This window comes from Streptomyces angustmyceticus (assembly GCF_019933235.1).
Lineage (GTDB): Bacteria > Actinomycetota > Actinomycetes > Streptomycetales > Streptomycetaceae > Streptomyces > Streptomyces angustmyceticus.
The window spans coordinates 2106646-2163685 of the sequence record NZ_CP082945.1; the positions used below are offsets into that span (position 1 = coordinate 2106646).

At 72.5% G+C, this 57040-nt stretch carries 52 protein-coding genes and 2 pseudogenes (2 of these 54 running past the window's edge); 17 read left to right on the plus strand and 37 right to left on the minus strand.

Annotated elements, in window-relative coordinates:
• On the minus strand, positions 1–76 hold the 5' portion of the coding sequence (locus K7396_RS09590) for a histidine phosphatase family protein (protein WP_086721743.1). The gene continues 584 nt to the left of window position 1, outside the view; only the first 76 of its 660 coding nucleotides appear in the window; it begins with the start codon at positions 74–76; the stop codon falls past the left edge of the window.
• A gap of 252 nt (positions 77–328) precedes the next feature.
• Between K7396_RS09590 and K7396_RS09595 the strand changes: the two genes are divergently transcribed.
• Positions 329–1084 (plus strand): TetR/AcrR family transcriptional regulator, encoded by a 756-nt coding sequence (locus K7396_RS09595; protein ID WP_152105080.1) that lies wholly within the window; start codon positions 329–331, stop codon positions 1082–1084.
• A 12-nt stretch (positions 1085–1096) separates the two neighbouring features.
• Here the strand turns inward: K7396_RS09595 and K7396_RS09600 are convergent, their stop codons facing one another.
• The gene (locus K7396_RS09600; RefSeq protein ID WP_152105079.1) at positions 1097–1702 is read right to left on the minus strand and encodes a YdbC family protein; all 606 of its coding nucleotides are present in this window, start codon (positions 1700–1702) and stop codon (positions 1097–1099) included.
• A gap of 379 nt (positions 1703–2081) precedes the next feature.
• On the opposite strand from K7396_RS09600, the gene K7396_RS09605 reads away from it, so the two are divergent.
• Complete coding sequence (locus K7396_RS09605; protein ID WP_218039136.1) at positions 2082–2279, plus strand: hypothetical protein; 198 nt, start codon at positions 2082–2084, stop codon at positions 2277–2279.
• 194 nt (positions 2280–2473) lie between these two features.
• The gene (locus K7396_RS09610; RefSeq protein WP_086718781.1) at positions 2474–2995 is read left to right on the plus strand and encodes a TerD family protein; all 522 of its coding nucleotides are present in this window, start codon (positions 2474–2476) and stop codon (positions 2993–2995) included.
• 169 nt (positions 2996–3164) lie between these two features.
• On the opposite strand, the gene K7396_RS09615 is transcribed toward K7396_RS09610, so the two are convergent.
• A complete protein-coding gene (locus K7396_RS09615) occupies positions 3165–6032 on the minus strand; it encodes a vitamin B12-dependent ribonucleotide reductase (protein WP_086718780.1) in 2868 nt (955 codons plus the stop codon).
• A gap of 123 nt (positions 6033–6155) precedes the next feature.
• A complete protein-coding gene (gene nrdR / locus K7396_RS09620; protein WP_086718779.1) occupies positions 6156–6686 on the minus strand; it encodes a transcriptional regulator NrdR in 531 nt (176 codons plus the stop codon).
• 547 nt (positions 6687–7233) lie between these two features.
• On the opposite strand from nrdR, the gene lexA reads away from it, so the two are divergent.
• The gene (lexA, locus tag K7396_RS09625) at positions 7234–8031 is read left to right on the plus strand and encodes a transcriptional repressor LexA (protein WP_086718778.1); all 798 of its coding nucleotides are present in this window, start codon (positions 7234–7236) and stop codon (positions 8029–8031) included.
• A gap of 174 nt (positions 8032–8205) precedes the next feature.
• On the opposite strand, the gene K7396_RS09630 is transcribed toward lexA, so the two are convergent.
• The 5 genes from K7396_RS09630 to K7396_RS09650 all read right to left on the minus strand — a co-directional run bounded on the left by K7396_RS09630 (position 8206) and on the right by K7396_RS09650 (position 16331).
• The gene (locus tag K7396_RS09630; RefSeq protein ID WP_086718777.1) at positions 8206–10209 is read right to left on the minus strand and encodes an ATP-dependent DNA helicase; all 2004 of its coding nucleotides are present in this window, start codon (positions 10207–10209) and stop codon (positions 8206–8208) included.
• 42 nt (positions 10210–10251) lie between these two features.
• Positions 10252–12018 carry an IucA/IucC family protein gene (locus K7396_RS09635; protein WP_086718776.1) on the minus strand — a complete coding sequence of 589 codons (1767 nt, stop codon included), beginning with the start codon at positions 12016–12018 and terminating at the stop codon, positions 10252–10254.
• 105 nt (positions 12019–12123) lie between these two features.
• Complete coding sequence (locus K7396_RS09640; RefSeq protein ID WP_152105077.1) at positions 12124–12822, minus strand: GNAT family N-acetyltransferase; 699 nt, start codon at positions 12820–12822, stop codon at positions 12124–12126.
• 99 nt (positions 12823–12921) lie between these two features.
• Positions 12922–14940, minus strand: a complete 2019-nt coding sequence (locus K7396_RS09645; protein ID WP_152105076.1) for an IucA/IucC family protein — start codon at positions 14938–14940, stop codon at positions 12922–12924.
• Positions 14937–16331 (minus strand): diaminobutyrate--2-oxoglutarate transaminase family protein, encoded by a 1395-nt coding sequence (locus tag K7396_RS09650; RefSeq protein WP_086720012.1) that lies wholly within the window; start codon positions 16329–16331, stop codon positions 14937–14939. Before K7396_RS09650 ends, K7396_RS09645 begins: the two co-directional genes overlap by 4 nt.
• 278 nt (positions 16332–16609) lie before the next feature.
• On the opposite strand from K7396_RS09650, the gene K7396_RS09655 reads away from it, so the two are divergent.
• Entirely contained in the window at positions 16610–17800 is a 1191-nt protein-coding gene (locus tag K7396_RS09655; RefSeq protein ID WP_086720014.1) for a trypsin-like serine peptidase, read from the plus strand.
• A 117-nt stretch (positions 17801–17917) separates the two neighbouring features.
• On the opposite strand, the gene hflX is transcribed toward K7396_RS09655, so the two are convergent.
• The 6 genes and pseudogenes from hflX to miaA form a co-directional block, all read right to left on the minus strand.
• Positions 17918–19405 (minus strand): GTPase HflX, encoded by a 1488-nt coding sequence (hflX, locus tag K7396_RS09660; RefSeq protein WP_086720015.1) that lies wholly within the window; start codon positions 19403–19405, stop codon positions 17918–17920.
• Positions 19406–19927: 522 nt separating this feature from the next.
• A pseudogene (locus K7396_RS09665) lies at positions 19928–21472 on the minus strand (M1 family metallopeptidase); the annotation flags it as partial.
• Between the two features lie 143 nt (positions 21473–21615).
• Positions 21616–23808, minus strand: a complete 2193-nt coding sequence (locus tag K7396_RS09670) for a RelA/SpoT family protein (RefSeq protein WP_086720016.1) — start codon at positions 23806–23808, stop codon at positions 21616–21618.
• A 195-nt stretch (positions 23809–24003) separates the two neighbouring features.
• Positions 24004–24879, minus strand: coding sequence for a diaminopimelate epimerase (gene dapF / locus K7396_RS09675; protein ID WP_086720017.1), 876 nt, complete (start codon positions 24877–24879; stop codon positions 24004–24006).
• Positions 24880–24958: 79 nt separating this feature from the next.
• The gene (locus tag K7396_RS09680; RefSeq protein WP_086720018.1) at positions 24959–25468 is read right to left on the minus strand and encodes a hypothetical protein; all 510 of its coding nucleotides are present in this window, start codon (positions 25466–25468) and stop codon (positions 24959–24961) included.
• A 108-nt stretch (positions 25469–25576) separates the two neighbouring features.
• Positions 25577–26515: a tRNA (adenosine(37)-N6)-dimethylallyltransferase MiaA gene (gene miaA / locus K7396_RS09685; protein ID WP_086720019.1), complete on the minus strand. Its 939-nt coding sequence runs from the start codon at positions 26513–26515 to the stop codon at positions 25577–25579.
• Between the two features lie 257 nt (positions 26516–26772).
• Here miaA and K7396_RS09690 point away from each other — a divergent pair, with 257 nt between their 5' ends.
• Positions 26773–27114, plus strand: a complete 342-nt coding sequence (locus tag K7396_RS09690) for a hypothetical protein (protein WP_158101174.1) — start codon at positions 26773–26775, stop codon at positions 27112–27114.
• 84 nt (positions 27115–27198) lie between these two features.
• Here the strand turns inward: K7396_RS09690 and K7396_RS09695 are convergent, their stop codons facing one another.
• From K7396_RS09695 to K7396_RS09705, 3 genes are all read right to left on the minus strand, one after another.
• On the minus strand, positions 27199–27909 hold the full coding sequence (locus tag K7396_RS09695) for a class III extradiol dioxygenase subunit B-like domain-containing protein (protein ID WP_086720023.1): 711 nt from the start codon (positions 27907–27909) through the stop codon (positions 27199–27201).
• Between the two features lie 70 nt (positions 27910–27979).
• Positions 27980–29494, minus strand: a complete 1515-nt coding sequence (gene miaB / locus K7396_RS09700) for a tRNA (N6-isopentenyl adenosine(37)-C2)-methylthiotransferase MiaB (protein WP_086720025.1) — start codon at positions 29492–29494, stop codon at positions 27980–27982.
• Between the two features lie 92 nt (positions 29495–29586).
• Entirely contained in the window at positions 29587–30138 is a 552-nt protein-coding gene (locus tag K7396_RS09705) for a DoxX family protein (RefSeq protein ID WP_086720026.1), read from the minus strand.
• Positions 30139–30482: 344 nt separating this feature from the next.
• Here K7396_RS09705 and K7396_RS09710 point away from each other — a divergent pair, with 344 nt between their 5' ends.
• On the plus strand, positions 30483–31478 hold the full coding sequence (locus tag K7396_RS09710) for a TAXI family TRAP transporter solute-binding subunit (protein ID WP_086720028.1): 996 nt from the start codon (positions 30483–30485) through the stop codon (positions 31476–31478).
• A gap of 166 nt (positions 31479–31644) precedes the next feature.
• Here the strand turns inward: K7396_RS09710 and K7396_RS09715 are convergent, their stop codons facing one another.
• The 3 genes from K7396_RS09715 to K7396_RS09725 form a co-directional block, all read right to left on the minus strand.
• Complete coding sequence (locus tag K7396_RS09715; protein ID WP_006602702.1) at positions 31645–31848, minus strand: cold-shock protein; 204 nt, start codon at positions 31846–31848, stop codon at positions 31645–31647.
• Between the two features lie 257 nt (positions 31849–32105).
• Positions 32106–33518: a sensor histidine kinase gene (locus tag K7396_RS09720; protein WP_086720030.1), complete on the minus strand. Its 1413-nt coding sequence runs from the start codon at positions 33516–33518 to the stop codon at positions 32106–32108.
• A gap of 16 nt (positions 33519–33534) precedes the next feature.
• Positions 33535–34275, minus strand: coding sequence for a response regulator transcription factor (locus K7396_RS09725; protein ID WP_086720032.1), 741 nt, complete (start codon positions 34273–34275; stop codon positions 33535–33537).
• 275 nt (positions 34276–34550) lie between these two features.
• On the opposite strand from K7396_RS09725, the gene K7396_RS09730 reads away from it, so the two are divergent.
• The 8 genes and pseudogenes from K7396_RS09730 to K7396_RS09760 all read left to right on the plus strand — a co-directional run bounded on the left by K7396_RS09730 (position 34551) and on the right by K7396_RS09760 (position 41745).
• Positions 34551–35336, plus strand: coding sequence for an amino acid ABC transporter ATP-binding protein (locus K7396_RS09730; RefSeq protein ID WP_086720034.1), 786 nt, complete (start codon positions 34551–34553; stop codon positions 35334–35336).
• 56 nt (positions 35337–35392) lie between these two features.
• A complete protein-coding gene (locus K7396_RS09735; protein ID WP_086720038.1) occupies positions 35393–36301 on the plus strand; it encodes a glutamate ABC transporter substrate-binding protein in 909 nt (302 codons plus the stop codon).
• 127 nt (positions 36302–36428) lie between these two features.
• Positions 36429–37076 carry an amino acid ABC transporter permease gene (locus tag K7396_RS09740; RefSeq protein ID WP_086720035.1) on the plus strand — a complete coding sequence of 216 codons (648 nt, stop codon included), beginning with the start codon at positions 36429–36431 and terminating at the stop codon, positions 37074–37076.
• Between the two features lie 73 nt (positions 37077–37149).
• On the plus strand, positions 37150–38085 hold the full coding sequence (locus K7396_RS09745) for an amino acid ABC transporter permease (protein WP_086720036.1): 936 nt from the start codon (positions 37150–37152) through the stop codon (positions 38083–38085).
• 465 nt (positions 38086–38550) lie between these two features.
• Positions 38551–40215: pseudogene (locus tag K7396_RS09750) on the plus strand (FAD-dependent monooxygenase); the annotation flags it as partial.
• 451 nt (positions 40216–40666) lie between these two features.
• Positions 40667–40753 (plus strand): putative leader peptide, encoded by an 87-nt coding sequence (locus K7396_RS35800; RefSeq protein WP_317852149.1) that lies wholly within the window; start codon positions 40667–40669, stop codon positions 40751–40753.
• A gap of 75 nt (positions 40754–40828) precedes the next feature.
• Positions 40829–41371, plus strand: a complete 543-nt coding sequence (locus tag K7396_RS09755; RefSeq protein WP_086721898.1) for a cupin domain-containing protein — start codon at positions 40829–40831, stop codon at positions 41369–41371.
• Positions 41368–41745: a rhodanese-like domain-containing protein gene (locus K7396_RS09760; protein ID WP_086721897.1), complete on the plus strand. Its 378-nt coding sequence runs from the start codon at positions 41368–41370 to the stop codon at positions 41743–41745. Before K7396_RS09755 ends, K7396_RS09760 begins: the two co-directional genes overlap by 4 nt.
• A gap of 692 nt (positions 41746–42437) precedes the next feature.
• Here the strand turns inward: K7396_RS09760 and recX are convergent.
• From recX to K7396_RS09795, 7 genes are all read right to left on the minus strand, one after another.
• Positions 42438–43094 (minus strand): recombination regulator RecX, encoded by a 657-nt coding sequence (gene recX / locus K7396_RS09765; RefSeq protein ID WP_086721581.1) that lies wholly within the window; start codon positions 43092–43094, stop codon positions 42438–42440.
• 6 nt (positions 43095–43100) lie between these two features.
• A complete protein-coding gene (gene recA / locus K7396_RS09770) occupies positions 43101–44225 on the minus strand; it encodes a recombinase RecA (protein WP_086721580.1) in 1125 nt (374 codons plus the stop codon).
• Between the two features lie 274 nt (positions 44226–44499).
• The gene (locus K7396_RS09775; RefSeq protein ID WP_373866966.1) at positions 44500–45798 is read right to left on the minus strand and encodes an AI-2E family transporter; all 1299 of its coding nucleotides are present in this window, start codon (positions 45796–45798) and stop codon (positions 44500–44502) included.
• A 118-nt stretch (positions 45799–45916) separates the two neighbouring features.
• Positions 45917–46111: a DUF3046 domain-containing protein gene (locus K7396_RS09780; protein ID WP_086721579.1), complete on the minus strand. Its 195-nt coding sequence runs from the start codon at positions 46109–46111 to the stop codon at positions 45917–45919.
• Between the two features lie 470 nt (positions 46112–46581).
• Positions 46582–46752 (minus strand): hydrophobic protein, encoded by a 171-nt coding sequence (locus K7396_RS09785; protein WP_086716166.1) that lies wholly within the window; start codon positions 46750–46752, stop codon positions 46582–46584.
• 284 nt (positions 46753–47036) lie between these two features.
• Complete coding sequence (locus K7396_RS09790; protein WP_086716168.1) at positions 47037–47303, minus strand: DUF4190 domain-containing protein; 267 nt, start codon at positions 47301–47303, stop codon at positions 47037–47039.
• Entirely contained in the window at positions 47300–47464 is a 165-nt protein-coding gene (locus K7396_RS09795; protein ID WP_086716170.1) for a hypothetical protein, read from the minus strand. Before K7396_RS09795 ends, K7396_RS09790 begins: the two co-directional genes overlap by 4 nt.
• Before the next feature lie 195 nt (positions 47465–47659).
• Between K7396_RS09795 and K7396_RS09800 the strand changes: the two genes are divergently transcribed.
• The gene (locus K7396_RS09800) at positions 47660–48526 is read left to right on the plus strand and encodes an AraC family transcriptional regulator (protein ID WP_086716172.1); all 867 of its coding nucleotides are present in this window, start codon (positions 47660–47662) and stop codon (positions 48524–48526) included.
• Positions 48527–48596: 70 nt separating this feature from the next.
• On the opposite strand, the gene K7396_RS09805 is transcribed toward K7396_RS09800, so the two are convergent.
• Entirely contained in the window at positions 48597–49757 is a 1161-nt protein-coding gene (locus tag K7396_RS09805) for a PP2C family protein-serine/threonine phosphatase (protein ID WP_086716174.1), read from the minus strand.
• A 593-nt stretch (positions 49758–50350) separates the two neighbouring features.
• Here K7396_RS09805 and K7396_RS09810 point away from each other — a divergent pair.
• Complete coding sequence (locus tag K7396_RS09810) at positions 50351–50671, plus strand: STAS domain-containing protein (protein ID WP_223660376.1); 321 nt, start codon at positions 50351–50353, stop codon at positions 50669–50671.
• A 3-nt stretch (positions 50672–50674) separates the two neighbouring features.
• Here the strand turns inward: K7396_RS09810 and K7396_RS09815 are convergent, their stop codons facing one another.
• The 8 genes from K7396_RS09815 to K7396_RS09850 form a co-directional block, all read right to left on the minus strand.
• On the minus strand, positions 50675–51148 hold the full coding sequence (locus tag K7396_RS09815; RefSeq protein WP_086716177.1) for a MarR family winged helix-turn-helix transcriptional regulator: 474 nt from the start codon (positions 51146–51148) through the stop codon (positions 50675–50677).
• 156 nt (positions 51149–51304) lie between these two features.
• The gene (locus K7396_RS09820; protein ID WP_086716179.1) at positions 51305–51715 is read right to left on the minus strand and encodes an ATP-binding protein; all 411 of its coding nucleotides are present in this window, start codon (positions 51713–51715) and stop codon (positions 51305–51307) included.
• 134 nt (positions 51716–51849) lie between these two features.
• Entirely contained in the window at positions 51850–53151 is a 1302-nt protein-coding gene (locus tag K7396_RS09825) for a PP2C family protein-serine/threonine phosphatase (protein WP_086716180.1), read from the minus strand.
• Complete coding sequence (locus tag K7396_RS09830) at positions 53148–54173, minus strand: SpoIIE family protein phosphatase (RefSeq protein WP_167392707.1); 1026 nt, start codon at positions 54171–54173, stop codon at positions 53148–53150. Before K7396_RS09830 ends, K7396_RS09825 begins: the two co-directional genes overlap by 4 nt.
• On the minus strand, positions 54158–54631 hold the full coding sequence (locus tag K7396_RS09835; protein ID WP_086716182.1) for an ATP-binding protein: 474 nt from the start codon (positions 54629–54631) through the stop codon (positions 54158–54160). Before K7396_RS09835 ends, K7396_RS09830 begins: the two co-directional genes overlap by 16 nt.
• A complete protein-coding gene (locus K7396_RS09840; protein WP_086716184.1) occupies positions 54612–55025 on the minus strand; it encodes an STAS domain-containing protein in 414 nt (137 codons plus the stop codon). The genes K7396_RS09835 and K7396_RS09840 overlap by 20 nt, the downstream gene beginning before the upstream one ends.
• Complete coding sequence (locus K7396_RS09845) at positions 55022–55900, minus strand: STAS domain-containing protein (protein WP_086716186.1); 879 nt, start codon at positions 55898–55900, stop codon at positions 55022–55024. Before K7396_RS09845 ends, K7396_RS09840 begins: the two co-directional genes overlap by 4 nt.
• 307 nt (positions 55901–56207) lie before the next feature.
• A protein-coding gene (locus K7396_RS09850) for a PP2C family protein-serine/threonine phosphatase (protein WP_086716188.1) crosses the window boundary here: on the minus strand, positions 56208–57040 show its 3' portion. It continues 334 nt past the right edge of the window; the window shows 833 of its 1167 coding nt (coding positions 335–1167); its start codon lies beyond the right edge, outside the window — the gene reads right to left on this strand; it ends in the stop codon at positions 56208–56210.

Sequence of the window (57040 nt, forward strand, 5' to 3'; positions counted from 1 at the left end):
GCTCGTACACGGTGTCGTCGACGTTTCCCACCGACTCTCCATGGCGGATGAGGACGATGCGTCGGGGCCGGGCCATGCCGCCAGCCTAAATCTCCCGCTTTGCACACGCCGCACGCAGCCGAACGACCACAGCAGGGCGGCGAGCCCCACCACCGCACCGGCAAGCCCTCGGCGGCATACGGTGAGCAGCCCCAGCAGCCGACCCCAGGGCGGGCCGGCGCCACATAACGAGATCCGAGCGGACATACCCCCTCCCCGACAAACGCAACCCTCGTCGCATTACGATGAGAATGGCACACTCGACCGACTAACGCAACAGGAGTAGCAATTGCCTGGCGAGACGGCGCACGAGAACGCGCACGGGGCCACCGAGGCCCCGCCCACCCCCGGCACCCGGCGGCCCGGTGGTCGCACCGCCCGCACCCGCGCCGCCGTCCGCGACGCCGTGCTGGCAGGACTCACCGAGCACGGCTATCCGGGGCTGACGGTCGAATACGTCGCGGCGCACTCCGGCGTGCACAAGACGACGCTGTACCGCCGCTGGAAGGACGTGGAGGGCTTGGTGGCGGACGCCCTCGATCTCGCGGGCGAGGACAGCTGGGTCCCGCCCGACACCGGATCCCTGGAGGGCGATCTGCGCGCCCTGGCCCGTGAGGTCGTCGCGTCCTTCACCGACCCGGCAGTGGCCGCATCGGGCTCCGCGATGATCGCCGCCGCCTTCCAGTCGGAGCGGGCGGCCGTGGCGCTGCGTCACTACTACGCCGAGCGCTTCGCGCGCTGTGAGGTCATCGTCGAACGCGCCGTGGAGCGCGGCGAATTGCCGGTTCCCACGGGTGCCGCGCCGGACAGCGCGAAGGGCACCCCGCCGCGCGCCGTCTCCGGCACCGTCCCGGGCAGCGTCCTCGACGCCGGCGCCCTCGTCCGCTCCGTCTCCGCCCCGCTCTTCTTCCGCCTGTTCATCACCCGGGAGCCGGTGGACGACGCGCTCGCCGACCAGGCGGTGGCGGTCACACTGGCCGCGGCCCGCGCCGGGGCGTTCACCACCGGCGGTACGGCCGGTGCCTCTCGCGACGCGGCCCCCTGACCGCGCGGTCCCTCACACCGTCCAGGACGGTTCGAGCTGCACCACATCGCCCGCGATCGCCCGGACGTCGGCGGCTATCTGGGCCCGCAGCGCCAGCCGCTCCACCCGCTCGGGCCGGTACTTTCCCCGCTCGGCCGCCGACTGCCACATCGACAGCACCAGGAACTCCTCCCCCGGAGCCCGCCCCAGCATCCCCCGCAGCATGCCCGGCGAACCCGCCATCGCGGGGTTCCAGACCTTCTCCTGCATCAGCATGAAGTGCTCGACCCGGTCCTGGTGCACCCGGCAGTGCGCCAGCCGCAGCACATCCACGTCGCCGAACGACGGGCGGAAGCCCACCTTCACATCAAACTCGTGCTCGAAGAGCCGCACCTGGGCATCCTTGTAGGTGCCGGCCTGGGCGGCCGCCAGCCGGTCGTGCGAGCGCGCCATGAAGGAGTCGTAGAAGGCCCGGCTCTCCCAGAAGCCCACCAGATGCGCGACGCCCGGCCGTCCGCGGCTCCACCCCCCGCCCTGCCCTCGAAACCCCGGCTCACCCAGCAGCCCCGCCCATTTCCGCTGCCCCCGCTCGAACCCTCGACGGTCCACGACGGTGAGGCGAATCCACTTGACCAGCACCGCGCCATCGTACGGCCCAAGGGCGGGGCGGGATCACTGCGCGTCACCTTCCGACCGGCCCGAAATTCCTTACGGGCACCGGTCGATCGACGTAGGCCCCCGGGCCACAGCCCGGCCACCTCGGCCGCCTCAACCGGTCCACCGGCTCGCCGCCTCCAGGCACCGCCCCTCCCGGCAGGAGCGTCCGATCATCCGCACGCCGTACGGAAGCTGCTCCACCACCCCGGGGGCAAGGCTGCCAGAAGCACGCAGACGCCGACCGTGGCCCCGGAAGACGGCCACGAGAGCGGGAGCATCGCGCCGAGGCGCGGCTCTGGCCGGCCTTCGTGCCCAGGCCGCGGTCAGCCCGCCCGTGGCCGGAATCCTGCGCACCCATGACGTGCACCTGCAACCACTTCTCGCGCGGCTGACCGCCAAGAGTTCCGGCCCCCGCCCAGGACCACCCGGCCCGTGCGCCCTCCTCGTCCTGGCCGACGACCGCACCACCCACGTCCGGGTCGGCCGCCTCTCCCCCGCCGGAGCCCAGGACCTCCTGCACGCCCATCTCGACCGCCTCTGGAACGAACAAGTGCGCTGAACGGACCCTGCCGCCACGACACCCCACAGGGCGTTTTCCAGCCACCCGGAACCTTTCCAAACCGTGGGTGACCAGGGGCAGTTCCCTCCGCCCGGAGGCCGCCGGGCGTGGCACGATGGGCAGTCAACGGGAAGTCCCGGGGAGGGGCCGCGCGCCCGCGCCGCGTCCCCGGGAGATGACGGGAGGGAAGTCCGGTGAGCACGTTCAACAAAGGGATCGAGAAGGTCGAGGTTACGCTCAAGTGGGACCCCAGCCCGCTCGGGACACCGGACAATGACCTCGACATCGTCGCGGCCACGTACACGGCCGACGCGCCCCACGGTGACCCCGCCTATCTGGTGCACTTCGACAGCCGGTCGCCCGACGGGACCATCACCCTCAACCGGGACAGCAGGACCGGCCAGGGGTTCGGCTTCGACGAGATCATGACCCTGGAACTGGACCGGCTGTCCGAGACCTACACCCGGGTGATCGTCGGGGTGGCCATCCAGCAGGGCGAGGGCCGCAAGGTCTTCGGCGACATCGAGGGGACCGCGGTGCGGATCCGCGAGGGCTACACCGTCCTGGCCGAGAACGACTTCGCCGAGGTCTCGGGCGCCACCGCGGCGACCGTCGCCGAGTTCCTCCGGGACGAGTCGGGGCAGTGGCGCATCCACGCCACGGTCCGGGGGTTCGACACCGACCCGGACGGGTTCGCCTCCCTGATGGGCCGCTGACGGACCACCGCCGGGGCGCGGTACGGCCCATGGAACAGGCGGTACTCCCCGGGGAAAGCGAAGAAGAGGGGACCGGCACGCGGCCGGTCCCCTCTCTCATGCCCCGAGCCGCATCGGCCCGGGGCGCGGGCCGCGCGGGAGGACGCCTCCCGCGCGGACCCGCTCACGCTCAGCTGCAGCCGCTGGTCGACCCGCAGCCCTCACACAGGTAGCAGCTGCCGGCCCGCTGCATCTTCGTCCCGCAGGAGAAGCACAGCGGCGCGTCGGCGTTGATGCCCAGCTGCATCTCGACGAGCTCGGCATTGGTGTGCGCCTGCTTGGGGGCCGGTTCGGCGACCTCCTCGACGATCTTCGCCGCGGGGGCGGACTCCGTCTGGCGGGGCGCCGACTGGGCCAGGCCCTCGACGTCGACCTCGTCCTCGGACGGCTCGTACGAGCCGGTCTCCAGGTGGCGCTGGCGCTCCTCGACGGAGTGGATGCCGAGCGCCGAGCGGGTCTCGAACGGCAGGAAGTCCAGCGCCAGGCGGCGGAAGATGTAGTCGACGATCGACTGCGCCATCCGCACGTCCGGGTCGTCCGTCATGCCGGCCGGCTCGAAGCGCATGTTGGTGAACTTCGAGACGTAGGTCTCCAGCGGCACGCCGTACTGGAGGCCCACGGACACCGCGATGGAGAAGGCGTCCATCATGCCCGCGAGGGTCGAGCCCTGCTTGGACATCTTCAGGAAGACCTCGCCGAGACCGTCGTCCGGGTAGGAGTTGGCGGTCATGTAGCCCTCTGCGCCGCCGACCGTGAAGGAGGTGGTGATGCCGGGACGGCCCTTGGGGAGGCGCTTGCGCACCGGGCGGTACTCGACGACCTTCTTCTCCACCGGGGCCTCGGCCTCGACCTTGGCCTCCTCCTTCTTCTTGGCGGAGAGCGGCTGGCCGACCTTGCAGTTGTCGCGGTAGATCGCGAGCGCCTTCAGGCCGAGCTTCCAGCCCTCGAAGTAGACCTCCTCGATCTCCTCGACGGTGGCCGTCTCCGGGACATTGACCGTCTTGGAGATCGCACCGGAGAGGAAAGGCTGCGCGGCGGCCATCATGCGCACGTGGCCCATGGCGGAGATCGAGCGCACGCCCATGGCGCAGTCGAAGACCTCGTAGTGCTCGGTCTTCAGGGCCGGGGCGTCGACGACATTGCCGTGCTCGGCGATGTGGGCGACGATCGCCTCGACCTGCTCGGGCTGGTAGCCGAGCCGCTTGAGCGCCTTGGGGACCGTGTTGTTCACGATCTGCATGGAGCCGCCGCCGACCAGCTTCTTGAACTTGACCAGCGCCAGGTCCGGCTCGACGCCGGTGGTGTCGCAGTCCATCATCAGGCCGATGGTGCCGGTGGGGGCCAGCACGGAGGCCTGGGCGTTGCGGAAGCCGTTCTTCTCGCCGAGGCGCAGCACGTCCTGCCAGGCCTCGGTGGCCGCCGCCCACACCGGGGTGTCCAGGTCGTCCATGCGCACCGCGGTGCCGTTGGCGTCCGAGTGCTGCTTCATGACGCGCTTGTGGGCATCCGCGTTGCGGGCGTAGCCGTCGTACGGGCCGACGACCGCGGCCAGCTCGGCGGAGCGCTTGTAGGAGGTGCCCGTCATCAGGGAGGTGATGGCACCGGCCAGCGCGCGGCCGCCGTCGGAGTCGTAGGCGTGGCCGGTGGCCATCAGCAGGGCGCCGAGGTTGGCGTAGCCGATGCCCAGCTGGCGGTAGGCGCGGGTGGTCTCGCCGATCTTCTGGGTGGGGAAGTCGGCGAAGCAGATGGAGATGTCCATCGCGGTGATGACCAGCTCGACGACCTTGGCGAAGCGCTCGGCGTCGAAGGACTGGTTGCCCAGGTCGTCGTCGCGCAGGAACTTCAGGAGGTTGAGCGAGGCGAGGTTGCACGAGGAGTTGTCCAGGTGCATGTACTCGCTGCAGGGGTTGGACGCGGTGATCCGGCCCGACTCCGGCGAGGTGTGCCAGTGGTTGATGGTGTCGTCGTACTGGATGCCGGGGTCGGCGCACGCCCAGGCGGCCTCCGCCATCTTGCGGAAGAGACCCTTGGCGTCGACCTCCTCGATGACCTCACCGTTCATCCGGCCCCGGAGGCCGAACTTCGAGCCGGTCTCGACGGCCTTCATGAACTCGTCGTTCACCCGGACCGAGTTGTTGGCGTTCTGGTACTGGACGGACGTGATGTCGTCGCCGCCCAGGTCCATGTCGAAGCCCGCGTCGCGCAGCGCGCGGACCTTCTCCTCCTCCTTCACCTTGGTCTCGATGAAGGCCTCGACGTCCGGGTGGTCCACGTCCAGGACGACCATCTTGGCCGCGCGGCGGGTGGCGCCGCCCGACTTGATCGTTCCTGCGGACGCGTCGGCGCCGCGCATGAAGGAGACCGGGCCGGAGGCGTTGCCGCCGGAGGAGAGCAGCTCCTTGGAGGAGCGGATGCGGGAGAGGTTCAGGCCGGCGCCGGAGCCGCCCTTGAAGATCATCCCCTCTTCCTTGTACCAGTCGAGGATCGACTCCATGGAGTCGTCGACGGAGAGGATGAAGCAGGCGCTGACCTGCTGCGGCTGCTGGGTGCCGACGTTGAACCACACCGGCGAGTTGAAGCTGAAGACCTGGTGGAGCAGGGCGTAGGCCAGCTCGTGCTCGAAGATCTCGGCGTCCGCCGGGGAGGCGAAGTAGCCGTTCTCCTCGCCGCTCTTCCGGTAGGTCTTGACCACCCGGTCGATGAGCTGCTTGAGGCTCGCCTCACGGGTCGGGGAGCCCACCGCACCACGGAAGTACTTGCTCGTGACGATGTTGACCGCGTTCACCGACCAGAATTCGGGGAACTCGACGCCGCGCTGCTCGAAGTTGACCGAGCCGTCGCGCCAGTTGGTCATGACGACGTCACGAGACGCCCACTCCACCTCGTCGTACGGATGCACGCCGGGTGTGGTGTGGATGCGCTCGATACGCAGACCCTTGCTCGCCTTGCTGCCCTTGGCGCGGGAGCCTCGTGCCGGGCCGCTCGTCGTCTCTGTCATGCCGCCTCCCTGTATACGGGCAAACGCCCATATGTGCGCACTCATTCCGTGGCACGGTGTATGTCTTTCTGCGCCGGGGCGCCCTGCTCTCGCCCCGGTTCAGGTCCTGGATGCGCGCCGAGCTCAGTCGGCGGCGGTGGCGGGCACGGGAACGGCCGGGCCGCCGGCCTCCCCGTCGGTCCCGCATTCCTGCCCGGGCGGTTCCTGCTCGCGCTGCTCACGCAGCTCGGCGATGGCCGCCTCGAAGTCCTCGAGTGAATCGAAGGCCCGGTAAACGGACGCGAAGCGCAGGTACGCGACGAGGTCGAGTTCCTGCAGCGGGCCCAGTATGGCGAGCCCGACGTCATGGGTGGACAGCTCGGCGCTGCCGGTGGCGCGCACCGCCTCCTCGACCCGCTGGCCGAGCTTGGCGAGCGCGTCCTCGGTGACCGGGCGCCCCTGGCACGCCTTGCGCACCCCCGCGATGACCTTGTTGCGGCTGAAGGGCTCGGTGACCCCGCTCCGCTTGATCACCATCAGCGACGCCGTCTCGATGGTCGTGAAACGGCGGGAGCAGTCGGGGCACTGGCGGCGCCGGCGGATCGCCGTCCCGTCATCGGTGGTGCGGCTGTCGACGACCCGGCTGTCCGGGTGCCTGCAGAAGGGGCAGTGCATGGCTCCACCCTCCTCACCCTTGATATACGGACGTACGTACGCCAACGAGCCCGGCATACGGCGACAGACCTCCGGCCGGTCCGTACGGGCCCTTCGGAGCAGGCTCCAGCATAGGCGATTCCCGACCCCGCGAAGGACCAGGCACCACAACTTCTGGGTAACCGATCGCAGTCAACCACTACATGTGGTGCCGGGGCGCTTACATCCGCCTACCGCGTGTCGCGGCGGCGACGGGCCGGACGGTCGCCCACGAGAGTACGGGAAGCCACCCGGCCGGCGGCGCGGCGGGGCCAGGGTGACAGAATCGGCCGGGCCGCGAGGCCGACCACCGCGCCCCTCCGTACACCGGCCGTCCGACACACCCGAGGGCCGGGACGTCCGGGCTGCAGCGGCCCGCCGGGAGCGGCCTTTGCCGCTCGGCCATACACCCAGCCACTTGATCCGGGCATCCATTCGCCGAATATTTCACTCGAACGTGTGTTTGGCGCAACCTTTCGAAAGCAACTACCGTTGGCTAACTAGGGAGAACATTTCGAGAGGGGCCGACGTGACCACCACCGCAGACAGCGCGACCATCGCCGCACAGAGCCACTCCCAGAGCCGGTTCGAACCGCAGCAGGCACAGCGGCCGTCGATGGACGACGCCACGTCGGACTCCGAAGAGCCGAAGCCGGCCCGCTCGCTGCCCGGTCGCCCCCCGGGGATCCGGGCCGACAGCTCCGGGCTCACCGACCGCCAGCGCCGGGTGATCGAGGTGATCCGGGATTCGGTCCAGCGGCGCGGCTACCCACCGTCCATGCGCGAGATCGGCCAGGCCGTCGGGCTGTCCAGCACCTCGTCCGTCGCCCACCAGCTCATGGCCCTGGAGCGCAAGGGCTTCCTGCGGCGCGACCCGCACCGGCCCCGGGCGTACGAGGTCCGCGGCTCGGACCAGACCACCGCCGCCGCGACGGAGACCGCCGGCAAGCCCGCAGCCTCCTATGTCCCGCTGGTCGGCCGGATCGCCGCCGGTGGACCGATCCTCGCCGAGGAGTCGGTCGAGGACGTCTTCCCGCTCCCCCGCCAGCTCGTGGGCGACGGCGAACTGTTCGTCCTGAAGGTCGTCGGCGATTCCATGATCGAGGCCGCGATCTGCGACGGCGACTGGGTCACGGTCCGCCGCCAGCCGGTCGCCGAGAACGGCGACATCGTCGCCGCCATGCTGGACGGCGAGGCCACCGTCAAGCGCTTCAAGCGCGAGGACGGCCATGTGTGGCTGCTGCCGCACAACTCCGCGTACCAGCCGATCCCCGGCGACGAGGCGACCATTCTCGGCAAGGTGGTGGCGGTGCTGCGCCGCGTCTGACCCACCCCTGACCGCCGAGCCCCGGAACCACTGCGCCGGTTCCGGGGCTTGGTCTTGCCCTGCCCGGCTGCGTGCCGTGCCCGTTGTGCCGCTGTACCGCGACCGCCCCCGCACGGTGGCGGCGACGGCCGGGCCCGGCCTGCCCGCTGAGTGGTCACGGGGCAGGCCCACGCACTACGGCGTCTCCGCCGCCGGCTCCGCGGTCTCCGGGACCGGCGCCGCCTTGGCCGCCGCGTCGATGGCGGCGAGGGAGCGGCGGACCTGGTTGCGGTCGGTGGTGTACCAGAAGTCGGGCATCGACTTGCGCAGGAACGAGCCGTAGCGGGCCCGCTCCACGCGAGGGTCGAGGACGGCCACCACACCACGGTCGCCGGTCGCGCGGACCAGACGGCCGGCGCCCTGGGCCATCAGCAGCGCGGCATGGGTGGCGGCGACCGCCATGAAGCCGTTGCCGCCGGCCTCCTCCACGGCCTTCTGCCGGGCGCTCATCAGCGGGTCGTCCGGGCGCGGGAACGGCACCCGGTCCATGACGACCAGCTGGCAGTTCGCCCCCGGGACATCGACGCCCTGCCACAGGGACAGCGTGCCGAACAGGCAGGTACGGGCGTCGGCGGCGAAGGCCCGGATCAACTCGCCGAGGGTCTCCTCGCCCTGGAGCAGGATCGGCACGTCCAGCCGGCCGCGCAGCTCCTCGGCCGCGGCCTGGGCGGCGCGCATGGAGGAGAAGAGGCCGAGGGTGCGGCCGCCGGCGGCCTCGATCAGCTCGGTGAGTTCGTCGAGCATGTCGGTGCGGCTGCCCTCGCGGCCCGGCTGGGCGAGGTGCTTGGCGACGTAGAGGATGCCCTGCTTCGAGTAGTCGAAGGGCGAGCCGACGTCCAGGCCCTTCCAGGGCGGGACGTCCTCGCCCTCGGTGCCCTCGGGGGCCAGGCCCAGCGAGGCCGCGACGCCGTTGAAGTCGCCGCCCAGCTTGAGGGTGGCGGAGGTGAGGGTCACCGAGCGGTCGTCGAAGAGCTTCTCCCGCAGCAGGCCCGAGACGGACAGCGGGGCCACCCGGAGGGACGCGCCGAAGCGGTCGTGGCGTTCGTACCAGACCACGTCGTACTCGGAACCGTTGGCGATCCGCTCGGCGACGGCGTGGACGTTCTCCACCGCGGCGAGGGCCTGCTTGCGGACGGCGTCCTCGTCCTGGACCGACTTGTCGCGGGTCGAGCCGAGCGCCGCGACGACCGTACGGGCCGCGTCCCGCAGCGCCATCAGGCAGTAGCCGAGGTCCTCGGGGATCTCCTCCAGGCGGCCGGGCAGGGCCAGCTCCATGAGGCGCTCGAAAGTCTCCGCCGCGGTCTGGAGCTGGTCGGCGGCCTTCTCGTTGACGAGTTTGGCGGCCCGGCGGACGGCGCGGTTGACCTGTCCGGGGGTGAGCTCGCCGGTGGCGACGCCGGTGACCCGGGAGACCAGCTCATGGGCCTCGTCGACGATCAGGACCTCGTGCTGCGGGAGGACCGGGGCGCCCTCGATCGCGTCGATGGCGAGCAGCGCGTGGTTGGTGACGACGACGTCGGCGAGCTTGGCGCGCTCCCGGGCGGCCTCGGCGAAGCACTCCGCCCCGTAGGCGCACTTCGAGGCGCCCAGGCACTCGCGGGAGGAGACCGAGACCTGGCCCCAGGCGCGGTCGGAGACGCCGGGGGTCAGCGCGTCGCGGTCGCCGGTCTCGGTCTCGTCCGCCCAGTCGCGCAGTCGCAGCAGGTCCTTGCCGAGCTTGCTGGTCGGCGTCGCCTGCTCGAAGACGTCGAAGAGCCCGTCCTCCTCTTCCTGGGGGACGCCCTCATGGAGGCGGTGCAGGCACAGGTAGTTGGAGCGGCCCTTGAGCATGGCGAACTCGGGGCGGCGGCGCAGCAGCGGATGCAGCGCCTCGACCGTGCGCGGAAGATCGCGCTCGACGAGCTGGCGCTGCAGCGCCAGGGTGGCCGTGGCGACCACGACTCTCTCGCCGTGCGCGAGCGCCGGCACCAGGTAGCCGAGGGACTTTCCGGTGCCGGTGCCGGCCTGCACCAGCAGATGGGCCTGTTCGTCCACGGCCTCGGCGACGGCCTCGGCCATCGCCACCTGGCCGGGGCGCTCGGTGCCGCCGACGGCGGTGACGGCGGCGTGGAGCAGATCGGGGAGGGAGGGCTTTGTCATAGCGCTGCAAGCCTACGCGGGACCACTGACAGCCGGGTCCGGTCACGGGTGGTGGAGCGGATTGGGGACGGTGCCGTGCACGGCCGCGTGCGGGCGGTCGCGGCGGTCCCGGTAACCGTCCACATGCAGACGGTTGCGGTTCAGGCACAGCCGCTCGATGCGCGGGGTGAGCAGGTCGAAGGTCTCGTACCGCTCCTTGAGGGCGGGGAAGCGCTCGTGGTGGCGCAGGATCTCGGCCCGTACCAGGGACCAGAACTCCGTCTCGGGGACGTCCAGTTGGTCCGCGCACAGCGGGGCGAGGTAGCGGAAGACGCCGACGAACAGTCCGGAGTGGATGAACTGGGTGAGGAAGGAGGGCGGTTCGGTCAGCAGCACCGCCCGGACGTCGTCCGGCATGGAGTCGTGTTCGGGGAGCGGCCGGGAGCTGGTGTTGACGTCGTCGACGAAGTCCTTGACCGCGAGGCGGGTGGGGACGTCCTGCTCGTCGAAGACGACGATGGCGTTCTCGCCGTGCGGGGAGAAGACCGTGCCGTACTGGTAGAGGAAGTGCAGCAGGGGTGGCAGCAGGGCGGCGAACAGCCGTGCCAGCCAGTCGCGGGGGGCGAGCCCCGAGCGGCGCACCAGTTCCGCGGTCAGGGCGCGTCCCCGGGGGTCGGTCTGCAGCAGCGCGGCCAGGGTACGGGCGCGTTCGCCGGGGTCCAGCTGCCCGTCGAGCGGCTCGCGCCAGATACAGCCGAGCAGCTCCTTGAACTGGTACGGGACGCCGGGAAGCCGGTCGTAGAGGGGGTGCTCGACGGTGACCGAGGCGGTCTCGCCGAGGAGGATCACCCGGGTCTCGTCGCGCAGGTAGGAGTCGGCGTCGCGCAGCCCGTGCACCCAGCGGGTGACGGCGGGGGCGGCGAGGGTGCGCTCGGTGGGCAGTCCGCGCCAGACGAGGGTGTTGAGGATGGACAGCGGCAGTTTGACGGTTCGGGCCCGTGGGCGGCTGACGTTGAGGAAGGTGCGGATCGACTGCTGTGGCAGGCGGAGGTCGTTGTCAGTGGGCAGCGCGATGATGGATCTGTCCGCGAGTTGCGGCGCGAAGAGCGGGGCGATGGTCTCGTCCCACTGCCAGGGATGGACGGGGAGGTAGAGGTAGTCGGCGGGGTCCAGGCCCTCACCGGTGAGGGTGCGGGCGAAGGTGTGCCGGGTGGCGGGGTCCAGCTCCTCGCCGTAGAGACGGTCGGGGGTGGCCAGCGTGGGGATACCGCGGTAGTGGGCGATGCTGTGGTGGGCGGCGAGCCAGGGCAGGCGCTGGGGGGTGCGGGCCTCCGGGGCCCAGGTCGCCGCGTCGTTGGCGGAGAAGCCGAGCCGGCCCTTGTTCGCGACGAGCCAGGGGTGCCCGGTCTGGTGGCCTTCGAGGGTGGCGTAGTCGAGGTCGGCGAGCTCGGCGGCGGTGAGGGCGGTGGCGTCGAGCCGGGTGTCGGCGGCGAGGGTGGCGGTCAGCTCGCGGATGAGATGCCCGGTGGTGTCGCCGGACAGCTCCAGCACGGTGTCGTGCGCGTGGGTCAGGAAGCGGAAGAGGTCGGCGTCGGGGGTGAGCGAATCGGGGTCGACGCGCCAGTGGCCGTAAGCGCCGCGGCGGGCGCGGAAGCGGTAGACGAGGCCGTCGGTGACCGGCAGCCGGTATTGCGGGGTGCCGTCGGGCGCGGTGCCGTCGGGCTCGGGGGTGAGGACTTCCTCGTACGCGAACTCCGCCAGGGTCTTGGCGAACAGGCGGCGCGCGGCGTGCTGCCAGGCGCTGTGCGAAGGCTGGGGCTCAGGCGACAAGGCGGGCTCCTCGAAGCGGGACCGCCCCGGCACGTACGGGGGACAACCGGGGCAGCGGGGGTGGACGGCGGACCGGGGCGGGACCGACGACGGACGGCGCCGGGGTCAGAGCAGGTGGCGGTGGGCGCGGTCGCGGACCATCAACGCCGCGCGTTTGCCGGGAAGTTCGATCTCGTCGCCGTAGCGGAATCCCGCGCTCAGGAAGGCCGCGACGGAGGCGGTGTTGCGCAGATCCGGCTCGGCGAGGACGCGCGCGCACTGCGGCCGGTGGTCGAGGACGAGGTCGGCGGTGGCGCGCAACAGCATGGCGCCCAGCCCGCGCCCCCGGTCGCCGGCGCCGCCGATGAGCAGGTGGACACCGGTGTCCTGGGGCCGTGCCGGGTAGTGGCGGGCGAGGGGGTCGAGGTCGGCCCGGTAGATCTCCCAGTAGCTCATCGGGACACCGGCCAGCACCCCCAGGCAGGGCACGCTGCGGCCGTCGCCGTCGAGCTGGGGGCGAAGGTGGGCGGCGGTGGTCTCCGGCGGGCCCGCCAGCTCCCAGAAGGCCGCCACGGCCGGATCGTTCATCCAGCCGGTGATCCGGTCGAGGTCGCGGGCGGGCCGGACGGGGACGAGCTCGAACGGCCCCGCGGGAGTGTCGGCCGCTCCCCAGCCCGCCAGGTTGTCGAGCAGCGGCCCGGCGGCCGGGGCGTCGGGGGACGCCGGCCCGTGCCCCTCGGCGAACAGCGCGCCGAACTCGGGCGGGAGCTGCAGGTCGAGGGTGTCCTCGGAGCTGGAGCCGAGGCCGGAATCGGTGGGTGGCACGGCGGGGCTCTCCTCTCGTGGCCTCGTGCCGCGTGGCCTGGTGGGTCGCGGGGCGCCGGCGCCGGGGCGGAAGGCTGTCTCGGAGGCTGCGGTGGGCGGCTACGGGGCGAGGGGGTTGGGGAGGGTGACGTACACGGACTGGGTCTCGACCGGGCCGACGAGTTCGTCCAGACCGTGCAGCCGGGTCGCCAGATTGGCCTTGCAGCGCAGCGTGCGGGCGGCGAGCAGCTGCTCGGGGAGCGGCGAGCGGTGCGCCCGGGGGGCCGCCGCGGCATCGGCGAGGAACCGCCGGAAGGCGGCGAGGAGGATCTCCTCCCGGGCCAGGCGCTGCGAGCCGAAGGCGCCGATGAGGCCGAGGACGTTGTTGATGCCCAGGTAGTAGGCGAAGCGTTCGTCGGTGACGTCGTCGGCGACGAAGCTGTCGCTGTCCGCGCCGATACCGGGCAGTCGCCGCTCCAGTTCGGCGCGGCGGGAGGTGCGGAAGTAGTAGCCCTGGTTGTCGCGGTAGCGGCCGCCGACCGGCCAGCCGTGGGGGTCCAGCAGCACCACGGTGTTCTGCTGGTGGGCTTCGAGCACGACGCCGGCCGTGCCGTCGAGCCACAGCACGGGCCGCACGACCGCTTCCAGGTAGCGCAGGAACCATTCGGTGGCCACCGCCTCCAGGGGGCGGCCGGTGCGGGCGGCGAGCGTGGCGACGAGGTCGCCGAGCCGGGAGCGCACGCCCGAACGGCCGGGCCAGGGCCGCAGGGAGGTGAGGCCGGCGATGCACACGGCGTCGTCGGTGGTGCTGAAGGGGTTGTGGCGGATGACGACGTCCAGGCCCTGGACGGGTGCGCCGTCGAGGCCGTCGACGGCGAGGTAGGCGGGGTCGCGCACGATGTCGAAGCCGGGGTGGACGGTCTGCCACTGTTCGGCGAGGCCGGTGCGCAGCAGCCGGTGGACCTCCACCCCGCGGGCCAGTTCCTTGCGGAGGTTCTCCCGGCGGGAGTTGGTGATGCGCAGCCCGAGGGAGAGCTTCAGCATGGCGACGGCGTCGGGGCGGTAGACGGTGCGGACCGAGGAGGTGGGGTGCCAGAGCGGGCCGTGGGCGCCGAGGTCGTGCAGCAGACCGGCCTCGCGGAGGGCGGCGACGTCGGGGCGGTCGGCGAGTTCCCTGGCCTGCCAGGGGTGCAGCGGCAACGGCACGGTGCCGGCGGGGAGACGCAGGCCGTCCCCCGCGAACTCCCTGGCCAGCTGCTCGGCCGGTACGGGCTTGCCGCGTTCGGTCCAGGCGGAGTCGGCGGCCAGCACGGAGCGGTGCACGGCCGTCCAGTGCAGCGGGAAGGCGCCGCGGAGTTCGGGCGAATAGGCCCGGGTCTCGGCGTCGGACAGGCCCTCGCGGCTCTTGGGCGTGGGGTGCAGCGGGTGGCCGAGGAGGAGGGACTGTTCGGCTTCGAGGAAGAGGGCGCCGTGGTCGTCGGCGGGCCGGGCGCGCCGGTCGGTGAGGAAGACGGCGACGTTGCGCACGGAGTTGGCCACCCGGCCGATGAGTTCGGCGCCGTCGCCGTCCGGCGCCTGCCCTCCCGCGTCGTCCGGGGCCGGTCGCTCGTCGGTGTCCGCGACGCGGTGTTCGCCGCCGTCGGAGGCCCGGCGGTCGCCGTACGCGGCCTCCCGGCGCAGCAGCGCGGCGAGGGTGACGGCGTCCAGCGGGGCGGCGCCGGGCGGGGCGCCTTCGAGGGTGGGGGCGCCCAGGCGGTGCCAGCCCGTGGGCGACCAGTAGCGGACGGGGACGCGCAGGGCGCCCGCGGCGGCGCGCAGGGGGAGGCGCAGGCCGTCCTCGGCCGGGCGGGGGGTGCCGCTCTCCCTGATCCAGCAGCGCAGCAGGTGCTCGATGCCCGCGGCGTCGGCGGCGACCGCCGGGTCGGGGTGGTCGAGGGGGTCGTGGTCACCGGAGCGGAGGCAGTCGTACGGGCCGGGGGCGCCGTGGAGGGCGGCCGGGTCCGGGGTCTCGTGGGTGTGGCAGGTGTCGCCGGGGGCGCGCCGCTGCTGGCGCGGGACGGACTCGATGGTGCCCGCGCCCTGGTGGGCGGGGACGCGCTCGGCGGACTGGCCGCCGTCGGGGCCGGGGCGTTCGTTCATGGGGTGGTGCCTCGCATTGTCGTGGGGGACGAGCCCGTCGGCCCGGGGGTGGTGCGGACCGCCGCCGTGATGGCGTCGGCGAGGCGGTCGAGGATCGCGTCCGCCTGTTCGTCGGTGATGGTCAGGGGCGGCAGCAGCCGGACGACGGCGGAGTGCCTGCCGCCCAGTTCGACGATCAGGCCCCGGTCCAGGCAGGCGTGCTGGACGGCGGCGGCGAGCCGGGGGTCGGCGGGGCGGGCGCCGGTGGCGTCGGGGCCGGCGGTGCGGTCGACGAGTTCGACGCCGAGCATCAGCCCGCGGCCGCGGACGTCGCCGATGCAGTCGTGGGCGTCGGCGAGGGAGGTGAGGCGGTCGAGCATCCGGGCGCCGAGCTCTCCGGCGCGCCGGTCGAGGCCGTTGGCGCGGACGTGGGCGAGGGTGGCCGCGCCGGCGGCCATGGCGAGCTGATTGCCGCGGAAGGTGCCCGCGTGCGCCCCGGGCTGCCAGGCGTCGAGCTCCTCGCGGTAGACGATCACGGCGAGCGGCAGGCTGCCGCCGATCGCCTTCGACAGCACGATCACATCGGGCACGATGCCGCTGTGGTCGACCGCCCAGAAGGCGCCGGTGCGGCCGACGCCGGTCTGCACCTCGTCGACGATCAGCGGGATCTGGCGGGCGGCGGTGATCTCCCGCATCCGCCGCAGCCAGCTGTCCGGCGCGGGAATCACGCCGCCCTCGCCCTGGACCGGCTCCAGGATCATCCCGGCCGGGTGGGGCACGCCGCTCTTGTGGTCGTCGAGGAGGCTCTGGGTCCAGCGGGCGGCGAGTTCGGCGCCGCGCTCGCCGCCGGTCTGGAAGGGGCAGCGGTAGTCGTAGGGGTAGGGCAGCCGGACCACGTCGGTGTGCTGCGCTCCCCCGGAGGCGGCGAGCGCCTGTGCGGTCATGCCGTGGTAGGCGCCGGAGAAGGCCATCAGGCCGTCGCGGCCGGTCGCGGTGCGGACGAGCTTGAAGGCGGCCTCGACGGCGTCCGTGCCGGCCGGGCCGCAGAACTGGATACGCCCCTTTTCGGCCAACTCCCCCGGCAGCGTGGCGAAGAGTTCGGTGGTGAAGGCGTCCTTGACGGGGGTGGCCAGGTCGAGGACGTGCAGCGGCGCGCCGGAGTCGAGGACCGTCCGGATCGCTTCGAGCACCACCGGGTGGTTGTGGCCGAGCGCCAGGGTGCCGGCGCCGGAGAGGCAGTCGAGGTAGCGCCTGCCGTCGGCGCCCTCGATCGTCAGCCCGCGGGCGCGCACCGGGACGATGGGCAGCGAGCGCGCGTAGGTACGGGCAGCGGACTCGCGCAGGGACTGCCGCCGCAGGATCCCCTCATGGGCCGGCGGCGCGGCCGCCGGCACGGTTTCGGTCAACGCCACGGGAGTTGTGCCCTCCTGCTGGTGAGCTGCTGAATGCCGCGCGGGCTGGGGGCAGCCCGGCCGTCCCCCGTACGTACCAACGACGGCGGCGACCCGGGATCACGGCTGTGGGCAAGATCCTTGATGGCGCGGAACCGGGGACCCGAGTACCGCCGTCCCCATCGTCACCGGCATAGTGGGGTGTCGCGCCGAGATCTTGAGGTTCATGACAAAGAACGGACCGGCGCAACCCGCACAAGCCGCACCGGCTCAGTCGAACCACCAGGGGGAGCTCACCCATGCGATCCATACGTCGGCCAGTCCTGGCCGCCGCCGCCCTCACCGCCGTCGTGGCGCTCACCGCCACCGGCTGCGGGCCCGAGAGCGACAACGCGGACGCCAAGCCCAGCCAGTCCGCGGGCCAGGACGCCACGGGCGGGGGTGGCTTCCAGATTCCGCAGGACATCCAGGACAAGCTCAAGGAACACGGCTTCGACCTGGACAAGTGGAAGAACGGCGAGTGGAAGAACTGGAACCGGGACAAGTGGCTCCGGGAAGCCGGTGAGTTCATCAACCCGATCATCAAGGACTTCTGGGACAAGGACAAGATCGACAAGGTCAAGCCGCCCCAGGACCCCAGCAAGCCCGAGGACATCTCGGAGGACCAGGGGAAGACCGACCCCGAGCCCGCGGCCGTCCCGGCCCAGGCCGTCAAGACCCCGTACACCTCGACCGCTCCCGGCGTGGGCCTGCTGCTGTTCAGCACCCCCGAGGGCGGGTCTCGCTGCTCGGCCACCGTCGTCAAGGACCCGGCGCACCCCGGTAAGTCCAACCTGGTGTGGACCGCGGCGCACTGTGTGCACGCCGGCAAGAACGGCGGCTGGTACCGCAACATGATGTTCGTGCCGAACTTCAACAAGACCGGTGGCACCGAGGGCCAGTTGAAGGGCAAGCCGTACGAGGAGCGGGTCCCCTCCGGCAAGTGGTGGGCGGACGACATGGCGACGTCCCAGCAGTGGATCAAGGCCGGCGGCGCGGTTCCCGGCGTGCCGATGGCCCCGTACGACTTCGCGCTGATGCACGTGAAGCCCGAGGAGAGCACCGGCGGCAAGTCGCTGGAGGAGGTCGCCGGCGGCGCGTACGACGTCGACTTCAACGCCCCCGCGATGGCCAAGATCCCGAGCCTGACCGCGCAGGGCTACCCGGCCGAGGCGCCGTTCGACGGTGCGGCGCAGCAGCAGTGCACCGACAAGCCGACCCGCCTGTCGATGGACGCCAAGAAGCCGACCATGTACCGGATCGGCTGCACCATGACCGGTGGCTCCTCCGGCGGCCCCTGGTTCATGAAGGGCGCGGACGGCAAGCCGGTGCTGATCTCCAACATGTCGATGGGGCCGCGTCCGGCCCGCTGGTCCGCCGGTCCCCACCTGGGTCCCGAGGCCAAGAGCATGTTCGACACCATGAGCAAGAAGTGGGCGAACAAGCAGTAGACGGGTGAGGCGGGCGGCGCCGGGACGGTGCCCCCGCGCCCCTCGCAGGAGCATGACGAAGGCCCGCCCCCGGTCTCCCGGGGGCGGGCCTTCGCGCCGTTCGGTGCCGCGCGGCCGCTACGCCGCGGGGACGAAGCGCTGGAGTTCGGCGGCCAGCTCCTCATGGACCCGCGCCTTGAGCACGGTGCCGTCCGCGGTGTGCTCCTCGGAGATGACCTCGCCCTCGGCGTGTGCCCGCGAGACGAGGGCGCCGTGGGTGTACGGCACCAGCACCTCGATCTCGACCCGCGGCCGGGGAAGCTCCTCGTCCAGCAGGGCCAGCAGTTCGTCCATGCCCTGGCCGGTACGGGCCGAGACCGCGAGGGCGTGCTTCTCCTGGCGCAGGAGTCGCTGCAGCACCAGCGGGTCGGCCGCGTCGGCCTTGTTGACGACCACGATCTCGGGCACGTCCGTCGCGCCCACGTCGCGGATCACCTCGCGGACCGCGGCGAGCTGCTCCTCGGGCACCGGATGCGAGCCGTCGACGACATGCAGGATGAGGTCGGACTCGCCGACCTCCTCCATCGTGGAGCGGAACGCCTCGACGAGGTGGTGCGGGAGGTGGCGGACGAAGCCGACGGTGTCGGCGAGGGTGTAGAGCCGTCCGCTGGGCGTCTCGGCCCGCCGGACGGTCGGGTCCAGGGTGGCGAACAGCGCGTTCTCCACCAGGACGCCGGCGCCGGTGAGGCGGTTGAGCAGCGAGGACTTGCCGGCGTTGGTGTAGCCGGCGATGGCGACCGAGGGGACCTTGTGGCGCCGGCGTTCCTGGCGCTTGATGTCCCGGCCGGTCTTCATCTCCGCGATCTCCCGGCGCATCTTCGCCATCTTCTCGCGAATCCGGCGCCGGTCCGTCTCGATCTTGGTCTCACCGGGACCACGGGTGGCCATACCGCCGCCGGCCGAGCCGGAGCCACCGCCACCCATCTGCCGGGACAGCGACTGGCCCCAGCCGCGGAGCCTGGGGAGCATGTACTGCATCTGCGCCAGCGAGACCTGCGCCTTGCCCTCCCGGGACTTGGCGTGCTGGGCGAAGATGTCGAGGATCAGGGCGGTCCGGTCGACCACCTTGACCTTGACGACGTCCTCGAGGTGGATCAGCTGGCCCGGGGAGAGCTCACCGTCGCACACCACGGTGTCCGCTCCGGACTCCAGCACGATGTCGCGCAGCTCCAGGGCCTTGCCGGAGCCGATGTAGGTGGCGGGGTCGGGCTTGTCACGGCGCTGGATGACGCCGTCGAGCACCATGGCGCCGGCGGTCTCGGCGAGGGCGGCGAGCTCGGCGAGGGAGTTCTCGGCCTCCTGGACCGTGCCGGAGGTCCACACGCCCACGAGCACCACGCGCTCCAGGCGGAGCTGCCGGTACTCGACCTCGGTGACGTCCTCCAGCTCGGTGGACAGGCCCGCCACACGGCGCAGCGCGGCCCGGGCCGAACGGTCGTACTGGTCGCCGTCACGCTCCCCGTCGATCTCGTGGCTCCAGGCGACGTCCTCTTCCATCAGGGCGTTGGCCCGAAGGCTCTCGGGGAGGCGCTGCCGGTCCTGCGGAAGGGAAGAAGAGGAGGTCATTTGATCCTTCGCGTCGTCGGGAGGCCTGGCGGGACCTGGTGTTCCCGCCGGGACCGTGGGTCGTGCGGCGACCGCAGCGGCGCTGCCGCTGCCGTCGCTGGTTCAACGTCCGAGCCGTCCCGGAGATTCCCGGGACGGCCGGTGCCGTCCCCTAGATGGTCCCATGCCCCGCGAGGGCCGTCACACGGGTTTTCCGGGCGGTGCGACGGGGTTCGTGGGCGCGGGTTTCCCGGCCGCCGCCCCGGGCACGGGGGTCACCGGCGCCCTCTTCGGGGCAGCGGGCACGGCCGCCGCCCTGGGCGCGGGCTTCACAGCCGCTCCCTTGGACGCGGGTTTCACGGGCGCCCCCTTGGCTGCGGGCTTCACGGCAGTCCCCTTGGCCACGGGGTGCACCGGCACCCTCTTCGGCGCGGGGCGCACCGCCGCACCCTTCGGTCCGGGGTTCCCGGGGCTCGTGACCACCCCCTTCGGGCCGGGCTTCACGGGCACCCCCTTCGTCCCGTGGACGGCTCCGGCGCTCTTGGGGTGGCCCGGCTTCGCGGCGGCTTCCTTGGGCCGCCAGTCCGGATGGCCCGGCATCGACGGGGTCCGCTCGCCGTAGAGCCAGTCCTGGAAGAAGCCGGTGAGGTTCTGCCCGGCGACATCGGAGGACAGCTGGACGAAGTCGGAGGTGTCCGCCACGCCGTCGCGGTGCCGCTCGACCCATGCGCGTTCCAGCCGGTCGAAGGCGGCGGGGCCGATCTTCTGCCGCAGGGCGTACAGGACCAGCGCGCCGCCGTCGTAGACGACGGGGCGGAAGATGCCGATCTTCTGCCCCGGGCGGGGGGCCTTGGGCGCGGCGGGCGGGCCGCCGTCGGACCGCCAGCCGTCGGACTCCTGGTAGGCATGCCGCATCCGGGCTTCCAGGGAGGCCCGGCGGCCGCCCCGCTCCTCTGCGTAGAGGGCCTCGTACCAGGTGGCATGGGCCTCGTTGAGCCAGACGTCGGACCAGCGGCGCGGGCTGACGCTGTCGCCGAACCACTGGTGGGCCAGCTCGTGCACCATCACCGACTCCACGTACCAGGCGGGCAGCTGGCCGGTGGTGAACATGGCCTTCTCGAAGAGCGAGAGGGTCTGGGTCTCCAGCTCGAAGCCGGTCCTGGCGTTGGCGATCAGCACGCCGTACGCCTCGAAGGGGTACGGGCCGACCCTGCGCTCCATCCAGGACATCTGGGCCGGGGTCTTCGCCAGCCAGTGCGCGAGGGCGGCGCGGTGCGCGGTCGGCACGACGTCGCGCAGCGGCAGGCCGTGCGGCCCGTGGCGCAGCACCACGCTGGACCTCCCGATGGAGACCTGCGCCAGCTCGGTGGCCATGGGGTGGAGGGTGCGGTAGGTCCAGGTGCGGCGGCCCGCGCGGGCGCCGGGGCTCGTCGGCAGCCCGTTGGCGACGGCGGTCAGCTCCTGCGGCGCGGTGATGCGGAAGGTGAAGAGCGCCTTGTCGGAGGGGTGGTCGTTGCAGGGGAAGACGCGGTGCGCTGCGTCGGCCTGGTTGGCCATCGCCAGGCCGTCGGCGGTGCGGAGCCAGCCGCCGTCGCCCTTGGCGCGGGGGTCGGTGGTGTGCGCGATGGAGATCTTCACCTCCTGGCCCCGGGAGATGTGGAAGGACGGGGTGAGCACGAGATCCTCGCCGTGCTGCTCGTGAGTGGCGGGCAGACCGCCGATTTTGACGGAGCGTACGGTCCCGCGGGCGAAGTCGAGGTTGACGTGGTCGAGCTCGGTGGTGGCGCGGACGGTGATCTCGGTGCGGGCGTTCATCGGCCGGTCGTTGTGGCCGGAGTAGTTCAGGGAGACGTCGTAGGACAGGGCGTCGTAGCCGGTGTTGCCGAGCATGGGGAAGAGCCGGTCGCCGAGGCCCTGCGGCCCTCTGGCGGGCGGTTCGGCCATGCCGAGGGTGGCGAGCGCGGCCAGTCCGAGGGCGGCGGCCCGCCGGCCGGTCCAGCGCGGTCGCCCGCTCGGGCCGCGGGGCAGGGCGCGGACGGGAACGGGGCGACCGGGGTCGCGGGACGGGCGGCGCGGGGGAAGGGGCATGCACTACCGCTACCAACGCGGCCCCCTCCCCCGCGGGTGAGGGGGCAAACGGCACCCGAACGGGCGGCGGATCGTGCGTCCGTCTTACGCCGCCGGGCGGAGGGTTATCCGACGGACCGTCACCCGCCGGGCCCCCGGGGCCGCTAGGGCCGCAGCGCCGCGGCCTGCCGGGCGCGTCCGGCGCGCAACACATCGAAGACGCCGGGTACTTGACGCATGGCCCGCATCAGGGACGGCAGCCCGGCGGCGTTCGGCAGGTGCAGGGTGTAGGTGTGGCGGACCCGCTGTTCGTGCGGGGGTTCGACGGCGGCGGACACCACGGCGGCGCCCTGGGAGGCGATGGCCTCGGTGAGGTCGGCCAGGAGGTGCGGCCGGCTGAACGCCTCTGCCAGGAGGGTGACCCGGCAGCCGTGGCCCCCCTGGTCGGCGCCGCGCCAGCGCACCCCGACCGGTTGCCGGCCGGTGGCCGCCATGCGCGCCACGGCGGGGCACAGGGCGCGGTGGACGGTGACCGTGCCGCCCCGTACGGCGAATCCGGTGACGGTGTCCGGCGGCACCGGGGTGCAGCAGCCGGCCAGCCGGACCGCGGCGCCGGGCAGGTCCGCCACCACGAGCACCGAGGCCGCGACCGGGTCCGCCCCGGGCCGGTCGTCGTCCGCGGCCGGGCGGTCGGCGGGAGGCGCCGCGGCGGGCCCCTCACCGGCGCTCACCGGGCGGGCGCCGGGCTCCTGCGGTCCGGCCAGCCAGCGGGCGATGGCGAGCCGGGCGGCGGGGGTACGGACGTGGTCGAGCCACTCGGGCGAGGGGCCGGCCGCGGAGTCGGGGGCCATCAGCAGCTGCAGGCTGTCGCCGTCGCGCAGGACGGTGGCGAGCGTGGCGAGCCGGCCGTTGACGCGGGCGCCGATACAGCAGTGCGCGGCCTCGCCGTGCCGTTCGTAGGCGGCGTCCACGCAACTCGCCCCGGCGGGCAGACCGATGGCGCCGCCCGCGACGGGGGACGAGCCGTCCGAGGGGGCGTCGGCGCAGAAGACGGTGATCTCCCGGTCCTGGGCGAGGTCGTCGCGCAGCGAGGTCCAGAACGTGTCCGGGTCGGGAGTGGTGCGCTGCCACTCCAGCAGCCGGGAGAGCCATCCGGGGCGGGTCGGGTCGGCCCGCTCGCCCTCGGGGGCGTCCGTGCCGTCCGTGGGGGCGTAGGGGTTGCCCAGCGCGATCACCCCGGCCTCGGCGACCCGGTGCATCTGGTGGGTGCGGATCAGCGTCTCGGCGATCTCCCCGGACGGGCCGGTGATCGCTGTGTGCAGCGACTGGTAGAGGTTGAACTTGGGGGCCGCGATGAAGTCCTTGAACTCGGAGACGACCGGGGTGAAGCAGGTGTGGAGTTCGCCGAGGACGGCGTAGCAGTCGGCGTCCTCCCCCACCAGCACCAGCAGCCGCCCGAGGTCGGCGCCGGTCAGCTCGCCGCGGGCGAGGCGCACCCGGTGCACGGAGACGAAGTGCCGGGGGCGGAGCAGGACTTCGGCGTCGATGCCCGCCTCGGCCAGGACCGCGCGCACCCGCCGGGCGAGCTCGGTCAGCGGGTCGGGCCGGTCGGCGTACTCCATGACCAGGGACCGGGTGGTGGCGTACTCCTCGGGGTGCAGGATGGCGAAGACGAGATCCTCCAGCTCGGCCTTGAGGGCCTGGACGCCAAGGCGTTCGGCGAGCGGGATCAGCACGTCGCGGGTCACCTTGGCGATCCGGGCCTGCTTCTCGGGGCGCATCACCCCGAGGGTGCGCATGTTGTGCAGCCGGTCGGCGAGCTTGATGGACATCACCCGGACGTCGTTGCCGGTCGCCACCAGCATCTTGCGGAAGGTCTCGGGCTCGGCCGCCGCGCCGTAGTCGACCTTCTCCAGTTTGGTGACGCCGTCGACCAGGTAGCAGACCTCGGCGCCGAACAGTTCCCGCACCTGATCCAGCGTCACTTCGGTGTCCTCGACGGTGTCGTGGAGCAGTGAGGCGGTCAAGGTCGTGGTCTCCGCGCCGAGTTCGGCGAGGATGAGGGTCACCGCGAGCGGGTGGGTGATGTACGGCTCGCCGCTCTTGCGGAGTTGGCCGCGGTGCGAGGACTCGGCGAGGAGGTAGGCCCTGGTGAGGGTGTCCAGGTCGGCGTCCGGGTGGTGGCCGCGGTGCACCTTGGCGACGTGTTCCAGGGCGTGCGGGAGGCCGTCGCGCGGGGCGGGGCCGAGCAGGGCGGCCCGGCCGATCCGGCGCAGCCCTCTGAGCTCCAGCCGGCGGCGGCCGCGCCTGCGGCCCGCTGCTCCAGGGTTACCAGGGTTAGTGGCCTCTGCGCTCATGGGCACCTCCGGCAGCGTCGACCGGCGGTGGGACGCGTCAGTTCGGGCGTCCGGGCCGGTGCTTGATGCTACCGACCCCATCACGCAGCGCTGTCCAGCTCTCGCTCACAGTGATTCGGATCACCCGTTCGAGCGAATCCCCCGGCCATGGCCGTTGTGTGCGGGAGGTCCGTTCCCCGGGCGCCGGGGAGCGGGTCAGGCGAGCGCGGCGGTCAGCCAGGCGGGGTCGAAGGTGCCCTCGGCGACGATCTCGGCCGGGCCGGTCATCTCGACGGTGCCGTCGGGCAGCTCGGTGATCGAGAGGCTGCCACCCAGCACGTCGACCTGGTAGGTGACGGCTTCGCCGGTCCGTGCGGGGGCCGCGCCGTCCCTGCGTGCGGTGGCGACGGCGACCGCGCAGGCGCCGGTGCCGCAGGAGCGGGTCTCGCCCGAACCGCGCTCGTGCACCCGCATCGCCACATGGCGCGGGCCGCGGTCGGCGACGAACTCGATGTTCACGCCGTCGGGATAAACCGACGCGGGGCTGAACGGCGGTACGGCCCGCAGTTCGCCGGCGTGGGCGAGGTCCTCGACGAAGACGACGGCGTGCGGATTGCCCATGTTCACGTTCCGGGCCGGCCAGCTGCGGCCGTCGAGGGTGACGACGACGCCGTCCTCGCTGAGCGCGGCGCGGCCCATCGAGACCGTGACGTCGCCGGTCTTGGCGACGTGCACACGGCGCAGGCCGGCGCGGGTGGCGATGGCGAGGTCACCGGCCTCGACCAGGCCGGCGTGCAGCAGGTAGCGCGCGAAGACGCGGACGCCGTTGCCGCACATCTCGGCGATCGAGCCGTCGCCGTTGCGGTAGTCCATGAACCACTCGGCCTCGTCGGCCTGGGCACTGGCCTCGGGGTGCGCGGCGGACCGCACGACGCGCAGCAGGCCGTCGCCGCCGACTCCGGCCCGCCGGTCGCAGATCCTGGCGACGGCGGTCGCGGACAGGTCGAGGCGGCCGTCCGGGTCGGGGACGATCACGAAGTCGTTCTCGGTGCCGTGGCCCTTGAGGAAGGCGAGGCGCTGCGTGCTGGTCACCTCTGCATCGTACGGGGGCACCGGAGCACTCGGCCGCACGGGGCCGGGCGGGCCCGGCGGGCGCGGGGCGCCTGCCGGTTCAGCGCAGCCGGGCCACGCGCAGGATGGCCAGCGAGGCCGGGATCGCCACCACCACGGCGTAGAGCAGCACCACGCGCCAGTCGGCGCGGCGGCCGGAGCCGGGCACCGGGAGGCCGGGCCAGGTGTGGCCGACGCGGCGGGCGGCCATCATGCCCCAGCCGGCGGCGCAGCAGCACAGCAGCAGGCCCAGCATGGCGATCACCGCGCCGCCGCCGAGCTCGAAGGCGAGGGGGAAGGCGAACATCAGCGAGCCGAGGGCGGCGAGCGCGACGATCGGCGCCACCTGCCACAGCCGCAGCCGGCGCGGCGGGCGGAGCTCCCGGAAGGACTCGCCGCCGCCCTCGCCGGGCCCGTCGGGGCCGGAGTCCGGGGCGTCGGAGTCGTCCAGGGCGTCCGGGTCGGTGAGGGGGCCGGGGCCGTCGTCGGGGCCCGGTCCGTCGTCCGTCAGGGGTGCCGTGTCAGCGCCGGTGTCCGGTTGCTGCGCACGGTTGCGAGGGCCGGCCTCCATAGCCACGCGCCCTCCCCACTGCAGACTGCACGCCTCGATCGAAGGTCGATGATGACACGCCCTCAGGGGCCCGGATGGCGGCCGGAGCGTCCCGATGCCATGACGTGATCAGGCTGTGACCGGTCGTTCGAGCAGGGCCAGCGCCCGGGCGGGGAGTTCCGCCCGGTGCTCGGCGGCGCCGCTGAGCCAGTGGACCCGCGGGTCCCGGCGGAACCACGAGTCCTGGCGGCGCGCGAAGCGCTTGGTGGCACGCACCGTCTCGTCGCGCGCTTCCTGCTCGGTGCACTCCCCCGCGAGCTGGGCCAGCACCTGCTGGTAGCCGAGCGCCCGGGAGGCCGTGCGGCCCTCGCGCAGCCCCTCGCCCTCCAGCCGGCGCACCTCGTCGACCAGGCCCGTCTCCCACATGCGGTCGACGCGCAGGGCGATCCGCTCGTCGAGTTCGGGGCGCGCGACGTCGACGCCGATCTGCAGGGTGTCGTAGAACGCTTCGTGGCCGGGGAGGTTGGCGGTGAAGGGGCGGCCGGTGATCTCGATGACCTCCAGGGCGCGCACGATGCGGCGGCCGTTGCTCGCCAGGATCGCGCGGCCGGCCTCGGGGTCGGCGGCGGCCAGCCGGGCGTGGAGGGGGCCGCTGCCCTGTTCGGCGAGTTCGGCCTCCAGGCGGGCGCGCACCTCCGGGTCGGTGCCGGGGAAGTCGAGGGCGTCGATCGCGCCGCGTACGTACAGGCCGGAGCCGCCGACGAGGACCGGGGTGCGGCCCTCGGCGAGCAGCCGGTCGATCTCGGCGCGGGCCAGCCGCTGGTACTCGGCGACGCTGGCGGCGCGGGTCACGTCCCAGATGTCCAGGAGGCGGTGCGGGACGCCCTGCCGCTCCTCGGGCGTGAGCTTGGCGGTGCCGATGTCCATGCCGCGGTAGAGCTGCATGGAGTCGGCGTTGATGACCTCGCCCCCCACGTGCTGTGCGAGTGCGACGCCCAGATCGGACTTTCCGGCCGCGGTGGGGCCGACGACGGCGATGACCCGCGGAGCGGGAACGGCGGTTTTCACCCCGCCAGTCTCGCAAACCTCACGGCCCCGTCTCGAACGAGCGACGTGACGGGCAACCGATGGGTTCGTTGCCTGTTGCGAGGTCCCGAGAGGCCGGTGGGTCCCACCGGCGCCCGCGGGCGGCGCAAAGGGCCGCTTCCGGCGGCAGGGGATCTCGCCACAGGAAGAGCGTAGGAGCGGTCATGGGCGTGTTTTCGCGGTTTCGCCGCCGTAGGGCGGCGGCGTCGGCGGAGGAAGAGGAAGGGACCGCTCCGGCGGTGACGGCCGGGACGGCGGAGGCGGCGGAGCCTGCTGGTGCGGCGGCCGCCGGGGGCTCCGGAGAGGCCGCGGACGCGGAGGGGGCCACGGGCTCGGGCCAGACCGAGAAGGCTGAGGGCTCCCGCACGGCCGAGAAGGTCACGGGCTCCGGCGAGACCGACGAGGCCGCGGACGACGCCGCGCCCCCGGTGGAGGCGGCAGCGGAGGCGGCCACTCCGGAAGCGTCCGCGGAGGCGGCGGCCGAGGATGCCACGCCGGCGGAGAAGGCCCCCGAGAGCGCCGGGATCCCCCGGCAGCAGTCGGCGAAGGCCGCCGCGGACAGCGAGAGCGCGCGGCAGTAGCCCGCCGCGCCCGCCGGAGACGGTGCGAAGGCCGCGGGGCGGAGCGCCTCGCGGCCGTCGCCGTACCCGGTCCGCGAGGCCGCGCTACGACCAGGCGGCCACGAAGTAGCCCACGCCGTACGGGGCCTCCTCGCGCAGCAGCCGCCCGCTCAGGCCCGCGTCCTCGCCCGCGCCCGCGAGCACCTGCCAGCAGGCCCGTCCGGACGCCAGGAGGGCGGCGGCCCGCTCCTCGTCCAGCGCGGCCAGCGCCGCGGTGTCGGCGGCGCCCAGGGCGCGGGCCGCGGCGGCGTCGAAGGGCTCGGCCCGCTCGTCGAAGTAGCCGGGCGCCTTCACCGTCCGGCAGGCGCTTCCGTCGCCCATCACCAGCAGCGCCACCCGGGGCGCCGACGCCGCGAGGTCCCGGCCCGTCGCCGCCGCGCGGTCGCGGGGCAGCGACTCGGCCACTCCCAGCGCCTCCACGGGTGCGTCGGCCCAGTCGGTACGCGACAGCAGCCAGGCGCCGACCGCCAGCGACGGCGGGAGTTCCCGCTCCGGCGCGGTCTTCGCGGCGCCCAGCCGCACCTCCAGGTCCACCCCGAAACCGCGGAAGGACCCGGCGGCGCCCTGCGGGTGCGCGCCCCGGCCGGCCTCGTCGGCCGGGCCGACGACGACCAGCCGGTCGGGACGGGCCGCGGCGAGCACACCGATCGCGTCCAGGCAGGCGGCACGCAGCGCGTCGAGTTCGGGAGCCGCACCGGCGGCCACCTCCGGGACGAGGAGCGGCGGGCAGGGGCAGACAGCGGCGGCTACGAGCATGCCACGCAGCGTAACGCCCCTGGTGCGAGGCCGGTCGGGGCGGCCTGCGCGGCGCCCGGCGCGCGGCCGGTCAGTCGCAGCCGCAGCCGGCGGCGGGCGCCGGGCTCGGCGCCGGGGCACCGATGGTGGGCAGGCCCAGCAGCACGCCCTGGGGCTTCTCGGCCGGGGCGGCGTTCCGCTTCTCCCAGGCGTCGCCGGCGCGGGTGCGGCGGACCGCCTTGGCCGGGCCCTCCGCCAGGAGGTGGTGCGGAGCGGCGTAGGTGATCTCGACGGTCACCATGTCGCCGGGGCGGACCGGCTCCTCGGGGCGCGTGAAGTGCACCAGGCGGTTGTCGGGGGCCCGCCCGGACAGGCGGTGGGTCGCCTCGTCCTTGCGGCCCTCGCCCTCGGCGACCATCACGTCGAGGGTGCGGCCGACCTGCTTCTTGTTCTCCTCCCAGGAGATCTCCTCCTGGAGGGCGACCAGCCGCTCGTAGCGCTCCTGGACGACGGCCTTGGGGATCTGCCCCTCCATGTCGGCCGCCGGGGTACCGGGGCGCTTGGAGTACTGGAAGGTGAACGCCTGGGCGAAGCGGGACTCGCGGACGGTGTGCAGGGTCTGCTCGAAGTCCTCCTCGGTCTCGCCGGGGAAGCCGACGATGATGTCCGTGGAGATGGCGGCGTCCGGCATGGCGGCGCGCACCTTCTCGATGATGCCGAGGAAGCGCTCCTGGCGGTACGAGCGGCGCATCGCCTTGAGCACGGTGTCCGAGCCGGACTGCAGCGGCATGTGGAGCTGCGGCATGACGTTGGGCGTCTCGGCCATGGCGGCGATGACGTCGTCGGTGAAGTCGCGGGGGTGCGGGGAGGTGAAGCGGACCCGCTCCAGGCCCTCGATCCGCCCGCAGGCGCGCAGCAGCTTCGAGAACGCCTCGCGGTCGCCGATGTCGGAGCCGTAGGCGTTGACGTTCTGGCCGAGCAGGGTGATCTCGCTGACGCCCTCGGCGACCAGCGCCTCGATCTCGGCGAGGATGTCGCCGGTCCTGCGGTCCTTCTCCTTGCCGCGCAGCGCGGGGACGATGCAGAACGTACAGGTGTTGTTGCAGCCCACCGAGATCGAGACCCAGGCGGCGTACGCGCTCTCGCGCCGGGTGGGCAGGGTCGAGGGGAACGCCTCCAGCGACTCGGCGATCTCGACCTGCGCCTCCTCCTGGACGCGGGCGCGCTCCAGCAGCACCGGCAGCTTGCCGATGTTGTGCGTGCCGAAGACCACGTCGACCCAGGGGGCCTTCCTGACGATGGTGTCGCGGTCCTTCTGGGCCAGGCAGCCGCCGACGGCGATCTGCATGCCGGGCCGCGCGGCCTTCTTCGGGGCGAGCTGGCCGAGGTTGCCGTAGAGCCGGTTGTCGGCGTTCTCCCGCACCGCGCAGGTGTTGAAGACGATGACGTCGGCGCCCTCGCCGTCCTTGGGCGCGGGGACGTATCCGGCCTCTTCCAGCAGGCCCGACAGCCGCTCGGAGTCGTGGACGTTCATCTGGCACCCGTAGGTGCGGATCTCGTAACTCTTGTTCACGCCCACTGCCTGGCTCCGGTCGCTGCTGGTCATGCCACAAGGGTAGGCGGTGGCGGAAGTACCTCCCGCCCCCGGAGTCCTCGGCGGATCCGGCCCCGGACGGGCCGGTGCGCGGGCCGGCGGCCTCACAGGGCCAGCACGACGGCGGCGCCGACACCCCCCACCACCAGCGCGAAGGCCGCGCTGCCCAGTCCTCCGTGCCCCCAGCGGAAGGGGCGGTCGAGGGCGAAGCGGCCGGGTCCGGTGGCCGCGACGGCCAGCGCGACGACGGCGATGGTCAGGGGATATTCGATACCGCCGGTCATCTCCCAGAGCCCCTTGGGCGCCGAGACGACCATGGCGTTGATCATCACGCCGATGAGCGCGGCGGCCGCGAGGGGCGTGAGCAGTCCCAGGGCGAGGCCGAGGCCGCCGAGGAATTCCGAGACTCCGGCGAGGCCGGCGAAGAACTCGCCGGGGCGGTAGCCGAGGGCGGCGAAGCCCTTGCCGGTGGCGGCGAGGCCGTGGCCGCCGAAGATCCCGAAGAGCTTCTGGGCGCCGTGGCCGGCGAGGATCAGTCCCACGGTCAGGCGCAGGAGGAGCAGGCCCAGGTCGGCGCCGTACGGGGGTGCGCGGAGGGTGCCGGGCCGGGCCTGGGCCTCCGTCCGCGGCTCGGTGTGCGCTTTGAGCGGTTTCATGGGGGGCTCGCTTCCCGCACCGGCGCGTCAGTGGGCCGCGGTGTCGGGCAGCGGCGCCGGTGCGCTCGTGGTGGAGGGATCGCGTGCGGTGCGCGCCGGGCGGCGCGCGGTGGGAGACGTGCCGGGTCTCCGCGACGTCGGGAGGAGGGGAGAACCCTCCACTCCCGATCGTGCTACGCCGAGCGCCGTCTGCAAAGGCGAGCCCGCGGCTCACCGGCACGGCCTCCCCGGGCCGCCTCCGCACCCGCGGCGATCGCGCGCACTTTCCACAGGCGGGCCCCGGACTGTCCACAGAAAAGCCCTGCCCCTCCCTTTCCGGCCGCGGTCCTGGCAGGATCCCGCCCATGGTCACAGCACTCTCCCGCACCGGCCGCCGGGCCTTCCAGGCGGCGCTCGCGGCCCTGGTCGTCCTCGGGCTGGCGCTGTGGTGGCTGCTGGCGATGAACGCCGACCCCACGCCCCGCGGCCGGCTGACCCTGGCGACGGGCGTGCCGACCGGGGTGTACGCACGCTACGGGGAGCTGCTCAAGCAGGATCTGGCCCACGACCTGCCGGATGTCGATCTGCGGCTGGCCCGCAGCGAGGGCTCCATCGACAACATGCGGCAACTGGTCTCCGGGCGCGCCCAGTTCGCCATCGCGACGGCGGACGCGGTCGCCACGTACCAGATCAGGGGCGAGGCCGGCGCGGACCGGCTGCGGGCCTGCGCGCGGCTGTACGACGACTACGTCCAGCTGGTGGTGCCGAAGAAGTCCGCGGTGCGCTCGACGAAGGACCTGCGGGGGCTGCGGGTGGGCGTGGGAACCGACGACTCCGGGGTCCAGCTGATCACCCGGCGGCTGCTGGAGGCGGCCGGGCTGGACTTCAACGAGGACATCGAGCCGGTGCGGGTCGGAATCGACCGGATGCCGAAGCTCCTGGAGCAGCACAAGCTGGACGCCTTCTTCTGGTCCGGCGGGCTGCCGACGATGGCCGTGCAGCGGCTGGCGCAGCGTTTCCCGGTACGGCTGGTCCAGCTCGGGGACCTGAGTCCGGCGCTGCACCGGCAGGGCGAGCGCACCCGCTACTACCGGGCGGCGGTGATGCCCGCCGACGCCTACCCCGCGGCCCAGGACGGGCAGGCGGTGAAGACGATCGCGGTGGCGAATCTGCTGGTCACGACGGACCGCGAGGACGCGGTGATGACCCAGGGCATCACCCGTACGGTCATCGACAGCCGGGACTGGATAGGGCGGCAGGTGCATGCCGCGCAGAAGGTGGATCTGCGGACGGCGGTGTTCACCGACCCGCTGGCGCTCCACGAGGGCGCCCGGCGGTACTACCTGTCCCAGAAACCGTGATCCGGGCCCACAGGACGTGATCCGGAGGCCATGATCCGGAGGCCGACGGTCCTCAGCCGGTGGTGCCGTCGAGGGGGCCCCGGACCTTCCCGGGCCGGGTCCGCGAACGGACCGGGGCCCGCACCGGTCGGTCCGGTGCGGGCCCCGTTCACGGGACGCGGGAGCGTCAGGCGGCGACGATGTTCTCCGCCTGCGGGCCCTTGGGGCCCTGGGTCACGTCGAAGGTGACCTTCTGGCCCTCGAGGAGCTCACGGAAGCCCTGCGCGGCGATGTTCGAGTAGTGGGCGAAGACATCGGGGCCGCCGCCGTCCTGCTCGATGAAGCCGAAGCCCTTTTCCGAGTTGAACCACTTGACGGTGCCGGAAGCCATGTTTTTCTCCTTCATGGGGCAAACCGGAGACCACACTGCGCGGCCTCCTTGTCGCCGAGATGATTGCCCCATACCGGAACAGGTCCGGAAAACAAGGAACGCCCGGGGCTTCAGCCTCCGGGCGCGCACAAAGTTCATCATGGGTACCACAACTGCAACACCGTTCACGGTAGCACAGGTGCCGGGAAGGCCCTGCAGACCGCGCTCCCTCCCCGCAGCCCGTGCCCGCGCCCGCGCGCTCCCGTGCCCGCCGCCCCTCACGGCCCGGTGCGCGGCACGGTGACCGTGACCTTCAGCCCGTGCGGCGGGTGCGGGGCGTAGGCGATGGTGGCGCCGCCCGCGGTGAGCAGGGCGCGGGTGATCGACAGGCCGAGCCCGGAGCCGGACACGTTCTGGTGGCGGCCGCTGCGCCAGAAGCGGTCGCCGATCCGCGCGAGCTCGTCGTCGGTCAGGCCGGGACCGCGGTCGGCGACGGTGACATGGACGCGCTCGCCGTTCGGCGCGACCTCCACGGTGACCGGCCGGCCCTCCGGGGTGAACTTCAGGGCGTTGTCGACGACGGCGTCCAGCGCGCTGGACAACGCGATCGGGTCGGCCCAGCCGGTGACGGCGCGCTGCCCCTCGTAGGTGAGGAGGACGCCCTTGTCGTCGGCCAGCGGGCGCCAGGAGTCGACGCGTTCGGCGGCCAGCGCCGCGACATCGGTGAGCTGGAGGTCGGCGGCGGTGTGCTCGGCGAGCGCGAGGTCGAGCAGGTCGTCCAGCACGCGGGCCAGCCGCTTGCCCTCGGTGCGGACCGACGCGATCTCCTCGTTGCCGTCGGGGAGTTCGAGGGCCAGCAGCTCGATGCGCAGCAGCAGCGCGGACAGCGGGTTGCGGAGCTGGTGGGAGGCGTCGGCGACGAAGGCGCGCTGCTGCTCCAGGACGTCCTCGACGTTGTCGGCCATCTCGTTGAACGAGCGGGCCAGCCTGCGCAGTTCGGGCGGGCCCGCGGTGGCCGCCACACGGGCGTTCATCCGGCCGGTGGCGATGTCGTGGCTGGCCGCGTCCAGGACCCGTACCGGCCGCAGCACCCAGCCGGTGAGGCGGAAGGCCGCGGCGACGGCGACGAGCATGGCCGCGCACTCCCCGGCCGCGATCAGCAGCCAGCTGCGCAGGACGCGGAAGCGCATCTGCGCGGTGGGCGAATCGGTCATGACGACGGCGACCACGTCACCGTCGCGGATCACCGGGGAGGCGACCGGTATGCGGCCGGTGTCGTCCCAGGGCCAGATCTGGTGCGGGTCGTGGCTGCGCCGGCCGGCCAGCGCCTCGCGGAACGCCTGGGCCCCCTCGCCGTCCTGCGGTACCGGCATACCGGCCGGGGCGGCGGCCATCGGGGTGCGGTCGCGGTAGAAGACACCGGCACGTATGCCGTAGAGGTCGTAGTAGCGCGCGAGTTCGGTACGGAGCGTGGCGCGCCGCTCGTCCTCCTCCGGCGTCTTGTCGGCCTCCGTGACCGGCCGGGCGGTGACGAACTGGGCGAGGGAGGCGAACCGGGCGGCGTCGTCGATCCGGTCGATGACCACCCGCTGCTGCTCCACACCGGCCGTGATGACGCCCAGCGGGATGCCCAGCGCGAGCAGCACACCGGCCATCAGGACGATGAGCAGCGGCAGGAGTCGGGTGCGCACGTGGTCGCGGCGGCCTTCAGGAGGCCGGGGTGGCGGGCAGTCGCGGCCCCGCGCCGGCGGCCGGGACGACCAGGCGGTAGCCGACGCCGCGGACCGTCTCGATCAGGGCGGGCATCCGCAGTTTGGCGCGGAGCGAGGCGATGTGGACCTCCAGGGTCCGGCCGGTGCCCTCCCAGCTCGTGCGCCACACCTCGCTGATGATCTGCTCCCGGCGGAAGACCACGCCGGGGCGCTGGGCGAGCAGCGCCAGCAGGTCGAACTCCTTGCGGGTGAGCGGGACCGCCGAGCCGTCCACGGACACCTGGCGGGTGGGGAGTTCGACGGTGACCGCGCCCAGCCGCAGCGCGTCGTCGGGGGCGCCCTCCTCGACGGGCTGCTCGGCGCCGCCGGGCGCGGTGCGCCGGCTCACCGCGTGGATGCGGGCCAGCAGCTCACCGGTGTCGTACGGCTTGACGACATAGTCGTCGGCGCCGAGGTTGAGGCCGTGGATGCGCGAGCGCACGTCGGAGCGCGCGGTGACCATGATGACGGGGGTCGCGCAGATCTTGCGGATCCGGCCGCAGACCTCGAAACCGTCCTGGTCGGGCAGCCCGAGGTCGAGCAGCACCACGGCGAAGGGCTCCGCGTGGTCGGGGAGCAGGGCCTTGAGTGCCTCCTCGCCGTTGCGTGCGTGCACGACGGACAGGCCGTGCTTGGCGAGCACCGCGGACAGCGCGGCGGCGACATGATCGTCGTCCTCGACGAGCAGCAGCCTCATCGGGCCTCCTTTCCGGGTGCGTGTGTACAGGCCACAGGGCATCTACGGTGATGCGGGGCATGCGCGTCAAGAGCAGGCCACCTCCCGGCCGCCATCCGTTATCCAGCCGGTACGCCCGCCGCGGCAGACTGCCGTCGCCCTCCGCGGACACCGCTCGACGCAGAGTGTCCGTCTGCGGCCGGATCGTTATCCTCAAGTTCCCCTCAGAACTGATGACGCTGCTCCGAGGGCGTTACTAGGGTCCTCCCAACCGAGGAGGACGGAGCTACACGCCGATGAGCGAAGTATCGGTGACCAAGAACGCCGAGGGTCCCGCGGCGGCCGGGGACCGGCTGGTCGTGCTGGACAACGTGAACAAGCACTTCGGCGCGCTGCACGTGCTCCAGGACATCGACCTGACGATCCACCGCGGCGAAGTCGTCGTCGTGATCGGGCCTTCGGGCTCCGGCAAGTCGACGCTCTGCCGCACGATCAACCGCCTGGAGACCATAGACACCGGCAGCATCACCATCGACGGGAAGCCGTTGCCGCAGGAGGGACGGGAGCTGGCCCGGCTGCGCGCCGACGTGGGCATGGTCTTCCAGTCGTTCAACCTGTTCGCGCACAAGACGGTGCTCGAGAACGTGATGCTGGGGCAGACCAAGGTCCGCAAGACGGACAAGGCCGCCGCCACGGAGAAGGCCCGCGCGCTGCTCGACCGGGTCGGCGTCGGCACCCAGGCGGACAAGTACCCCGCACAGCTCTCCGGTGGTCAGCAGCAGCGGGTGGCGATCGCCCGTGCGCTGGCGATGGACCCGAAGGTGATGCTGTTCGACGAGCCGACGTCGGCGCTGGACCCGGAAATGATCAACGAGGTGCTGGACGTGATGCAGCAGCTCGCCCGGGACGGCATGACGATGATCGTGGTCACCCATGAGATGGGGTTCGCGCGCTCCGCGGCGAACCGGGTCGTCTTCATGGCGGACGGCCGCATCGTCGAAGAGGCCGAGCCGAACCAGTTCTTCAACAACCCGCGCAGCGACCGCGCCAAGGACTTCCTGTCGAAGATCCTCCATCACTGAGGCCGTAGTCGGGCCACCATCATTTCCCACTTTTGTTGAACCAAAGGATGTTCACCATGAGGATGCGTAAGACGGCTGCGGCCGGTGCGGTGGTGCTCGCGCTCGCGGCCACGGCGACGGCGTGCGGCGGCGAGAAGGGCACGGCGGGCGACAAGCCGGCCGGCGGCGAGGTCTTCAGCGGTACCTACAAGGTCTCGACCCCGAAGATCGACTCGCCGGTGCTGAAGAAGGCGCAGAAGGCGAAGAAGATCGTCGTCGGCGTCAAGGCGGACCAGCCGTTCCTCGGCTTCAAGGACCCGGCCACCGGCAAGTACTCCGGCTTCGACATCGAGATCGCCAAGATGGTCGCGGCCGACCTGGGCTTCTCCACGAAGCAGATCAGCTTCCAGACCGTCGACTCCAACGTCCGCGAGACCACCATCTCGCACGGCCAGGTCGACTACTACGTCGGTACTTACACGATCAACGACGAGCGCAAGAAGCAGGTCGGCTTCGCGGGCCCGTACTACACGGCCGGCGCGGACCTCCTCGTGCGCAAGGACGAGAAGGGCATCACCGGCCCGGACTCGCTCAAGGGCAAGAAGGTCTGCTCCATCGTCGGCTCGACTCCTCTCCAGGAGATCAAGAAGCCGAAGTACGGCGCCAAGACCAACGAGATGTCGAAGTACTCGGACTGCGTGAAGTCCCTGCTCGACGGCCAGGTCGACGCGGTCACCACCGACGACGCGATCCTCAAGGGCTACGCCGCCCAGCGCCCGGAGAAGCTCCGGGTCGTCGGCAAGCCCTTCACCAAGGAGCCCTACGGCGTCGGCATGGACAAGGACGACAAGGCGCTGCGTGACGCGATCACCACCGCCCTGGAGAAGCACATCAAGAACGGCGACTACGAGAAGGCGTACGAAGGCACGCTCGGCAAGTCGGGCTCGAAGTACGTCGCCCCGCAGACGCCGCTGCCGCGCTACTGAGGCGCCGGCAGTCCCATGACCGCGCCGCCCCGCACGCCCGCCGTGGCCGGGTGTGCGGGGCGCGCTGTCTTCCCCCGCCCCGCGTCCCTCTTCCCGCCGTCGACCTGACCGCAACCGCGGAGACCCCATGAACGTACTCCTCGATCATCTGCCCGAGTTCCGTGACGGGTTCCTCGGAACCCTGGCGATCACTGGGGCCAGTGCGCTGCTGGCCTTGGTGCTCGGCGTACTCATAGCCAGCTTCCGGGTCTCTCCGATACCGCCGCTGCGGGCCTTCGGGGCGGCCTGGGTGACGCTGCTGCGCAACACGCCGCTGACCCTGCTCTTCCTCGTCGCGGTGTTCGTCGTGCCGCAGGTCCTGGTGCCGGGGGCGAGCCCGTTCGTACTGGCCACGCTGGCACTCGGCTTCTACACCTCGGCGTTCGTGTGCGAGGCGGTGCGCTCCGGCATCAACACCGTGCCGCTGGGGCAGGCCGAGGCCGCCCGCTCGATCGGCATGACCTTCTCGCAGACGCTGCGCCTGATCGTGCTCCCGCAGGCCACCCGCACCGTCCTGTCGCCGCTGGGCAGCATCTTCATCGCCATGACGAAGAACTCCGCGATCGCGGGCGCCTTCAGCGTCGGCGAGATGTTCGGCGTCGCCAAGCTCCTCAGCGACGAGGGCTACGCCATCGCCTGGATCTTCCTGTGGGTCGCCCTCGCCTACCTCGTCATCACCTTCTCCATCAGCGGCCTGTTCCGGCTGCTGGAGCGCCGGCTGGGAGTGGGCCGATGACCGGGCACGGCAGGCGGAACGGCATGACGAGGGCGCCACGCACCGGCGGGGCGGAACGAAGTGAGGTAAAGGCATGAGCGGGGCCAGCGTTCTCTACGACGTACCGGGGCCGAGGGCCAAGGTGCGCAACCGCGTCTACATGGTCTTCGGTTCCGTCGCGCTGGTGGCGTTGCTCGCCTTCGTCGTGCTGCGACTGGACGCCAAGGGCCAGTTCGACGCCGCGAAGTGGGACATCTTCAACTACGCGGGGGTGCGCACCAGCATCCGCGACGGTGTGCTCGCCACCTTGCAGGTCTTCGCGATCGCGGCGGTGCTGTCGCTGGTGCTGGGCGTGGTGCTCGCGGTGGCCCGCCTCTCCGAGCACAAGCCGGTCCGCTGGGTGGCCACCGGCTTCATCGAGTTCTTCCGCGCCGTCCCCCTGCTGATCACCGTCTACGCGCTGTGGGTGATCATCCTCAGCAACCGGGAGGACCTCGGCTTCTCCGGCAACCAGGCGCAGTTCTGGGCGCTGGTCCTCGGGCTGACGGTCTACAACGGCTCGGTGCAGGCCGAGGTGCTGCGGGCCGGCGTCAACTCCGTGCCCAAGGGCCAGAGCGAGGCCGCCTACGCACTGGGCATGAGCAAGACACAGGTCATGTCGACGGTGCTGATCCCGCAGGCCGTCCGCTCGATGCTGCCGACGATCATCAGCCAGCTCGTGGTGACCCTGAAGGACACCTCCCTCGGCTACATCATCCTGTACGAGGAGCTGCTCTACAACGCCCGTTCGATCAGCACCAACATCATCGTCGACGGTGACGACACCTACGTCCCGGTGCTCATCGTCACCGGCAGCATCTACGTCGCGATGTGCCTGGCCCTGTCCGCCCTCGCCAACTGGATCGAGCGGCGCGGCCGCCGGGCCAAGACCGGCATCGGCGTCTCCGCCGCCGCCGAGCCGGTGACCGCCTCCGACGCCCTGGAGGTCGGCGACGCCGTCCCCACCGCACCGGGGCAGAAGGAGAACTGACGGGGCGGGGCGGTCGGAACCCTTCGCAGTGGACGGCGGCGGTGCCTCGTGGTGCCGCCGCCGTTCGGCGTTGGGGGCTTGCGCGTCGGGCGCCTGGTGTTGGGCTCTTGGCACATGCGGGGGGCTTGCGGGGGGGGGCTTGTCGGCTGAGGGTTGCCGGGGGGCGTCCGGGGCGTGCCGCGGGGTGGCCGGCGTTTGCGGGGGAAGGTGACCGCGGCCCAGGACACGACGGTGAACGCGCAGGCCCGAGCGCCTGTCCCCGTGCCCCCGCGCACGCCTGACGGCGCGGCAGCCGTTCCGTGGCCGGGAGGAGACTGTCCGGAGGCGGTGGCATGGTTGCCACCGCCTCCGTCACTTGACGCGAGCGGCCGCAGTGGGTTGCATACGCTGTGTGATCACGCACCGGGCTCCAACTGCCAGTTTCCGCCTGTCCCGTACGCACCAGCGGCCCGGGGGAGCTGCGCCGTGGACCCGGTGATCGTTGTCGGGGCCGGCCCCGTCGGCCTCTCCCTCTCGCTCGCCCTCACCCGCCTCGGCGTGCCGTGCGTCGTCCTCGACGAGAGCAACGGCCAGGAGGACACCCGGCCGGCCCGCACCGCCGTGCTCCGCCAGGACACCGCCGCCTTCGTCGGCCGGCTCGGCTGCGCCGACACCCTGGACAGCGCCGGCACGCGCTGGACGGCCTGGCGTACGATGCGCCGCCGTCGCCTGGTGGAACGCGTCGCCTTCGCCCCGCAGAGCCCGGACGGCACGGCCGCCCCCGCCGCCGTGTCCCCCGTCCATCTCCCGCAGCACGCGCTCACCCGCGCCCTGCGCGCCGCACTCGCCGACGAGAAGCTCGCCGAGGTCGTCACCGGCAGCCGGCTCGCCGCCCTCGAACAGGACGAGCACGGCGTCAGCGCCCAGACCCGCGGCCCCAACGGGACCTGGTGGCGCGGGAGTTACCTCATCGGCTGCGACGGCCCGCGCTCGACCGTCCGCAAACTGCTGGACGTCCGCTTCCCCGGTCGTACGGCCGTCGAGCGCCATGCGGTGGCCGCGCTGCGCTGCGAGCTGCCCTGGCCCGGCGAGGCGCTGCTGCACCGTTCACCGCCCCGGCACGGCGGCGGACCGGGCAACGAGGTCTCCGCCCGCCCGCTGGCCGACGGCGTCTGGCGGCTGGACTGGCTGCTGCCACCGGGGCGCGAACTGGTCACCCCGGACGCCCTGGTCGCCCGGATCCGCGACTCGCTGGCCGGCTGGACCACCGAATCCCCGGCGGACGCGGCCGGCGAGGGCGGCCCGGACGGCGGCGGGGCGCCCGCACGGGGACGCGGCCACGGCCGGCTCGTCCCGCCGTACGACCTCCTCGACACCGGCGTGCACACCGTCCACCACCGGCTGGCCCGGCGCTGGCGGCAGGGCCGCGCCTTCCTCGCCGGGGACGCCGCCCACCTGCTGGGCGCGCTCGGCACCCAGGGCCTGGACGAGGGGCTGCGGGACGCCGAGAACCTCGCCTGGAAACTGGGCCTGGCCTGGCACCACGGCGCCTCCGAGGTGCTGCTCGACAGCTACCAGGCCGAGCGCCGCGGCGCCGTCGCGGCCCGGCTGCGCGCCGCGGACCAGGCACTTCCGCTGCTGCGCGACGGCCGCTCGGCCCGCTGGCGGACCATGCTCCCGGGCACGGTCCGCGGCCGCAGCACCCTCCTGACGGACGGCCATCTGGGCCGTGGCCCGCTGGGCGCGCCGCCGGTGTACGCCCGCACTCCGCTCGCGCCGCCCGTCACCGGGGGCCCCGTCGTCGAGACGCTGCCCGGCGCGGCCGTCACGGATGTGCCGGTGACCGCCTCCGACGGCTCGGTGGTCCGGCTGCACGACCGGCTCGGCAGGGGACTCCTGGCGGTGCTGGTGGCGCCCGGCACCGGCGTCTGGGACCGGCGGCACTGGCAGTCGGCGGGGCTGATGCCCCGGCTGTCCGACGCGGTCGAGGCACTGCCGATGGCCGCCGAGATCCTGGTCACCGAGGCCTATCCGGGCGCGGCCGCCCACACCGTGCTGCTCGTACGGCCGGACGGCCATCTGATCACCACGCTGTCCGGTGTCCGCCCGGCCGAGATGGCCGCCTGCGCGGACGCGGTACGGGGCAGGGCGCAGGGCGGGGAGTACGACGACGAGTACGGCAGTGGGCACGGCAACGAGCACAGCAACGAGTACGGGCAGGAAGCGGTGGCCGGGCAGGGCCGGCGGGCCGAGGGCTCCGGGGAGGCCGGAGGCTCCGTGGGGTACCGGGACGGCGGAGCCGGGGAGGATGGCGTCGGGGCGGGCGGAGCTGGAGTGGACAGAGCGGGGGCAGGCGGCGCCGGGGCGGCCGGCGGGGCCGACAGCGTCGGGTCCGGGGAAGTCGGGCCCGGGGATGCGGGGGTCAGGGGCGGTCGGCCGGGAGAAGCCGGGCCCCGAGAGGGCGGATCCGAGGAGACCGGACGCAGGGAAGATCGCCTCAGGGACACCGACCCCGGGGAGAGCGGATCCGACGAGGCCGGGAGCAAGGAAGACGGGCCCTCCGCGGTTGACCCTGTGCGAACGTCCATGTTTCACTCCGAGGATGACTGATCACAGCCCGCGATTCTGGCGGAGGGTCCATCTCGACCTGCTCCGCTATGCGGGCTGCATGTGTCGTCCGTCCTGTTGATCCGCATTTCCTTCCCCGCGCGGCCTGCCCTTCTCCGGTAGCCGCGCCTCTTCGCGATCACCCAGGACGGTTTCCGTGCCCGACGTACGTACCCCTGAGCGCCCTGCCGCCGCCGACCAGGACGGCGGGCCCAGCGCCTCCGCACTCCTCGACTTCGTCCGCCGCACCGCCGCGGACTCCGCACTCGTCGCGTCGCTCCCGCTCGACCCCGAAGGCCGTACCTGGATCCGGTTGAACGGCCCGGGCGGCAGCGAGGCATGGCTGATCGGCTGGCCGCCCGGCACCGGCACCGGCTGGCACGACCACGGCGGCTCGCACGGCGCCTTCGCCACGGCCTCGGGTGAGCTGACGGAACAGTCGCTCACCGCTCAACTCCCCACCGAGGGCTGGAAAACGCTGGAGCTCGCCGACGACGTGGACCGGCAGCGCACACTCAGCGACGGCCGGGGCCGGGCGTTCGGCCCGCACCATGTGCACCAGGTGCTCAACCTCTCCGGGGAAACCCATGCCGTGTCGGTGCACGCCTACTACCCGCCGCTGCCGTTGATGCGCCGCTACAGCCGCAACGGCCCCGTGCTACGGCTCGAAGCGGTCGAGCAGCCGGAGGAGTGGACATGAGCGCGGTCGACGAGCTGCTGGCCCGGGCCCGGCGCGAGCTGGGGCACCGGGCGGATCCCCGGGAGGCCGCCGCCGTCCAGGAAGCCGGCGGGCTGCTGGTGGACATCCGCTATGCGGAGCTGAGGGAGCGCGACGGCCTCATCCCCGGCGCGCTGATCGTGGAACGCAACGAGCTGGAGTGGCGGCTCGACCCGACCGGCGAGCACCGCGCCCCGGAAGCGACCCATCACGCCCTGCCGGTCGTCGTCATCTGCAACGAGGGCTACGCGTCGACCCTCGCGGCGCTCTCTCTACGCGAACTGGGCCTGCGCCACGCCACCGACCTGGACGGCGGCTTCCAGGCATGGCGCAGCGCGGGGTTGCCGGTGGTGTGAGGGGACATGGCTGGCGGCTGGGGATCGGCAGAACTCCGCCGTCTCTCCCCCGCCCCGCCCCTCCCCCACCCACCCCACATTTCAGCCACGACCCAGCCCGGCTGGCACGCGACAGAGCCCCGCTGGCCCGCGGCAGAGCCCCGCCGGCCTGCGGCACCGCCCGGCCTTCACCACAGCCCAGCCCCCGGCACATCCTGACCTTCATCACAGCCCAGCCCACGACACAGTCCGGCCTTCATCACAGCCCGGCCACAACACAGTCCGGCCAGCCAGTGGCACAGCCCGGCCGGCTGCACGTCCAGCCCCCGGCACAGCCCGTCACTGCGGCAGAGCCTTGCCGGATGCGCAGACCAGCCCATGCCACAGCCCGGCCTGTGGCACAGCTCGGCCCCCGACATAGTCGCCCCGCGGCAGGGCTTGGCCTGCCGCACCGCCGACCCGCGGCAGAGCGTGGCCCACTGCACAGCCGGCCCACGGCATCAGCCCGGCCCGTCATGCGGCTCGGGCACCAACACGCGTCACCTAGACGCCCACCACCGAGTGCCACGCGGCCACGCGGCTCCACCGGAAACCCGGCTCCGCTCCCGCAGCACCCGGCTCCGGTGCCCGTGGCGGAGCCGATCGGCTGTGGCGGCAGGGGCCGTATCCGTCGTCGTGGCGTCCTCGCGGCTGTTGTGGTGGTGACGGACTCCTCACGCGTCGGGCAGGTAGTGGTCCTCCAGGAGTTCCGGGTCCTCGCCTTCCTCCTCCAGGGCGCGTTTGACGACCCTGAGGGCGAGGCCCTCCGGGTACCCCTTGCGGGCCAGCATTCCGGCCAGGCGGCGCAGGCGCTTCTCGCGGTCCAGGCCGCGGGTGGAGCGCAGTTTGCGGTCGACCAGTTCGCGGGCGGTGGACTCCTCCTGTTCGGAGTCGAGGCGGCCGACGGCCACATCGATGAGGGCGGAGTCCACACCCTTGGTGCGCAGTTCGCGGGCCAGGGCACGGCGGGCCAGGCCGCGCCCGTGGTGGCGGGACTCCACCCAGGCGTCGGCGAAGGCCGCGTCGTCGATCAGTCCGACGTCCTCGAAACGGGAGAGCACCTCCTCCGCGGCCTCCTCGGGGATGCCCCGCCGGTGCAGGGCGTCCCCGAGCTGCTTGCGCGTACGCGGGCTCCCGGTGAGCAGGCGCAGGCAGATGGCCCGTGCCTGCTCCTCGGGCGTACGCGGTGGCCCCGACTCGGCCCTCGACGTGTCGGGGCCACCGCTGTCCTCCCGGCCATGACGGCCCCTGCGGCCGTGACGGGTCTCGGCGTCGCCGGCAGCGCTGCTGAGGTCGTCCTCGCTGCCCGGCCATTCCGTTCGCCGCGTCATGGCGGGCTAGCTCTTGGCCGCGGCGGCCTTGGAGCCCTTGGCGCTCTTGGCCGCCGGTGCCGGAGCCGCGACAGCCGGTTCGCCGGACGCCACCGCGGCGGCGTCCGCGCCGGGCTCCGCCGCCGGGTCCTGCGGCTTCACCCCGATGCCGAGCTTTTCCTTGATCTTCTTCTCGATCTCGTTGGCGAGATCCGGGTTGTCCTTGAGGAAGTTGCGGGCGTTCTCCTTGCCCTGGCCGAGCTGGTCGCCCTCGTAGGTGTACCAGGCGCCGGACTTGCGGATGAAGCCGTGCTCGACGCCCATGTCGATCAGGCCGCCCTCGCGGCTGATGCCCTGGCCGTAGAGGATGTCGAACTCGGCCTGCTTGAAGGGCGGGGAGACCTTGTTCTTGACGACCTTGACGCGGGTGCGGTTGCCGACCGCGTCGGTGCCGTCCTTGAGGGTCTCGATGCGGCGGATGTCGAGGCGCACCGAGGCGTAGAACTTCAGCGCGCGGCCACCGGTCGTGGTCTCCGGCGAGCCGAACATCACGCCGATCTTCTCGCGGAGCTGGTTGATGAAGATCGCGGTGGTCTTGGACTGGTTGAGCGCGCTGGTGATCTTGCGCAGTGCCTGGCTCATCAGCCGGGCCTGGAGGCCGACGTGGGAGTCGCCCATCTCGCCCTCGATCTCGGCCCGCGGCACCAGGGCGGCGACGGAGTCGATCACGATGAGGTCGAGCGCGCCGGAGCGGACCAGCATGTCCGTGATCTCCAGGGCCTGCTCGCCGTTGTCCGGCTGGGACAGGATCAGGGAGTCGGTGTCCACGCCGAGCTTCTTGGCGTACTCGGGGTCGAGGGCGTGCTCGGCGTCGATGAACGCGACGGAGCCGCCGGCCTTCTGGGCGTTCGCGACGGCGTGCAGGGTCAGGGTCGTCTTACCGGAGGACTCCGGTCCGTAGACCTCGATGACGCGGCCGCGGGGGAGGCCGCCGACGCCGAGCGCGACGTCGAGGGCGGTGGAGCCGGTCGGGATGACCTCGATGGGTTCCCTCGACCGCTCTCCCATGCGCATCACGGCGCCCTTGCCGAATTGCCGTTCAATCTGTGCGAGCGCGGCGTCCAGCGCCTTCTCGCGGTCGGTGCCTGCCATGGGTTCCACCCGATTTGCTTGAGTCGATCGCTTCACGTCCATGACGCTAACGCCTGCCACTGACAATGCGCCCGGACCCGGCCCCGGCCTGTGGACAACTCCGCGAAAAGCCCGAGGACACAGGTCGGATCTCCCATAAGAATGGATGTTCGATTTTGGTGTCAAGCGGTACCGCGCGCCGTCGGCGGGTCGCCGCCGGGCCGTGGGGCAGGCCGTCGGGCGGGCCCCTCACGAGCGGTCGTGCACCGCGCTCCGGGGCCCGTGACCTGCCGGGTCAGCGGACGCTCTCGCCGTCCTCCGGAACACCGCCGGCCGCCTTCCGCTCCTCCAGCGGGGCCGAGGGCTGCTCGTCGTGCAGGGTCCGGCGGACGCGGGCCAGCACCCTGGCGCCGCGCTGCCGCCTGCCGCGGACCCGCAGGTCGTCGGTGACCTCGTACCGCTTGACGTACGCACCGAGGAACGCCTGCAGCGTCGCCGTGGCCGGGATCGCGATCAGTGCGCCGACCGCGCCCATCAGGGCCGTGCCGGCGACGACCGAGCCGAAGGCGACGGCGGGGTGGATGTCCACCGTCTTGGCGGTGATCCGCGGCTGCAGGAGGTAGTTCTCGAACTGCTGGTAGATCACGACGAAGCCGAAGACCCACAGGGCGTACCAGGGGTCGACGGTGAACGCGATCAGGATGGGCAGGGCGCCCGCGAGGTAGGTGCCTATGGTCGGGATGAACTGGGAGACCAGGCCCACCCACATGCCCAGCGCCGGGGCGTAGGGCACTTCCAGGATCTGCAGCAGGACGTAGTGCGCGAGGCCGGAGATCAGCGCCATCAGGCCGCGGGAGTAGAGGTAGCCGCCGGTCTTGGCGACCGCGATCTCCCAGGCCCGCAGCACCTCCGCCTGGCGGTGCGGCGGCAGGACGGAGCACAGGGCGCGGCGCAGCCGGGGGCCGTCGGCGGCGAAGTAGAACGAGAACAGGGCCACCGTCAGCAGGTTGAACAGGCTGCCCAGCACCGTCGCGGAGACGGCCAGGACGTTGTTGGCGCTGTCCTGGACGTACTTCTGCAGCCAGTCGGACTTCAGCAGGTTGTTCTGCACCTCGACCCGCGAGAGGTGGGTGTGCAGGGTGCTGTTGATCCAGCTGATGACGGAGTCCAGATACTGCGGGAACTCCTCGACCATGTTGGCGATCTGGCCGGCGAGCATGGATCCCAGGAGGGTGAAGAACCCGACCGCGGCAACCAGGATGCTTGCGAAGACCAGGCCCGTGGCCAGCCCGCGCCGCATGCCCCGGGCCGCCATCCAGTCGACGGCCGGTTCGACGGCCAGGGCGAGGAAGAAGGCGATCAGCACATTCAGCAGCAGCGTGATCAGCTGGTGGAATCCCCAGGTGGCGAGCTGGAAACAGGCCACCAGAGCGAGCGCGAGCACCATGGCGCGCGGCAGCCAGCGCGGCATCCGCGCGTCGGACCGGTACTCGGGCCGGTCCTCGCACGGGTCCTCGCGCCGTCCCTCGGGCAGGCCGGGCCGGTCCTGGGGGGGTGGCACGTCGTTGCTGGTGATCTCATCTGACTCGGGCACGGAGCCAAGTGTCGCGCACGACGACGACATCCCGGGCCCTGCCCCGTGCGCACACCCCTGGACCCCCCGACCGCCACGTCCGCTTTCTCCCAGCTCAGAGCCTTGATCGCGGTTCCGTTCAGCGCTTTTCGGGCGGTACGTCCATCACCGAGCAGACCACTCGCCACACCTCTTTGGCGCTCCATCCCGCGTCCAGCGCCTCCTGCACGGTCCGGCCGCCGAGGTCCGCCATCACATGATCGCGCGCGAAGGAGTCGGCATACGCCGCACCGAAGTGGTCCGCCATCCGCTGCCAGAAGATCGTCAACCGCATGAGTTCCGCTCCGTACCCGCTGTGACCTGCATGTTTCCTGCCCGTACGCCCCACACGCCCCGAAGGGCGATGCCGAGAAGCGTGCCTCTCCGTGGAATCAAGCATCCATGGCGGCGCGAGCCGGTGCGCCCCGCGCCCGTGCCGCAGGCGGAGGTACGCAGCGTAAGGAGAGTAAGGCCCGAGGCGGCATGCCGGGGCCGGCAACCGGGAGGGCGGAAGCAGGAAAAGGGGTGCGGAGTGGTCACAGCGGCCGGGGCACGGAAATCAAAGGGACGGTCTCCGGACATGAAGAAAGAGGCCCCTAAGAGCCGTCCCTGAATTCCCGGAGATGCCCTTTGCCCCGGATACCTTCTTTCGCGGGGGTGCCGGTCCGGCCGCGACTCCCGCGAAAGGACCGCTCACACGCGGGTGGGGACCGGACTCCCATCGACGTCCGGTCCCCACCCGCGTGTGGGTGTCGTGCGTTAAATTCACCAGCGATACCACCGGCCCCGCTTGCCGCCTGCGCCCGCCGAGCGCAGCACGAATCCCAGCAGCCACACGGCGAGCACGATGACCGCCACGATCCACAGGGCCTTCAAGGCGAACCCGGCACCGAAGAGAAGCAGGGCGAGAAGAAGTACGAGAAGAAGGGGAACCATATTTATCAACCTCCGAGGCATCGTGTGCCCCGCGGAATTCCCGTCAACCTTTTGAATTTATGTGTTTCTTACGGGGTTCCCGGGGCAACAGGGCCGGCTCGCCCGCGGCAGATCCCATGGACCGAAGCGCCCTGTGCTGCCCGCCTCACCTTTTCCACAGCGTCCGACGCGTGCTCAATTCCCTTGTAGGGCAAGGGTGGTGAAGCGGAAGGGGCGAACCGGGCCCGGAGCGCCCCGAGTCCGGAGCCGGACCGGCCCCTGGGCGCCCCGGGCCCGTCCGCCCGTTACACGTGCCAGCTCAGCGTCCCCGTCTGGGACGACAGCACCACGACCAGCACGATGTCGAGGGCGCCGAACGCCAGGCCCAGACCGGCGCGCAGGCGGCGGACGGTGCCCCGGTGGAGGGCCGCGGCGCCGAGGAGCAGGGCGCAGGGGCCGAGGAGGATGTTGAACACCAGGACGCCGAGCAGTCCGCAGACGAACGCGGCTACGGCCATGCGGTCGGCCTGGGGGTGCGGTCCGGTCCTGAGCGGTATCCGGGTGGAGGTCACCGGCCGCCTCCCTTCGCCGCCTTACGGCGTTCCTTGGTGAAGAAGACCGCCAGCCAGGCCACGATGGCGAGGCCGGCGACGACGGTGACGGGTACGGGGACGTGGCCTGCGGTTCCCATCAGGACACCGAAGAGGAACAGCGCTACGACCAGGAAGAGCATGATGCACCTTTCCCATACGTGGGACGGCAAGGAGGCGGCGAGCCGACGTGGGCTCCCACTGCGTCATTGCGGTGCCGCTCGGACCCGCGTACCCCGGCAGCGCACGGGCCGAACCCGATCGCACCGGGCACAGGATGTCGGGTCCGGCACACCGGCCGCTTCCTAGCGTGAACGGCGAAGGGGAAGGAGACCGAGGTGCTGGAACGGCTGAACCAGGCCATGGACCACATCGAGTCGCATCTCGACCGGCCGGTCGACGTGACGCGTCTGGCGCACATCGCGGTGACGTCGGAGTACCACTTCCGCCGGCTGTTCTCGGCGTTGGCGGGCATGCCGCTGTCGGAGTACATCCGGCGCAGGCGGCTGACCGTGGCGGGCGCCGAGGTGCTCGCCGGTGAACGGACGCTGCTGGACGTGGCGATGCGCTACGGCTACGGCTCGGGCGAAGCCTTCGCCCGTGCGTTCCGCGGCATGCACGGGGTGGGCCCGGGCGAGGCCCGGCGGACCGGTGCGGTGCTGAAGTCCCAGCCACGGATGTCCTTCCGGCTCATCGTCGAAGGGAACAGCAGCATGCGCTACCGGATCGTGGAGAAGGAGGAGTTCCGTGTGGTCGGCGAGAAGGCCCGGGTCCCGCTCGTGCACGAGGGGGTCAATCCGGCGATAGCCGAGTTCATCCGGGGCATCGCCCCCGAGACGCTGCGGCGGATCGGGGCGCTGTCCGACCAGGAACCGGAGGGGATCGTCGGGGTGAGCGACCAACTGGCCGCGAGCCGGGCCGAGGGGACCGAACTCGACTACTACCACGGCGTGGTGACCTCGGCCGAGGCGCCCGGTGACCTGGACGTCCTCACCGTCCCGGCGGGGTCCTGGGCCGTCTTCGAGAGCTCCGGACCGTTCCCGCACACGCTGCAGCACCTGTGGCGGGACGTGTTCACGCAGTGGTTCCCGTCGAACCCGTACCGGAGCAGGCCAGGGCCCGAGATCCTGCGGGTCCGCCTGTCGCAGGACGGGGCGCGGGCGGACGCGGGGCTGTGGATCCCGGTGGAGCGGTCCGCCGCCTGAGCGGGGACCGCACACGGCGGCCCGGGTGCGGAACCCGGGCCGCCCGTAGGGGGCAGGAGCCACCTGCCCCCTACGGCTTGCCGAACCAGTCGACGCACAGCACCAGGGAGTCGTCGAGGGGTTCCGCGGCGCGGAACCCGGCCAGGTCACGGAGCACGGCGCGCGGCACGGTGGCGGCCGGCAGGAGCATGCTGGCGTGCAGGGCCCGGGCCAGGGCGCGCTGTGCGTACCCCTCCCCCTGTGGTGAGAGCGCCGCGTAGACCCCGTCGCTGACGATGAGGAGCCGGTCCCCGGGCCGTACCGCGAACTCCTTCGCCACGTAGTGGGTCTCCTCGAACATGCCCAGCGGCATCTGGGGGTCGAGGTCGATCAGCTCGACCGTCCTGCCCCGCATCCGCCACAACTGCGGCGAGCCCGCGTCCACGGCCTGCACCCGGCCGGTCGCGAGATCGAACCGCAGCAGCAGGCTGGAGACGTGCGCGGCGCCGCGGTACTGGGCGTAGAGCGCCTGGTCGGCCAGGGCCGCCTGGTCCGCGAGGCCGATGCCGGCCCGGCGGGCGTTGCGCAGGGCGTTGACGGCGAGATGGGTGAGCAGCGAGGCGTTGACGCCGGTGCCCATGCCGTCGGTGACGGCGAGGGTCAGCTCGTCGGCGTCCGAGGCCCAGTCGTAGTTGTCGCCGTGGATGGCGTAGGCCGGCTCCAGTTGGGCGCCGATGGCGTACTCGGCGGCGGAACAGGCGCGGGCCGGCAGGAGCTGCCACTGCATCTCGGCGGCGAGGGTGAGCCGGTTGATGCGGCGGGCCCGCTGGTAGACGTCGGTGTCGCGCTCGGCCACCAGGAGTTCGTGGCCCAGTACGTCGGCCGCGTGGACGAGGGCGTCGACCGTGTGCGGAACGGACCGTTCGACGGGGAGCCGCACGGTGAGGATGCCGGTGCGCTCGCCGCGGACCGACACCGGCAGGTGGTGCTCCACCACGTCGCCCTGCCGGACCTGCTGGCGCGGCTCCTGGCTTCCGAAGGCCCTGCCCTCGGCGCTGTTCGCCACCGGGACCGCGGCGCCGGGCGTGCCCAGCGCGTCGAAGGGGGTGAGCGCCGTCGCCCCGTAGTCGGCGAGCAGCAGTTGTACGGAGAGCGCTCCGTACGATGCGGTGAGCACCTCTCGGAGCGTGTCCACCAGAGCGTGCGGGGCCGATGCCCGCAGCGCTCGTTCTACGTCACAGCGTTGAGTCACGGTCTCTCAGGATTCTTCGTCCACGGACGACGCGAAGGCGGGGCCGCCGGGGTCCGCGCCGGATGACAGAGTGGCCGGGTGCCCCCTTCCACTGGCTCGCCGCCTCCCCGCGAGCGCGGCCGCCCGCGCTCCGAGCCGCCGGAGGCACTGTGGGCGCGGCCGGAGGAGGTCCCGCCGGGCGGAGGTCTCGCCGTCACGACCGCGGGCCCCCGGCGTGACCGGGCGCCACGACGGCGTAGCGCGCGGGGAGACGGCGGCCGGCGCACACCGTGCGGCGGGAGGCGAAGCGTTCCACTCGCGGCGTCCTCCCCCTCTTGCCGATGAGGGTGACGGCCCACTCGTCGTCGGCGGCCACGCTCGTGTGTCTGACAGCGCGCAGCGGGTCTCAGGCCGCTTCTCGTTCCCGGGCCGCGCCGGGGCGCGGTGGTCTTGCCAGGTGTCGAGAACAGATTGTTGCCTTACGGTGAATGTTGTCAAACGGCAACTATCGCTTCTATCCTTGGCGGTGCCGTACCCCAGGACCTGTCCCCTCACGACGCGTCACCCCTACAGCGAGGTTCATCGTGCTGTCCCAGCCCCATGGCGGCCGGCCCATACGTATCGACACACGACAGGACGGCGGGGCGGTGATCCTCTCCGTCGCGGGCCCGCTCGACCTGGACAGCGTCGGACCGCTCGACGAGGCACTCCGGCGGGCGGCGCACGACGGCGTCGAGCGGGTCGTCGTCGACCTGTCGGCCGTCACGTTCGCGGACTCCAGCACGGTCAACGTCCTGATCCAGGCGTACGACGCGCTGGGCCCGTCCCTGCGCCTCGCGGCGCCCTCCGCCGTCCTGGAACGCCTCTTCGCGCTCACCGGGCTCGACACGGTGCTGCCGCTGTACGGGGCGGTCGGCGCGGCGCTCGACGCCTGAGCGTCAGCTCCGCTCGGTCCCCATGGCGGCGACCGCGAGGACCAGTTCACCCAGCGCCGCGACCAGCGCGCCCCGCTGGTCGGCCGGCATCCTGCGCAGCACCGCGGCCATCCGGTCCACCCGCCTGCGGCGGAAGCGGTCCAGGAACGCCCGGCCCTCCGGGCTCAGTTGGAGCCCGATCGCGCGGCGGTCGTCGGCCGTCGGGCGGCGCAGCAGCAGACCGGCGGACTCCAATCCGGCGCACACCCGGCTGGCGCGCGGCAGACCGAGGCCCGCGGCGGCGGCGACGCTGGTGAGGTTCCGCCCGGGGCGGGCCGAGACGACGGCCAGCACCTTCAGGCCGTGCGGGGAGAGCCGTGGCTCCACCGGCGGGGCCGCGTCCCTCATCAGGGCGGCGATCGCCTCGCCGGCGGCGGCGAGTTGTTCCGCCGCCTCGCGCAGTGTGTCCGCCGGCCATTCGGCGCTGTGGCGTTGCATGGACGCATCCCGTTCCCGCGGTCCGACGACAGCTGTGGCACACCCTGCGGGCCGGGCCGGGCGGCGTCCGCGTGCGCGCGCTCCCCTCTGCCCTGCCCACTTCTCCCCCGGTCACACGGCCGCGCGCACGTCGGCGGCCGTGTGCCGGGCGGCTCTTCAGCGCGCAAGAGCGGCTTGCACGATCTTGCCGCCGCCGGGGTGGGGCCGGATGGTGACCTCGCGGGCGAGGGCGCACACCATGGGCCATCCGAAGCCGCCCCCGCGGCCGCTCAGATCGGGGCTGCGCCCCTCCGGCCGGGCGGGACTGGGGTCCTCGACCTGGACCCTGATGTCCTCGTGGTCCGCGCTCAGGCGCAGCGCGGTGACGGCACCGGCGTGCCGCAGCGCGTTGGTGACGAGTTCGGAGACCAGCAGGAGCAGGTTCTGGGTGGTCCGGGCGGCGGGTGCCGGGTGGAGCAGGTCGGCGAAGTCGCGGGCGAAGTCGCGGGCGTCCGCCGCGGTTCCCGGATGGCAGGCGCTCCGCGCCGGCTGGTATGAGGGGTCGTCAGTCGCAAGCGAGTGGTGCATAGGCTTTTTCACCCCGGTGAGTGGAACTCCTCGTTCGGCTGGTGTGCGGCAAGCGTCATCAGGTGTTCGTGAGGCGTGTACCCAACAGAACCCCGGCGGAACGGGACAGTTGGCGTGTCCGGGCACCGGGCCGGTCATCCCGCGGCACGCGTCCCCGCCCCCGGGACCGTCCGCCGGGCCCGGCGGACGGCGAGGGCCAGGGTGTCGTCCGAGTGCAGGATGACGGTGTGCATGTCCTCCGCGACGGCCCCGGGGATCTCGCCGACCGGCCGGCGGGCGTGCGCCCGGGCGCTCTCGACCAGCCGCGCCTCGCCCTCGATGGGGTCGCGCCGGCTCTCGGTCAGGCCGTCGGTGTAGAGCATCAGCAGGTCGCCCTCGTGGAGCGTGGCCTCTCGCACGGACTCGCTGCCCGGCAGCGGGAACCCGATGCCCCGGCCGCGGACCTCCAGGTACTCGGGGGTCCCGTCGGCGCGCAGCAGCAGGGCCGGCGGATGACTGCCGTTGGCCAGGCGCAGTTCGCCGGTCTCGGGGTGGATACGGGCCAGCAGCACCGTCGCCATGATCTCCGGGTCGAACGGGGCGAGGATGTCGTGGGTGTGGGCGACGATGGATTCGAGCGGATGGCCCTCCAGCGCCAGGGTGCGCACGGCGTGGGTGACGTTGAGCGCGCTGCGGGTGCTGCGCACCCCGTGTCCCAGGGCGTCGACGACGGTGATGTGCACGGTGCCGTCGGGCAGGCAGAGCCAGTCGTAGAAGTCGCCGCCCGTGGGGGCGTCGGTGTCGGCGGGCTCGTAGTGGACGGCGAACTCCAGGCCGTCGACGGTGATCGGCGAGGGACGCAGGGCGTCCTCCAGCTCGCGCAGGATCTGGCCGTGGGCCCGTCGCAGCTGTTCGTCCCGCTCCTCCAGCTGGACGTAGAGCGCGAGCACCCCGCTGTTGGTCTCGGCGAGTTCGTCCTTGAGGCGGTGCAGCTCCGTGGTGAGGGTGTCCACCCGGGAGAGCGCGGCGGCCAGGTCGCCCTCGAGCGCCGCGAGCTGCGCCTCGTACACCTCGGCCGTCTCCGCCTCGCGGACACGCCCCTGGAGGGGCACCGCGCCGCGCGGGGCGGCGGGCGGCGCCTCCTGCGTCTCGCCGAGCGGCAGGTGCCAGGCGACCACGCCGTCGGACGTGGCCCGGCCCGGCAGCGGGAGGTGGGCCGGGCTCGGCGGCGCCGGTGCGGCGTGCAGGGTGACGGCCAGCAGCGTGCTGCCGCTCGGGGCGGTCTGCTCGGCGGCCTCCAGGCGGACCGGGCCGCCGGCGCTCAGGGCGGCACCGGCCACCTCGGCCACGGACAGCACCAGGCGCCCCCCGGTGCGGGAGGGCAGCCGGTGCGCCTCGCAGATCCGCCGTACGGCGCGGCGGAGGGCCGGCAGGTCATGGAAGGTGTGGGGGTTCACGGAAGTCTCTGGCGGGGACGGGCGGCGAGCACGGTCGCATCGTCGCGGGGCAGGCGGTGACTGTGGACGAGGGACGCCACGAGCAGCGGCGGGGGCAGGCGGTGCACGAAGGACGAGGGCGCCTGGGCCCAGCGGTGGTCGATGCCGTCGGAGTGGAGCAGTACCGTGCCGCCGGGCGGCACGGGGAAGGTGCGCACGTGCGGCGGCGTCATGTTCAGCCCGGCGATGCCCGGCTGGCCGCTCAGGCGGTGGCCCAGGTCGAGCGGCGTCAGCACCACCACACGGACGTTGCCGACGCCGCAGTACTCCGCCTGCCCGGGGTGCAGCCGCAGCAGGCCGACGGCCGCCCCGCGGGTGCGCCGCAGCGCCCGGTGGAGGCCCGAGAGCAGCTCGGGCAGGGGGCTGTCGGGGCCGCGGTGGAAGGAGCGCAGGGCCACCTGCGCGGCCTCGGCGGCCTGCGGGCCGTGGCCGAGGCCGTCCACGACGAGTGCGGTGCGCACGGGGCCGTGGTCGACGACGGCGCAGGCGTCGCCGCTGTCCTTCTCCCGGTCGGCCGGGACGCAGAGGGCGCCCACCTCCTGGTCGGCCGCGGCCGTCTCGTCGGGCGCGGTCAGGCGGGCGCAGACGAGGGTCCCGGCCCCGGGCCGGGTGCGGATGGTGAGGGTGGTGGCTATCCGCTTCACGGCTCCGAGGCCGGCGCCGAGGGTGTTGTTGGTGGTGTAGCCGTCCGCGAGGCACTGCTGCAGCTCGCCGATGCCGGGTCCGTGGTCGGCGGCGAGGATCTCCATTCCGCCGCCCAGCGGCAGCGCCTGGATGAACAGCGCGCCGTTGGTCGCGTGATTGGCCAGATTGCTGGCCAGTTCCGAGGCGATGACCGCCGCCCGGTCGGGCAGCGCACCCGGCAGCCCGCACTGCCCGGCGACCGTCCGGGCTGTTTCGGCGGCCAGGTGCACGGCGCTGTAGTGGTCCACCGCGACGTGCGCCGTCGGCAGGGTGCCGGGGATCGTCAACGACTCGCCCATCGCGTGGCGATCACCGTCGTGCCCTGCCCGGGGGCGGAGCGGACCTCGAAGTCGTTCATCAGCCGCCGGGCGCCCCCCAGGCCGTGGCCCAGGCCCGCGCCGGTGGTGAAGCCGTCGGTCAGCGCGGTGCCGACGTCCGCGATGCCGGGTCCGTCGTCGGTGATCGTCAGACGGAGCCCGGCGGTGCCGCGCGCCATGAGGTGGTCGATGGTCACGGTGCCCCCTCCGCCGTGGATGTAGGCGTTGCGTGCCAGTTCGCTGGCCGCCGTGACCACCCGCGTCTGGTCGACGATGGTGAAGCCGGCCCGTACGGTGGCCGCCCGCACGGCGTGACGGACGGTCAGCAGGTCTTCCTCGGTCCGCACCTGGTGCACCGATGTGCTGCCCTCCGCCTCGGCGACATCTCGAACGACCGTGGCGAGGCCCGCCCCGTGGTCACTACTCCGTGCGGAACTCACGCAGCACCCCTCCGGAAGGCTGCAGGCTCTGGTGCCAGCCCAGCGCGGCCATGCCCTGCTCGGCGTTGAGCGCCGTCTCCACTCCGGTCAGCTGCAGTCCCAGCTCGACCAGCGTGATGGCGACCGGCGGCCGCATCCCGGCGACGATCACTCGGGCACCCAGCAGCCGCGCCATGGTGGTCAGCTCCATCAAAGTACGGGCCACGAAGGAATCGACGATTTCCAGCCGGGAGATGTCGATGAGGACACCGCGGGCCCGGTCGCTGGTGATGCGCGCGGTGAGTTCCTCGGTGAAGGCCACCGCCGACTTGTCGTCGAGCTCGTTGAGGAGCCCGGTGACCAGCACGTCGCCCAGTCGCAGGATCGGCACACCGGCCGAGGCGGGGACGTTCACCGCTGCGCCAGGGGAGCGGACTGCGAGGGCGCCGCGTCGGTGAGCTTCACGGCCTCCCCGAGGGCGTCGGCCAGGGTGGACCGGGTCATGATGGTCGACAGGTCGATGCCGAGCTGGGCGATCGTCTGGGCGATCGGCGGCCGGATCCCGCTGATGATGCAGTCGGCGCCCATGAGACGCACCGCGTTGACGGTGTGCATCAGGTGCTGGGCGACGGCCGTGTCGACGGTGGGCACGCCGGTGATGTCGATGACGGCGACCAGCGCCTCGTGCTCCTGGATGGCCTGGAGCACGTTCTCCATCACCACCTGGGTGCGCGCGGTGTCGAGGGTGCCGATCAGCGGGACGGCCAGGACCTGGCGCCACAGCCGGACGACCGGGGTGGAGACCTCCAGCAGCTGCTGGCTCTGCCGGCGGATGATCTCCTCGCGGCCCTCCACGAAGATCTCGAAGGACAGGGCGCCGGCGCTGTCCAGCAGGCGGTTGATCAGCACCGCGCTGTGAAAGAGGTCCTCGCCCTCCCGGGTGTGCCGCTGGACGGCCTTGAGCAGGGCCTCCTTCAGCGACAGCACGGCGAGCGACGTCGCGGTGGGCGAGACGCCCCTGCGGGCCCGCCGCAGGGAGATCTCGGAGACCGCCTGGTGGATCTCCTCGTGGGAGGTGACCACCTGTTCCACCGGCAGCCCGCGGTCCAGACCGGAGAGCAGGGCGCTGAGCAACCCGTCGGCCTCCTCGCCCAGCTCGGCCTCGGTCACCTCCCCGTCCAGCACCGGCTGTGCCAGCTGCAACTGCACCCAGCGGTCCGAGATCTCGTCGGCCTCTTCGCGCAGCACGCTCGTGACGCGCTCCCGTGCGGCAACTTCTGCGGATCCCAACTGATCGTCCTTTCGGTTCGTCCGGCCCGGGTGACTGCGTCGGACGGGTCCGCCCTGCGGTTGCGGCCGGGCCGGTCCGCACACCGTTAACAGTTGTCGCCCGGCAAATGTTAGCGAGCACGATCAAGCGCCGGTACCCACGGCCCCGCTCGTCACCCTCCGGCGGCCGGGCCCCGCCCGGCAGCCGGATTCGTGCGCTCGGCGCCCCTGCACCGCCCCGGCCACCGAGTATCCCGGGACGAACGGCGACGGGCCGGTCCGCCGCCGTCGGCTGCCGGGCAAAGGGAACCACAACGGTCCACGGGCGTCACCGATCGTCGCCGAACCAGTCGAGACAGAGCACCAGAGCATCATCCAGGGACTCCGCATCACGGTATTCGGCCACGTCGCGCAGCATGGCACGCGGCACCATCGCCGCCGGCAGCAGGCTCGTCGCGTGGATCGCCCGGGCGAGCGCCCGCTCGGCGTACCGCTCCCCCAGCGGCGACAGCGTCTCGTACACCCCGTCGCTCACGAAGATCAGCCGGTCCCCCGGGGCGACCGCGAACTCCTGCGGCACGTAGTGCGACTCCTCGAACATGCCCAGGGGCAGCTGGGCGTCGAGCACCACCCGCTCGATCGACTTCCCGCGCATCCGCCACAGCTGCGGCGAGCCCGCGTCGATGACCTGCGCCCGCCCCGACGCGCGCTCGATGCGCAGCATCAGCGTCGAGACATGGGACGCGCCCCGGTAGTGGTCGTGGACGGCCTGGTCGGCCAGCGCCGCCTGGTCCGCCAGGTCCACCCCCGCCCGGCGGGCGTTGCGCAGGGCGTTGACGGCGAGGTTGGTCAGCAGAGATGCCTCGATGCCCTCGCCCATGCCGTTGGTGACGGTGAGCAGCAGCTGGTCCGCGTCCGAGGTCCAGTCGAAGTTGTCGCCGTGCACGGCGTAGGCGGGCTCCAGCTGCGCCCCGAGGGCGAACCGCTCGTCGCAGTAGGCCCGGGCCGGCAGCAGCTGCCACTGCATCTCGGCGGCCAGGGTGAGGCGGCTGGCCCGGCGCGCGCGCTGGTAGAGGTCCGTGTCGCGCTCGGCGACGAGGATCTCGCGGCCGAGGAGGTCCGCCACGTACCGCAGCTCGTCGAGGACTTCCGGCGCGCCGC

Coding starts and splice junctions, on each gene's coding strand:
- K7396_RS09615 (WP_086718780.1), bottom strand. CDS start 6,032: ATGACAGAGACGACGAGCGGCCCGGCACGAGGCTCCCGCGCCAAGGGC.
- nrdR (WP_086718779.1), bottom strand. CDS start 6,686: ATGCACTGCCCCTTCTGCAGGCACCCGGACAGCCGGGTCGTCGACAGC.
- K7396_RS09630 (WP_086718777.1), bottom strand. CDS start 10,209: ATGACAAAGCCCTCCCTCCCCGATCTGCTCCACGCCGCCGTCACCGCC.
- K7396_RS09645 (WP_152105076.1), bottom strand. CDS start 14,940: ATGAACGAACGCCCCGGCCCCGACGGCGGCCAGTCCGCCGAGCGCGTC.
- K7396_RS09655 (WP_086720014.1), top strand. CDS start 16,610: ATGCGATCCATACGTCGGCCAGTCCTGGCCGCCGCCGCCCTCACCGCC.
- hflX (WP_086720015.1), bottom strand. CDS start 19,405: ATGACCTCCTCTTCTTCCCTTCCGCAGGACCGGCAGCGCCTCCCCGAG.
- K7396_RS09670 (WP_086720016.1), bottom strand. CDS start 23,808: ATGAGCGCAGAGGCCACTAACCCTGGTAACCCTGGAGCAGCGGGCCGC.
- K7396_RS09680 (WP_086720018.1), bottom strand. CDS start 25,468: ATGGAGGCCGGCCCTCGCAACCGTGCGCAGCAACCGGACACCGGCGCT.
- K7396_RS09695 (WP_086720023.1), bottom strand. CDS start 27,909: ATGCTCGTAGCCGCCGCTGTCTGCCCCTGCCCGCCGCTCCTCGTCCCG.
- miaB (WP_086720025.1), bottom strand. CDS start 29,494: ATGACCAGCAGCGACCGGAGCCAGGCAGTGGGCGTGAACAAGAGTTAC.
- K7396_RS09705 (WP_086720026.1), bottom strand. CDS start 30,138: ATGAAACCGCTCAAAGCGCACACCGAGCCGCGGACGGAGGCCCAGGCC.
- K7396_RS09710 (WP_086720028.1), top strand. CDS start 30,483: ATGGTCACAGCACTCTCCCGCACCGGCCGCCGGGCCTTCCAGGCGGCG.
- K7396_RS09715 (WP_006602702.1), bottom strand. CDS start 31,848: ATGGCTTCCGGCACCGTCAAGTGGTTCAACTCGGAAAAGGGCTTCGGC.
- K7396_RS09725 (WP_086720032.1), bottom strand. CDS start 34,275: ATGAGGCTGCTGCTCGTCGAGGACGACGATCATGTCGCCGCCGCGCTG.
- K7396_RS09730 (WP_086720034.1), top strand. CDS start 34,551: ATGAGCGAAGTATCGGTGACCAAGAACGCCGAGGGTCCCGCGGCGGCC.
- K7396_RS09735 (WP_086720038.1), top strand. CDS start 35,393: ATGAGGATGCGTAAGACGGCTGCGGCCGGTGCGGTGGTGCTCGCGCTC.
- K7396_RS09740 (WP_086720035.1), top strand. CDS start 36,429: ATGAACGTACTCCTCGATCATCTGCCCGAGTTCCGTGACGGGTTCCTC.
- K7396_RS09745 (WP_086720036.1), top strand. CDS start 37,150: ATGAGCGGGGCCAGCGTTCTCTACGACGTACCGGGGCCGAGGGCCAAG.
- K7396_RS35800 (WP_317852149.1), top strand. CDS start 40,667: ATGACTGATCACAGCCCGCGATTCTGGCGGAGGGTCCATCTCGACCTG.
- K7396_RS09760 (WP_086721897.1), top strand. CDS start 41,368: ATGAGCGCGGTCGACGAGCTGCTGGCCCGGGCCCGGCGCGAGCTGGGG.
- recX (WP_086721581.1), bottom strand. CDS start 43,094: ATGACGCGGCGAACGGAATGGCCGGGCAGCGAGGACGACCTCAGCAGC.
- recA (WP_086721580.1), bottom strand. CDS start 44,225: ATGGCAGGCACCGACCGCGAGAAGGCGCTGGACGCCGCGCTCGCACAG.
- K7396_RS09780 (WP_086721579.1), bottom strand. CDS start 46,111: ATGCGGTTGACGATCTTCTGGCAGCGGATGGCGGACCACTTCGGTGCG.
- K7396_RS09785 (WP_086716166.1), bottom strand. CDS start 46,752: ATGGTTCCCCTTCTTCTCGTACTTCTTCTCGCCCTGCTTCTCTTCGGT.
- K7396_RS09795 (WP_086716170.1), bottom strand. CDS start 47,464: ATGCTCTTCCTGGTCGTAGCGCTGTTCCTCTTCGGTGTCCTGATGGGA.
- K7396_RS09815 (WP_086716177.1), bottom strand. CDS start 51,148: ATGCAACGCCACAGCGCCGAATGGCCGGCGGACACACTGCGCGAGGCG.
- K7396_RS09820 (WP_086716179.1), bottom strand. CDS start 51,715: ATGCACCACTCGCTTGCGACTGACGACCCCTCATACCAGCCGGCGCGG.
- K7396_RS09830 (WP_167392707.1), bottom strand. CDS start 54,173: ATGGGCGAGTCGTTGACGATCCCCGGCACCCTGCCGACGGCGCACGTC.